This is a genomic window from Streptomyces sp. NPDC090022 (assembly GCF_044748145.1).
In the GTDB taxonomy this organism is placed as follows: Bacteria; Actinomycetota; Actinomycetes; order Streptomycetales; family Streptomycetaceae; genus Streptomyces.
Genome location: NZ_JBIVFN010000037.1, coordinates 1 through 56,568 on the forward strand (window position 1 = coordinate 1; position 56,568 = coordinate 56,568).

Sequence of the window (56,568 nt, forward strand, 5' to 3'; positions counted from 1 at the left end):
GAGCCAAGCACGCACTCCCCCTTTCCGAACGAACGTACACGTGCACCGCATGCGGAACCGTGTCCCCCCGGGACAAGAACTCCGCCCGCGTGATGCTCGTCCGGGCTGGTCTCAACCCGGCTAGTGCTGATCTTGTAAGCCCTGCCACCTGCTAGGTGTCAGGCGAAGTGAGCTAGGAATCCCCTCCCTTCAGGGAGGGGAGGAGTCAACATGCGGAATCGGCCGGTACGTAGGTGCCCCAGACCTCCCGCAGCGCGGTGCAGACCTCCCCCACGGTGGCCCGGGCCCGCAGTGCCTCCTTCATCGGGTACAGCACGTTCTGCGTCCCGGCCGCGGCCTCCCGCAGCGCCGCCAGCGCCGCGTCCACCGCCCGCCGGTCGCGCTCCGCGCGCAGCCGCGCCAGCCGCTCCCGCTGGCGGACCTCGATCTCCGGGTCGACGCGCAGCGGCTCGTAGGGCTCCTCCTCGGCCAGCGCGAACCGGTTGACCCCGACCACCACCCGCTCGCCACTGTCGGTCTCCTGCGCGATGCGGTAGGCGTTGCGCTCGATCTCGCCCTTCTGGAAGCCCGCCTCGATGGCGGCGACCGCGCCGCCGAGGTCGGCCACCCGCTCCATCAGGGCGAGGACCTCCGCCTCCAGCTCGTCGGTCATCCGCTCCACGGCGTAGGACCCGGCGAAGGGGTCGACGGTGTGGGTCACGTCCGTCTCGTACGCGAGGACCTGCTGCGTGCGCAGGGCCAGCCGGGCCGACTTGTGGGTCGGCAGGGCGATGGCCTCGTCGAAGGAGTTGGTGTGCAGCGACTGGGTGCCGCCGAGCACCGCCGCGAGCGCCTGGACCGCGACCCGCACCAGGTTGACCTCCGGCTGCTGGGCCGTCAGCTGCACCCCGGCGGTCTGGGTGTGGAAGCGCAGCATGAGCGATTTGGGGTCGCGGGCGCCGAACTCCTCGCGCATGACGCGGGCCCAGATCCGGCGCGCGGCCCGGAACTTGGCGACCTCCTCCAGCAGGGTGGTGCGGGCGACGAAGAAGAAGGAGAGCCGGGGCGCGAACGCGTCCACCTCCATGCCGGCGGCGAGCGCGGTGCGGACGTACTCGATGCCGTCGGCGAGGGTGAAGGCGACCTCCTGCGCGGGCGAGGCCCCGGCCTCGGCCATGTGGTAGCCGGAGATGGAGATGGTGTTCCAGCGGGGGATCTCGGCCCGGCAGTAGCGGAAGGTGTCGGCGACCAGCCGCAGCGAGGGCGCGGGCGGGAAGATGTACGTCCCGCGCGCGATGTACTCCTTCAGCACGTCGTTCTGCACGGTGCCCGTGAGCCGGTCCGCCGCGATGCCCTGCTCCTCGGCGACGAGCTGGTAGAGCAGGAGCAGCAGGGCGGCCGGAGCGTTGATGGTCATCGAGGTGGAGACCCGGTCGAGCGGAATGCCGTCGAAGAGCACCCGCATGTCCTCGACCGAGTCGACGGCGACCCCCACCTTGCCGACCTCGCCGTGCGCGAGCGGCGCGTCGGAGTCGTGGCCCATCTGTGTGGGCAGGTCGAAGGCGACGGACAGTCCGGTGGTGCCGGCGTCGATGAGCTGCCGGTACCGGGCGTTGGACTCGGCGGCGGTGCCGAAGCCGGCGTACTGACGCATCGTCCACGGCCGGCCCGTGTACATCGTGGGATGGATCCCCCTTGTGTACGGGTAGGTACCGGGCTGCCCCAGTTGGTCCACCGGATCCCAGCCCGTCAGAGCCTCGGGCCCGTAGACGGGTTCGATCGGCAGTCCGCTCTCGGTTCGCGCCATTGTGACCAACACCTCCATGGAGCGGGCGGGCCCGGTGCTGATACAACCGTCCCCGCACGGCGGGTCCCCGGTCACAATGGCGCAACATCCCGGGACTCCGCGCAACTGTCCACGCCTGCCAGGCATCGTTCAGACAGACGACGTAGGAATTTCGGGGGGAAAGCATGCACCGCCACACGCACCGCCAGAGAGTCATCGTCCGCGGCCTCGGGGTGGCCACCGCCGTCGCGCTCGCCGCGACCGCCTGCGGGCCGCAGAAGGCGGGACCGGCCGACGCCGCCCCGCCGGCCCCCTCCGTGTCCGCGGCGGGAAGCACCCCCGAGACCTCCGCCCCGGCGTCGCCCTCGCCCGACGCCAAGCCCGGTGACGCCTCGCCGTCGCCGTCCGCGTCGGCCTCCAAGTCCCCCTCGGCCACCCCGACCGTCAAGGCGATCATGGCCAACGGCGACGAGAACGACCAGGTCCGCGAGCTGCAGGCGCGCCTGAGGCAGCTGGGCCTGATGAACGTCGCGCCCACCGGTTTCTACGGCTCGAAGACGACCGGCGCGGTCAGGACCTTCCAGTCCAAGCACGGCCTGAGCGCCCACGGATCGGTGGACGACGCGACCTGGAAGAAGATCCAGGGCGCCAGCAAGAAGCCCTCCGAGGCCGAGCTGCGCCCGCCGACCACCATCGAGGCGGACGCCCCCGACCCGCGCTGCATGCAGGGCCGGGTGCTGTGCATCAGCAAGGAGAGCCGCACCCTCGCCTGGATGATCGACGGCAAGGTCATCTCCACCATGGACGTGCGCTTCGGCTCGGAGAACACCCCGACCCGCGAGGGCGTCTTCAAGGTGGACCGCAAGGAGAAGGAGTGGACCTCCACGCTCTACCACACGGCCATGCCGTACTCGATGTTCTTCAGCGGCGGCCAGGCGGTGCACTATTCGGCCGACTTCGCGGCGCGCGGCTACAACGGCGCCTCGCACGGCTGTGTGAACGTCCGTGACAAGGGGAAGCTCGCGGCGGTCTTCAACCAGGCGCAGGTCGGCGACAAGGTCGTCGTCTACTGGTGATCCGGGAGCGGTGGTCCGGAGCGGTGATCAAGGCCTGGTGAGTGATCCGGGCCTGGTGATCCAGGACGGTTGAGGGCGCGGGCGGGGCCGGGGGAACGTGCCCCGCCCGCGCCGGTTGCGCAGAGCCCAGGGGTACGGGGGGAACCCCGGCTCATGCGCCGCCGATGACCAGTCGGCTCGATATGTACTGCGCCGCCGGGTCGAAAAGTGTTACAGGCGGGTGAGCGCAAGGGTCAGCGGCGGTTGCGGAAGTCCAGCGAACCGCCGCCGGCCGACGCGGACGGCAGCGCGGTCGGGGCCTCGGCGACGTCGCCGCCGCCTCCGGTGCCGGAGCCACTGCCGCTGCCGCCTCCGGCGCCGCCCTTGCCGCCGTCGAGCAGGGTGTCGCAGAAACGCGCCACGCGCTGGGTGCCGCGCGCGAGCCGGGTGAGCCGCTCGCGCCGGTCGTCGCTGAGGCGGCCGGCGCGGAAGTCCTGGCACAGGTCCATCGCCCGGTGGCGGGTCTCGCGGTCCTTGGTGCCGGCGGCGGAGCCCGCGTCCATGCCGGTCTCGCCGTCGCCGTCGCCGTCACGGCTCTTGCCGCCGTCGCCGGAGCCGCCGGCGCCCGGCGTCTGCGGGTCCGTGAAGGCGCCGCGGCCGTCCGGGGCGGGGCTCTGGACGGGTCCGGAGGACGCCGTCGCCAGGTCCTCGCGCAGCGGGTCCCGCCGCGGACCGGGCGTGGGCTGGGGCGCCGCGGTCATCCCGCCGGCCGAGTCGGCGGTGACGCCGGCGCTCACCGACACGGCCGGCGCGGGCCCGGCGTTCGTGTGCTGGGCGCGGTCGAACAGGCCCGCGCCGGCGGCCGCCGCGGCGACGCCGCCGATGGCCACCGTGGCGAAGGCGGCGGCGAGTCCGAACCGTACGGTGGCACCGCGCCGGGGTGCGGCGGCGGTGCAGACGGGGCTGAGCTCGACGACGGGCTCGTCGGCGGACAGCGGGCCCGCCGCGGGGGCGCCGGCCTTGCGGGCCGGGGTGCCGTGCGCGGCGCGGAACGCGGCCACGGCGGCCGCCTCACCGGGAAGTTCGGGGCCGCCCGGGGGCGGGGTGGGCGGCGTGAGGGCATGCAGAGCACCGCGCAGCCGGGCGGCTTCCGCCCGCGCGCGGTGATCGGCTACAGGTCCGACCGGCTCGCCCCGCAGCAGCCTCTCCGCCGCGGCTCCGTCCAGCCACCTGTTGCCCTCGTCGGCCATCACATGTCCTTCTGCGTCCGCCAACGTGAATGCGTCACACCGGTTTGTTCCACGAGTCCCCCGCCCGGACCGCGCTGCGCGGGAACGGCGTCCAGATCCCGGCCGGGGTTCCCGGAATTATGTCCGACTTCGGTCCCGGGCTCGGCGTTCAGCAGTTCCGCCAGCTTTTTCAGGCCACGGTGCGCGGCGGTGCGGACCGCGCCGGGGCGCTTGCCCAGCGTCTCGGCGGCGCTCTTGGCGTCGAGGCCGACCACCACGCGCAGCACCACGGCCTCCGCCTGGTCCTGCGGAAGCCGGGCGATCAGCGCCATGGTGCGGCCGGTGGCCAGGGATTCCATCGCCTCGCCGGCGGTGTCGCAGTCGGCGGCGCGCCCGGTGAGCTCGGTCTCGTCGCCGCCGATGGCGGGGCGGCGGCCGCGCATGCGCATGTGGTCCAGGGCCCGGTTGCGGGCGATGCGCGCGGCCCAGCCGCGGAAGCGGTCGGCGTCGCCGGTGAAGGAATCGAGGTCGCGGGCGATCTGCAGCCATGCCTCGGAGGCCACGTCCTCGGCGTCCGTGTCACCGACGAGTGTCCGTATGTACCCGAGCAGGCGCGGGTGCACGGCGCGGTACACAGCACGGAACGCGTCCTCGTCGCCGTCCTGTGCCGCGAGCACCGCGGCGGTCAGCTCCGCGTCGTCCCCCAGCAAAGTCCCCAACCTGTCCTGTACGTGTGGCGCAAATCAGCACGTTACGGCTTTCAAGCACCTCTCGTCCATGAGTTGTACAACGAGCAACCAGTCCTGCGCGGAGCGGGGTGTGACACAAAACGCACCGCAGACGCTGACAGGGGTACGGGCTTGTCGCACGAGTCCGTATTCGAAGGCGACCGGGGCCTCTCCTGTGGGGGGTGGCGGCCTCGGTCGTCTTCTCCCTCGTCCCAGTGTCGCCCGGTCGCGCCCGGGCGTCTGCCTGGCCCGACGCCCCTTCAAACGCCTCATCCGGGTGAAATCCCGCGAGAGGGTACGACACGCCCGGCCCGACCTCGCTAGCGTGGTGGGGATCCCCCGCGACCGTCCCCGAGGAGCCCCCCGCTGTCCAGCCACCTTCCGGCACAGGTCCGCGGCGGCTCCACCCCCGGTCTGGTGCGGCTGAACGCCGCGACGACCGCGGCCGCCGAGGAGGCGCTGCTCCAGTGCTGCGGCAGCCTCCGCTGGGCCCAGCGGGTGGCCGCGCACCGGCCGTACCCGGACCTGGCGGCGCTGCTGGCCGCCGCCGACGAGGCGTCGTACGACCTGCGGCAGCCGGATCTGGCCGAGGCCCTGGCCGCCGAGTACTCCGCGGAGCTGGACGAACGGGCTCCGTACGCCGCCCATCTGGCGCTGCGCGCGGCCCACGCGGAGTACGAGCGGCTGTTCGGGCACGCCTTCGTGATCTGTCTGGACGGGCACCCTCCGCACGACCATCTCAACGAGGTGCTCAGCGGGATCCAGTCACGGCTGGCGAACTCGCCCGACGAGGAGCGGGCGGTGGCGGCCGACGAACTGCGCCGGCTCGCCGGGGAGCGCCTGAGGGACCTCGCGATCCTGGCGGACGCGCCCGAATTGGTCTGATTCGCCCCTGTGCGATAGTCCGTCCGTGCCTGTTTGATCACACCGATGGACCCCGCGCGAAGGAACCGACAACTCGTCGCTACGATGTCCGGGGCCGGTGGACCGTACCCGGCCGGGCCCGACCGACAACGAAGCCGGCTGGCCCCCGCCCCGCTTCCGGAGGGTTTTCCGTGCCGGCTGGAACGTTGTACCGCGGCCGGGAAGGAATGTGGTCCTGGGTGGCTCATCGAGTCACCGGCGTCCTCATCTTCTTCTTCCTGTTCGTACACGTCCTCGACACCGCTCTCGTCCGCGTCTCACCCGAGGCGTACGACGATGTCGTGGCTACCTACAAGACTCCGATCGTCGCGCTGCTGGAGTACGGCCTCGTCGCCGCCATCCTGTTCCACGCGCTCAACGGTCTCCGTGTCATCGCCGTGGACTTCTGGTCCAAGGGCCCCCGCTACCAGAAGCAGATGCTCTGGTCCGTCGTGGGCATCTGGGTCGTCCTGATGATCGGGGCCCTGTACCCCGTACTCGGCCACGCCTACCTCGAACTGTTCGGGAAGTGACACGCATGTCTTCTGACACTTCTTCCGCCTCGGCGATCGGCGACGTGGAGGGCGCAGGCCTCTACGACGCCGACAACCCGGCGCCGTACATCGAGGCCCCGCGCAAGCGGACCGGCAAGACGCCCCGCTCGACCCGCGGCAACTTCGAGATGGCCGCGTGGCTCTTCATGCGCCTCTCCGGCGTCGTCCTGGTCGTGCTGGTCATCGGCCACCTCCTCATCCAGCTGGTGCTGGACGGCGGCGTCTCCAAGATCGGCTTCGCCTTCGTGGCCGGCCGCTGGGCGTCCCCGTTCTGGCAGGCCTGGGACCTGCTGATGCTGTGGCTGGCGATGCTGCACGGCGCCAACGGTCTGCGTACCGTCATCAACGACTACGCGGAGCGCGCCAACACGCGGCTGTGGCTGAAGGGCCTGCTCTACACCGCCACGGTGTTCACCATCCTTCTGGGCACGCTGGTGATCTTCACCTTCGACCCGAACATCCGCTAGGCACGGGGCTGAGGCAGAAACGATGAAGATCCACAAGTACGACACCGTCATCGTCGGCGCCGGCGGCGCCGGCATGCGCGCCGCCATCGAGGCGACGAAGCGCAGCCGTACCGCCGTCCTGACGAAGCTGTACCCGACCCGCTCCCACACGGGCGCCGCGCAGGGCGGCATGGCCGCCGCGCTGGCGAACGTGGAGGAGGACAACTGGGAGTGGCACACCTTCGACACGGTCAAGGGCGGTGACTACCTGGTCGACCAGGACGCCGCCGAGATCCTGGCGAAGGAGGCCATCGACGCCGTCCTCGACCTGGAGAAGATGGGCCTGCCGTTCAACCGCACCCCGAACGGCACCATCGACCAGCGCCGCTTCGGCGGTCACTCCCGCAACCACGGCGAGGCCCCGGTCCGCCGGTCCTGCTACGCCGCGGACCGCACCGGCCACATGATCCTCCAGACGCTGTACCAGAACTGCGTCAAGGAGGGCGTGGAGTTCTTCAACGAGTTCTACGTCCTGGACCAGCTCATCGTCGAGGAGGACGGGGTCAAGAAGTCGGCCGGCGTCGTCGCGTACGAGCTGGCCACCGGCGAGATCCACGTCTTCCAGGCGAAGGCCGTCATCTACGCCTCCGGCGGCACCGGCAAGTTCTTCAAGGTGACCTCCAACGCGCACACCCTCACCGGTGACGGCCAGGCGGCCTGCTACCGGCGCGGCCTGCCGCTGGAGGACATGGAGTTCTTCCAGTTCCACCCGACGGGCATCTGGCGCATGGGCATCCTGCTGACGGAGGGCGCCCGCGGTGAGGGCGGCATCCTCCGCAACAAGGACGGCGAGCGCTTCATGGAGAAGTACGCGCCGGTCATGAAGGACCTCGCGTCCCGTGACGTCGTCTCGCGCTCCATCTACACCGAGATCCGTGAGGGCCGCGGCTGCGGTCCGGCCGGTGACCACGTGTACCTGGACCTGACCCACCTGCCGCCGGAGCAGCTCGACGCCAAGCTCCCGGACATCACCGAGTTCGCCCGTACGTACCTCGGCATCGAGCCGTACACGGACCCGATCCCGATCCAGCCCACCGCGCACTACGCCATGGGCGGCATCCCGACCAACGTCGAGGGTGAGGTCCTGGCCGACAACACCACCGTCGTCCCCGGCCTGTACGCGGCCGGCGAGGTCGCGTGCGTCTCGGTGCACGGCGCCAACCGCCTGGGCACCAACTCGCTGCTGGACATCAACGTCTTCGGCAAGCGCTCGGGCATCGCGGCGGCCCGGTACGCGGCCGAGAACGACTACGTCGAGCTGCCCGAGAACCCGGCGCAGCTCGTCGTCGACCAGGTCGAGCGGCTGCGCGAGTCGACGGGCAACGAGCGGGTCGCGGACCTGCGCCTGGAGCTCCAGGAGACGATGGACGCCAACGTGATGGTCTTCCGTACGGAGCAGACCATCAAGACGGCCGTCGAGAAGATCGCGGAGCTGCGCGAGCGCTACAAGAACGTGTCCGTCCAGGACAAGGGCAAGCGCTTCAACACGGACCTGCTGGAGGCCATCGAGCTGGGCAACCTGCTCGACCTGGCCGAGGTCATGGCCGTCTCGGCCCTGGCCCGCAAGGAGTCCCGCGGCGGTCACTACCGCGAGGACTACCCGAACCGCGACGACGTCAACTTCATGCGCCACACCATGGCGTACCGCGAGGTCAGCGCCGACGGCACGGACTCGGTCCGTCTCGACTACAAGCCCGTCGTCCAGACCCGCTACCAGCCGATGGAGCGTAAGTACTGATGGCCACCCCGACCCTCGACAAGGTGGAGGCGGAATCCGCCGCCTCCCCGTACATCACGGTCACCTTCCGGATCCGCCGCTTCAACCCCGAGGTCTCCGACCAGGCGGAGTGGCAGGACTTCCAGATCGAGATCGACCCGAAGGAGCGCGTGCTCGACGGTCTCCACAAGATCAAGTGGGACCTCGACGGCACGCTCACCTTCCGCCGCTCGTGCGCGCACGGCATCTGCGGCTCCGACGCGATGCGGATCAACGGCAAGAACAGGCTCGCCTGCAAGACGCTGATCAAGGACATCAACCCGGAGAAGCCGATCACGGTCGAGGCCATCAAGGGCCTGACGGTGATGAAGGACCTCGTGGTCGACATGGAGCCCTTCTTCCAGGCGTACCGCGACGTCATGCCGTTCCTGGTCACCACGGGCAACGAGCCGACGCGCGAGCGTCTGCAGTCCGCCGAGGACCGCGAGCGCTTCGACGACACCACCAAGTGCATCCTGTGCGCCGCGTGCACCTCCTCGTGCCCGGTGTTCTGGAACGACGGCCAGTACTTCGGCCCAGCGGCGATCGTCAACGCGCACCGCTTCATCTTCGACTCGCGTGACGAGGCCGGCGAGCAGCGGCTGGAGATCCTCAACGACAAGGACGGCGTGTGGCGCTGCCGCACGACGTTCAACTGCACGGACGCCTGCCCGCGCGGCATCGAGGTCACCAAGGCGATCCAGGAAGTCAAGCGCGCCCTGATCACGCGCCGCTTCTAGCCTTTCCGACGCGTCTCTCGCACGGCTCGGCCCTGGCGGGCCTCCCCGGCTTCGAGGCGCTGCGCCGGACTCCGTCCGTCGACTCCCGGCCGAGCCCTCGGCCACCGAAGGCCCCGCCCCCGGTTCCACACCGGGGGTACGGGGCCTTCGCCCGTTCGGGTGAGCACGCGCCTTCCGTCCGCGACACCCGGTTCCGCCCTACGATGATGTCCTCGACAGCAGCCCACGGGAGGCACGTGATGTCCGCAGCACCCGCTGAGCACCCCCACGGCGAGCCCCAGGTGCCGGCCGAGAAGAGCCTGCTCGAATACGCCGACGAGCTCATGGAGCACAACCCGGGCCACCGAGTCGAGATCATCGAAGGACTGGTCCTCATGACCCCTCCGGCGGACCGCCGCCATGCCCGGGCCCTGACCAAGATCATGCGGCCTTTCATCAGCGCCGGGCTGGACGACGGCGAAACCGAGGTGCTCCAGGGCGTCGGGATCTGGCTCCCGGACGGGCCCGAGGACTACGCCATTCCCGACCTCGCGATCGTCGACGTGGACGGCGAGGACCACGAGCTCGCGTTCAGGTGCCTCGACCCCGTCGTCTTCCGCCTGGTCCTGGAGGTCACCTCCAGCAACTACCAGGCCGACCTGCGCACCAAGGTCCGCGCCTACGCCAACGCCAAGGTCCCCGTCTACGTGATCATCGACCGCAGGCACAACCGCCTGCACGTCCTCACCGACCCGGCCCAGGACGACTACGCCACCCACCGCGTCCACGCCCCCGGCGAGGTCGTCACCCTCCCCGAGTCGATCGGGGCCAAGGTGACCCTGGACGTCGAGGCGGTGCTCGCGGCCGCCCGCTGAGCACCGGTCCGGCGTGCCAAGGCCCGGGCGCGGGCCCGTGACGGCCACCGATAGGCTCGGACACCGTGACTGATCAGAAAGCTCCCAAGAGCGAGCAGACCCGCACGCTCATCCTCGAAACCGCGCTCCGGCTGTTCCAGGAACGCGGTTACGACAAGACGACCATGCGGGCCATCGCCAAGGAAGCGGGGGTATCGGTCGGCAACGCCTACTACTACTTCGAGTCCAAGGAACACCTGGTCCAGGGCTTCTACGACCGGATCGGCGCCGCCCACCAGGCCGCGGTACGGCCCATCCTGGCCCGGGAGACCGACCTGCAGAAGCGGCTCGCGGGCGTGCTGACCAGCTGGCTCGACGTCGCGGCGCCGTACCACGAGTTCGCCGCCCAGTTCTTCAAGAACGCGGCGGACCCGGCCAGTCCGCTCAGCCCCTTCTCCCCCGAGTCCGAACCCGCCCGCAAGCAGGTCATCGACCTCCACCGCGAGGTGCTCGCCGGGGCGAAGACCAAGGTCCCGGACGAACTGGCCGACATCCTGCCCGAGCTGATGTGGCTCTCGCACATGGGCCTGGTCCTGTACTGGGTCTTCGACCGCTCCGAGAACAGCGAGAAGACCCGGCGGCTGGCCGAGCGCGGCGCGCAGCTCACCACGCGCGGCATCGTCCTGGCCCGCTTCCGCGTACTGCGCCCGCTCGTACGGGAGGTCCACGAGCTGTTCGCGGACTTCCTGCCCGGCATGGCGCAGGCGGCCGTCGGCCGCAAGAAGGCCTCGGACCCGCACCCCGCCGAAGCGGGGTAGCGGGTCCGGGACACGCGGCCGGCCGGTCCGGCTACAGCCAGTTCAGCTCCCACAGGCGCCACACGCCGGTGCCGTCGGAGAGGTACTGGGCGCCGGACACCGCGTCGCGCGACATCACGTAGTCCTTCTTCTGCCAGATCGGCAGCATCGGCACGTGCACGGCCGTCAGCCGCTGCACCTCGCGGAAGTCGTTGGCCGCCTCGGCGCGGTGGGAGAAGGACTGGGTACGGGTGATCAGCTCGTCGATGGCCTTGTCGCTGAACGCGTTGTTCATGCTGGAGTCGCGGCCGATGAGCGGGGCGGTGAAGTTGTCCGCGTCGGGGAAGTCGGCGATCCAGCCGATGGTGTAGGCGTCGAACTCGCCGGCCGCGTACGCCTTCTGGAAGTCGGCCCACTTCTCGACCGGCTTGAGCGTGACGCTGAACAGGCCGGTCTCGTCCAGCTGCCGCTTGAGCTCCTGCGCCTCCGCCTCGTTCGCGCCGCGCACGTTGAAGCCGAGCGTGAAGGCGACCGTGCCGCCCACCGAACCCGCCTTGAGGATGTTCTTGGCGTTGGTGCCGCTGGGCTCGGGGAACGCGTCGAAGAACGGCGTGGTGTGACCGCCGATGCCCGCCGGGACCAGCGAGTACAGCGGGGTGACCGTGCTCTTGTAGACCTGGCTGGAGACCTTGCTGCGGTCGATCGCGGCCGCCACGGCCCGCCGTACCGGCTCCTTCTCCATCGCGGAGCCGGGGCGCACGTTGAAGACCATGCTGCGGGTCTCGGTGCCGCCGCTCTGCTGGTAGCGGGTGTCCTTCAGGCCCGGGTTGAGCCCGGCCAGGACGTCCGGCGGCATGTCGCGGTGGGCGACGTCGATCTGCCGGTCCGTCCAGGCCTTGTACAGCTCGGCGGAGCCCTCGTAGTACTTCACGGTGACCGGCGCGTGCGCCGGCTTGGCCTGGCCCAGGTAGTTCTCGTTGGGCTTCAGCTCGGCGGAGGTGCCCGCCTTGAAGGCGCCCAGGACGTACGGGCCGGAGCCGTCCACCTTCTCCTCGGTGCGCAGCGCCTTCGCCGGGTACTTGTCCTTGTCGACGATCGACGCGGCACCCGTGGCGATCTTGAAGGGGAAGGTGGCGTCGCGCGCCGACAGGTTGAAGGTGACCGTCCGGCCCTCGGCCTTGACCGATTCCAGGGTGTTGAACAGCGGGGCCGGGCCCTGCTCGGAGTTGATCGCCTTGATCCGGTCGAAGGAGTGCTTGACGTCCTCCGCGGTGATGGCACGGCCGCTGGAGAACTTCACGTCCGGGCGCAGCTCGCACTGGTACGTGGTGAGCTTCTGCCCGATGAACTTGCAGGAGCTCGCCGCGTCCGGGATCGGCGTGTCCGAGCCCGTCTTCAGCGTCAGCAGCGACTGGTAGACGTTGCTGTACAGGGCCCAGGAGCCGGCGTCGTACGCGCCGGCCGGGTCCAGGGAGGAGACGACGTCGGTCGTCCCCACCTCGATCGCGCCCTTGGCGTCGCCCCCGGTGGCCGGAAGCAGCTGCCAGGCCCCCACCCCCGCGACACCGAGGACCAGTGCGGCCGCTATGGCCTTGGACCGGACAGACCGCATCCGTGACTCTCCTCTTGCCCCACCCCGCGACGGCCGTCGGGGACTGCACATGTCCGACTGCCGGCGCATACCTATCCGATTACCGGTCACCCAATCACGGAAAATCGGGAGGCGGAAGGGTGTTTCATCACGGGCTCTTCACGATCGCCTCGAACCCCTTGCGCGATCCGCGCGGCGCTCACGCCTGGTACGAGGCGAGTTCGACCACGGTGATGTCGGAGGGCGCGCCGACCCGTACGGGCGGGCCCCAGGCGCCGGCGCCGCGGGACACGTACAGCTGGGTGTCGCCGTAGCGTTCGAGTCCGGCCACGGTGGGGTTGGCGAGTTCGGCGAGGTAGTTGCCGGGCCAGAGCTGGCCGCCGTGGGTGTGCCCGGACAGCTGGAGGTCGACGCCGTGGCGGACGGCGTCGTGGATGACGACCGGCTGGTGCGCGAGCAGCACGGCGGCGCGGGAGCGGTCCCGGTCGCCGAGGGCCCTGCCGAAGTCGGGGCCCTGGCCCTCGCGCTCGCCCGCGATGTCGTTGACGCCGGCGAGGTCGAAGTACGGCATCTCGCGGCGGGCGTTCTCCAGCGGGGTCAGCCCCAGCTCGCGGACGTGGTCGATCCACTGCTGGGCACCGGAAAAGTATTCATGGTTGCCGGTGACGAAGTACGTCCCGTGCCGGGCGCGCAGCCGGGCGAGCGGCTCGGCCGCGCCGCGCAGGTCGCCGACGTCGCCGTCGACGAGGTCCCCGACGATCGCGATCAGGTCGGACTGCGTCCGGTTGACCGTCTCCACGATCCGTTCGGTGTGCGCCCGGCCGAGGACGGCGCTGAGGTGGACGTCGCTGACGACGGCGATCCGGAAGCCCTGGGCCGCGCGCGGCAGCTTGGCCAGGGGCACGGTCACCCGCTTGACCCGGGGGCCGCGCAGCACGCCGTACGTCCCGTAGCCGACCGTTCCCGCGGCCGCGGCGACCGCGGCCCCGGCGACCGCCCGCGCGACGAAGGTCCGCCGGGTGAGGTCGGCGGCCGCCGACGGGGCTCCGGGGTCGGCGGGGGCCTCGTCGGCGGAGGACGCGGCGGGCCCAGCGGACCCGGAGGACGCCGGGGCCTCGTCCGCGGAGGGCCGTGCCTCGGCCGCCGGCGGGGCGGGGGTGGCCGCGAGTTCGGCGACCGGTGCCTCGTACGCGCCCCGCCCGGCCCGGGCCGCCCGGCGCAGCCACACGGCCCGCACGGCTTCGCCGACGAGCATGGCCAGGGTCAGGTACAGCAGGACCGGCAGCCACAGGTACCCCGGCCAGGAGACGAGCTGCTGGAGCCAGAACGGCGCCCCGACGCGCTCCGCCGACAGGGCGGCGAGCGCGAGGAGGGGCAGCGCGAACGCGGTGACCGTCAGCACGCGGCGCGGCCGGGAGCCGGCCGTCGTGGTGTCCCGGACGAGCCGGATCCACAGCCAGCGGTGGACGACGTAGAGCAGGGCGAGGACCAGCAGGACGGCCCCCGTGGCGAGGACGACCGTCATGCCGCACCATCCTTGGTACCGCGCTCGGTACCGCGCTCGCGTGACGCGCGCCGCAGCGCGAGCACGCCACGCAACCCGATCACCCCGACGGCCGTCCCCAGGAGAAAGGACGTCACGGCGAGGGCCAGGTGCACCCAGAAGTACGTGGTCGGGTCGCCGGCGTCGTCGAAGGCCAGCCCGCTGCCGTCCCTCCACAGGTTCCGAACGAAGGACACCCAGATGAACCAGGTCCACGCTCCGAACGCGAGCAGGAACCAGGAGGCGGCACGGCTCAGTTTCATGCCCTCAGTATCGACAGCGTCCCCGGGACGGACCCTCCGGGGTGGGCTGTCCCGGCGGTGGTATCGGCGGGTTGGCCGAACCGTCACGATAAATATGACAAAGAGCTGTACGTTCACCTGCGTGTCTGCAAAGAAGACCGCGCTGACGGTCCTTTCCGCCGTGCTGCTGGTCCCCGCCGTGCTCGTGGGTCCCGCCCGTGCCGACGACAAGCCGGGCGCGCCCGCCAAACTCCCGGCGGAGCCGCCCTCGTCGATGTCCACGGTGGGCGGCGCCGCGCTCGGCAAGCCCGGTCCCCAGGTCCAGCTGCTGCCCGGCGCGCCCGCCCTTCCGACGGGTCTGACGGGCCGTTCCTGGATCGTGGCCGACGCTGAAACGGGTGAAGTCCTGGCCGCGCAGAACGCGCACTGGCGGCTGCCGCCGGCCTCCACGCTGAAGATGCTCTTCGCGGACACGGTCCTGCCCGGACTGCCCAAGGACCGGGTGCACAAGGTCACCGCCGAGGACCTGGAGGGCGTCGGCCCGGGCAGCAGCCTGGTCGGCGTCAAGGAGGGCATGGAGTACTCGGTGCACGACCTGTGGCTGGGGGTCTTCCTGCGGTCGGGCAACGACGCGGTGCACGTGCTGTCGGCGATGAACGGCGGCATCGAGAAGACCGTCAAGGACATGCAGGCGCACGCGGAGGAGCTCCAGGCCCTCGACACGCACGTGGTCTCCCCCGACGGGTACGACGCCCCGGAGCAGGTCTCCAGCGCCTACGACCTCACGCTCATCGCCCGCTCCGGCATGCAGAAGAAGGACTTCCGGGAGTACTGCGGCACGGCGAACGCGGACTTCCCCGGCCTCCAGGTGGCCGGCAAGGAGCGCGAGACGTTCGAGATCCAGAACACCAACCGGCTGATGACGGGCGCGGCCGGGCTGCCCGCGTACAAGGGCATCGCCGGGGTGAAGAACGGCAACACGACGATGGCCGGGTCCACCTTCACGGGCGTCGCCCAGCGCGGCGACAAGAAGCTCCTGGTCACGGTCATGAACCCGAGCGCGGGCGGTGTCAACCCGGTCTACGAGGAGACCGCGGCGCTGCTGGACTGGGGTTTCGCGGCGGCCGGGAAGGTGAAGCCGGTCGGTGAGCTGGTGCCGCCCAAGAGCGTGGACACCCGTCCGCACGGCTCCCCGGCCCAGTCCCACGAGAACCAGCCGGCCGCGGCCGGCCCGCAGGCCGCCACCGGTTCGGGCTTCGGTACGGCGCTGGGGATCGCGGGCGGCGCGCTCGCGGTGGTGGCGGGCGGCGCGTTCGTGGTCAACCGGCGCTGGCCGCGCGGTTCCCGGGGCCGTCGTCCCGAGCCTCCGGTGGAGTGACCTCGTCGGCCTCGTCGTGCTCGCGGGCGGGGGTGGCCGTCCAGGCCGCGCAGAACAGCAGCAGCTTCGCCGTGAAGTTGATCCACAGCAGCAGGGCGATGGGGACGCCGAAGGCGCCGTACATGCTCTTGGCGGCGACCTCCCGGATATAGCCGCTGAGCAGCAGTTTCAGCAGTTCGAAGCCGGCCGCGCCGATCAGTGCCGCCGTCACCAGGGTGCGGCGCGGCGGCTCCACGCCGGGCAGCAGGCTCAGGACGTACAGCAGGAGCAGGAAGGCGGCGAGCACGCCGACGCCGAAGGCCCCGGCCCGCATCAGGGCCCCGCCGGCCCCCTCCTGGGGGATGCCCAGCCAGCTGCCGAGCCGGCCGACGGCGCTGGAGCCGGTGATCGAGGCCACCGACGAGGCCAGGGCCGCGACGCCCAGGCCCAGCAGCACCAGGCCGTCCTTGCCCTTGCGGACGACGGGGTTGCCCTCGTCCTCGTCGTCCTTGTCCCACACCGCCCGCAGGCAGTCGCGCAGCGAGCCGATCCAGCTGACGCCGGTGAGGAGCAGGACGGCGCCGGCGACCAGGCCGACGGTCGCCGCGTTGGCCACCAGCGCGTTGAGGTCGAGCTGGTCGGAGATGCCCGGGACCTGCTCGGCGAGGCCCTGCTGGAGCCGGTCCAGCTGCTCCTGGCTCAGGGCCGCCGCGCCGATGGCCGCGGTGACGGTGATCAGCGGGAAGAGCGCGAGGAAGCTGATGAAGGTGATGGCGGCCGCGAGCCGGGTCCAGTGCACGCGGTCCAGCCGCTGGTACGAACGCCAGGCGTGCGTCCGCATGAGACGGGTCGCCAGCGGGCCGATCACCGGGAGTTTGGTCAGCCAGTCCATGGGGGTCACCGTAATTCAGTGTCCGGAAATAGCCAGGATTGCCCGCTTTGGGCGCTACGGTCGTCCACTGTGACTTTTCGTGACCTGGTCCTGCGCAGGCTCCGCTTCCTGGCCGTGCACGCCGTGCGCCCGCTCCGTCAGGAGCGGCGTACGGCGGTCTCGTCGACCGGGGAGCACGCCTGCGAGGGCACGGCGGCCGCGCCGCCGTGCCCGAACGGGTACTCGCGCAGCTTGCGCCAGACGCCGTCCGAGCCCTGCTCGTAGAGCGCGAAGCCGTCACAGATCCACTCGGCCCCGTAGTCGGCCAGGGAGGCGTACGCGACGTCCATCGCCTCGTCGGAGATCCCGTGGGCGACGGTGACGTGCGGGTGGTACGGGAAGGCCAGCTCGCGGCCGAGCGGCCCGGCGGGGTCGCGGACCTCGCCCTGCAGCCGGGTGCAGCCCGCGCCGCCCTCGGCGACCTTGACGAACACCACCGGCGAGACCGGGCGGAAGGTGCCGGTGCCGGCCAGCCGCATCGGGAACGACCGGAAGCCGGCCGCGACCCGGTCCAGGTGGGCCCGGATCGCCGGGAGCCGGCAGGTCTCCGCCTCGGTGGGCGGGACCAGGGTGACATGCGTGGGGATGCCGTACGCGGCGGCGTCCCCGAAGCCGGCGCGCAGCTGCTGGAGCTGGCTGCCGTACGGCTCCGGGACCGCGATCGAAACGCCGAGCGTTACGGTCCCAGTCCCCACGTATGTCTCCTCGGTCTGTGGATCGGCTGTGCGGCGGTGCCGCAGCCCCCAGTGTGGGGCCAGCACCCCCCTGTCGGCCAGTGGCGCATGTCTCGTCCGCCCCGGCCGGTGTCCGCCCGGCGCGCGCTCAGTGCTTCGCGGGCAGGAATCCGAGCCGGTCGTACGTCTGCGCGAGGGTCTCGGCGGCCACGGCACGGGCCTTCTCCGCGCCCTTGGCCAGCACCGAGTCCAGCGTCTCGGGGTCGTCGAGGTACTCCTGGGTACGGCGGCGGAAGGGTGTGACGAAGTCGACGACGACGCCGGCGAGGTCCGTCTTGAGCGCGCCGTACCCCTTGCCCTGGTACTTCTCCTCCAGCTCGGCGATCGTCTCGCCGGTCAGGGTCGAGTAGATCGTGAGGAGGTTGCTCACGCCGGGCTTCTTCTCGGCGTCGAAGCGGATCTCGGCCTCGGTGTCGGTGACCGCGCTCTTGATCTTCTTCTCGGTGACCTTGGGCTCGTCGAGCAGGTTGACCAGGCCCTTGGGACTGACGGCCGACTTCGACATCTTGGCCATCGGGTCCTGGAGGTCGTAGATCTTCGCGACCTCCTTGACGATGTGGGCGGCCGGGATGGTGAAGGTCTGCCCGAAGCGCTGGTTGAAGCGCTCGGCCAGGTCGCGGGTCAGCTCGATGTGCTGGCGCTGGTCCTCGCCGACCGGGACCGCGTTCGCCTGGTAGAGCAGGATGTCGGCGACCTGGAGGATCGGGTACGTGAAGAGGCCGACGGTGGCGTTGTTGACGCCGCCCTTGGCGGACTTGTCCTTGAACTGGGTCATCCGGCTGGCCTCACCGAAACCGGTGATGCAGTTCATGACCCAGCCGAGCTGCGCGTGCTCGGGGACGTGGCTCTGGACGAAGAGCGTGCACCGCTCCGGGTCGAGCCCGGCCGCCAGCAGCTGCGCCACGGAGTACCGGGTGTTCTCGCGGAGGGCTGCGGGGTCCTGGGGCATGGTGATCGCGTGCAGGTCGACGACCATGTAGAAGGCGTCGTGGGATTCCTGCAGGGCGACGTACTGGCGGATGGCACCGAGGTAGTTCCCGAGGTGGAACGAACCCGAGGTGGGCTGGATACCGGAGAGCGCGCGCGGACGGTCGAAGGCCATGGGCCCATTCTCGCAGGTACGCCGGGGTGAGTTCGGCATGCGCTGGCCGGAAGCGATCAGCTTGTCGCCGCCCCCGGACCCCGGACCCCGGCACCCACCGGCATACCGCCCGGTAGCCCGGCGTCCGGATCCCACCCCGGCCGAGCGACCGACCGGCGAGCGCACCCGTGCGGCCGCGCCGGGGGATGGTGTGCGGGGGTCGAGCCCCGCACGCCGTCCCCCGGCGTCCGGGCGGAGGTCAGGCCGGCAGGCCCGGGGCCGGGTGCTCGGCCATCAGGGCCGCGACCTCCTTGCGGATCCCGGCCAGCGCGTCCTCGTCACCCGTGGCCGCCACCGCCCGCGCGATCCAGTCCGCCACCACCGGCATGTCGCCGGTGCCCAGCCCCCGCGACGTCAGCGACGGCGTGCCGATCCGGATCCCCGAGGGGTCGAAGGGCTTGCGCGGGTCGAACGGCACCGTGTTGTAGTTCACCACGATGCCCGCCCGGTCCAGCGCCTTGGCCGCCACCTTCCCCGGCACGTCCTTCCCCGTCAGGTCGATCAGGATCAGGTGGTTGTCGGTGCCGCCCGACACCAGGTCGAAGCCGCGCTCCAGCAGCGCCTCGGCCAGCGCCCCGGCGTTGGCGACGACCGCGTGCGCGTACGCCGCGAACGACGGCTGCGCGGCTTCGTGCAGCGCCACCGCGATGCCGGCCGTCGTCTGGTTGTGCGGGCCGCCCTGCAGGCCCGGGAAGACCGCCTTGTCGATGGCCTTGGCGTGCTCCTCGCGGCACATCAGCATCGCGCCGCGCGGCCCCCGCAGCGTCTTGTGCGTGGTCGTGGAGACCACGTCCACGTGCGGCACCGGCGAGGGGTGCGCGCCGCCCGCGATCAGGCCCGCGATGTGCGCGACGTCCGCGACGAGGACCGATCCGGCCTCCTCGGCGATCGCGGCGAAGGCCTCGAAGTCGATCGTGCGCGGCAGCGCCGTACCGCCGCAGAAGATCAGCTTCGGCCGCTCGGCCAGCGCGAGGTCGCGCACCGCGTCGTAGTCGATCAGGCCGGTGTCGGCGCGGACGCCGTACTGCACGCCCCGGAACCACGAGCCGGTCGCCGAGACGCCCCAGCCGTGCGTGAGGTGGCCGCCCATCGGCAGGGCCATGCCCATCACCGTGTCGCCGGGCTTCGCGAAGGCCAGGTAGACGGCGAGGTTGGCCGGGGAGCCGGAGTAGGGCTGGACGTTGGCGTGGTCGACGCCGAAGACGGCCTTCGCGCGGGCGACGGCGAGGGCCTCGACCTGGTCGATGTTCTGCTGGCCCTCGTAGTAGCGGCGGCCCGGGTAGCCCTCGCTGTACTTGTTCTGCAGGACGGTGCCGGAGGCCTCCAGCACGGCCGCCGAGACGTAGTTCTCGCTGGGGATCAGCCGCAGGGTCTCCGCCTGCAGGGCCTCCTCGGCGGCGACCAGCCCGGCGAGCGCCGGGTCGGTGGCGGCGAGCGCGCGATGGCGCGCGGACGGGGACGCGGCCGTGGACGGGAAGGACGGGGACGCGCTCATGGCGGCTCCTCCGGGGTCGATGTCGTTTCGTACCCCGCGAGGCCCAGGCGAGCGGCCCTGTGTGCGGACATGCGCGCACGACTCCCCCGGAGTTGGTTCCCCGTACGCCAGTCGCCGTGCGTACCGGACACCTTAGCGGCCGCGTCACGGGGAAGGTTTCCGCGTCCGGTATCCGAGCGACGATAGAAGTGACGTCACCCTCGTCACTCACTGGCCAGGACCGACGAAACGGAGATCCCGTGTCGACCACCACGCACACCACAGCGGACGCCATGCGCGCCGCGGACGCCCACAGCGCGCACAACTACCACCCGCTGCCCGTCGTCGTCGCCACCGCCGAGGGCGCGTGGATGACGGACGTGTCGGGCAAGCGCTACCTCGACATGCTCGCCGGCTACTCGGCCCTCAACTTCGGCCACGGCAACCGCCGCCTGATCGACGCCGCCAGAGCGCAGCTGGAACGCGTCACGCTGACCTCCCGCGCCTTCCACCACGACCGCTTCGCCGCCTTCTGCGCGGAGCTGGCCGCGCTGTGCGGCAAGGAGATGGTGCTGCCGATGAACACCGGTGCGGAGGCGGTCGAGACGGCCATCAAGACCGCCCGCAAGTGGGGGTACGAGGTCAAGGGCGTCCCCGACGGACAGGCCAAGATCGTCGTGGCGGCGAACAACTTCCACGGCCGCACCACGACCATCGTCTCCTTCTCCACCGATCACGAGGCGCGCGACCACTACGGTCCCTACACCCCCGGGTTCGAGATCGTCCCGTACGGCGACCTGACGGCGCTGGAGGCCGCGGTCACCGCGAACACCGTGGCCGTGCTGCTGGAGCCGATCCAGGGCGAGGCCGGCGTCCTGGTGCCGCCCGCCGGATACCTCGGCGGCGTACGCGAGCTGACGCGCGCGCGGAACGTGCTGTTCATGGCCGACGAGATCCAGTCCGGGCTCGGCCGCACCGGCCGGACCTTCGCGTGCGACCACGAGGACGTGGTGCCCGACGTCTACATCCTCGGCAAGGCGCTGGGCGGCGGTGTGGTGCCCGTCTCCGCCGTCGTCGCCGACCGCGACGTCCTCGGTGTGTTCCGGCCCGGCGAGCACGGCTCCACCTTCGGCGGCAACCCGCTGGCCTGCGCGGTCGCCCTGGAGGTCATCGCGATGCTGCGCGGCGGCGAGTACCAGGCGCGGGCCGCCGAACTCGGCGACCACCTGCACCAGGAGCTGGGGCTGCTGGTGGGCGGGGGCGCGGTGACGGCCGTACGCGGGCGCGGGCTGTGGGCCGGCGTGGACATCGACCCGTCGCACGGCACGGGCCGGGAGATCTCCGAGAAGCTGATGGAACGCGGGGTCCTGGTGAAGGACACCCACGGCTCCACCATCCGCATCGCGCCGCCACTGGTGATCACCAAGGAGGACCTGGACTGGGGCCTGGAGCAGCTCCGGGCGGTCCTGGCGGCGGAGTAGCGGTACGCCGGGCAGCCGGGCCGGAACGCCCCGGAAGGCCCCTCTTGCAGCCGGTTACAGGATGACGTGGGGCAGGAAGCGGGCGTACTCGTCCGTGACCGGCCCCGCCGATTCGCGGATGCCGAGCCCCGCCGCCTCGTCCTCGACGACCCACGCACCGAGCACCACCCGGTTGCCGTCGAAGTCGGGCAGCGGGGCCAGGCCCTGGAAGCAGACCGGCCCGTCGCCGTCGGCGCGCACGTACGGCGCCCCGCCCGCCTCGTGCAGGGTCACCCCGGCGCCCTCGCGGCCCAGGAGGGGCTTGGCGACGTACCCGGTGGTGGTGGCGAGTTCGCGCGGCCCGTCGAGGTAGGCGGGCAGCAGGTTCGGGTGGTCCGGGAAGAGCTCCCAGAGGATCGCCAGCAGCGCCTTGTTGGACAGCAGCATCTTCCAGGCGGGCTCGATCCAGCAGGTGGTGCCGGTGCCGCCGCCCTGGTCGATGGTGTCGAGGACCTGGGGGCCGAACTCGTCCGTGGCCAGCCACTCCCACGGGTAGAGCTTGAAGCAGCTGCGGATGAACCGGAGCCGCTCGTCGACGAAGCGGCCGGACAGCCGGTCCCAGCCGATCTTCTCGACGGCCAGCGCCTCGGTCTCCAGACCGGCCTGCTCGGCGGTCTCCTGGAGGTACGCGACCGTCATCAGGTCCTCGCCGAGCTCGTCGGCCTCGGAGTGCGCGAAGTGCACCGGGCCGGGCGGCAGCAGCTCGGCCTGGCGGCGCCAGGCGTCGACGAGCCGCTCGTGGAGGGAGTTCCACTGGTCGGCGCCGGGGAAGCACTCCTCCATCCAGAACCACTGCGGGCTGGCCGCCTCCACGAGGGAGGTGGGCGTGTCGGCGTTGTACTCCAGCATCTTGGCCGGGCCGGTGCCGTCGTAGCGCAGGTCGAAGCGGGCGTAGAGGGAGGGCTGCTCGGCGCGGCGCCGCCAGGACTCGGCGACGACCTCCTTCAGACGGGGGTCGGTGATCCCGAGGTCGGCGAACCGGTCCTGAGAGACGATGTGCTCGGCCGCGGCCAGGCACATCGCGTGCAGCTCCTCCACGACCTCCTCCAGCGCCTCGACCTCGGGCAGCGTGAAGGAGTAGTACGCGCTCTCGTCCCAGTACGGGCGCAGGGAGTCGTCGGGGTAACGGGTGAGGGGGTAGATGAGCCCCTGCTCCTCGACGGTCCGCTGCCAGTCGGGGCGCGGTTCGATGGTGTGCCGCTGCATGATGCCGATGCCGATCCGTCCGTACTCGTGCCGCGGCGGATACCGCCGCCGGCGCCTGGCATGGGCCCGTGGCCCGTGGGCCCGGGCCCGTCCCGCCCCTGACCTCCCCCCAGGCCTCAGCCGCCGGAGGAGGACGAGCCGCCGCCGAGGCCGCCGCGCTTGACGGCGTCCTTGTCAAAACTGCCGCCGGTGACCTTGCCGGCGCTGACGTAGCCGCCGTAGTAGTGCGAGCCGCGGCCGCCCTTCTTGCACTCCTTCATGGAGTACTGGTCGAGCGTGACGCGGTCGGCGCAGCGCCGGTCCGGCTCGTTGCTGCTGCCGCAGGCGACGAGGCTGGCGGCGAGCAGGCCCATGCCGCCGAGGGCGACCGTGCCGGAGCGCATGCGGCGTTTGCTGGTGGTACTGCTGCTGTCCATGTCCGAGGCTCCCCCTTGTGGCGTGCTGCCGGACAGACTAGAGGCGTGGAGGGGAGGGATGGAATCCGGCCGCCCGCCCCGGCCTTCCCCTGGAGTCCTTTTGTGCTGCTTGGGATGATCTGCGCGCTCGGTGCGGCGGTCTGCTCCGGTACGGCGTCCGTACTGCAGGCGGTGGCGACACGGGCGGCGGAGCCGGGGACCGGGTCCGGGGTGGACCCCGGACTGCTGTGGCGCGCGGCACGGCAGTGGCGGTATCTGCTCGGTCTGGTGCTCGACGGGGTCGGGTTCGTGCTCCAGATCGTGGCGCTGCGGTCGATCCCGATCTACGCGGTGAGCGCGGCGCTGGCGGGCAGCCTCGCGGTGACGGCAGTGGTCGCGGCGCGGCTGCTGCGGGTACGGCTGTCGGCGGCCGAGTGGGGGGCGGTGGGCGTCCTGTGCCTGGGCCTGGCGCTGCTGGGGCTGTCCTCGGGGTTCCTGCTGCTCGACCGCGGCGCCGCGTTGACGGGGTCGAGCCGCTGCGCGGGGCTCCTCCCCCACCCCGCCCCTTCCCGAAACCGGGGCTCCGCCCCAGACCCCACCCGCGCGCTGCGCGCCCGGTGCGCTCAAAACGCCGCGCAGGCTGAATCCACCGCCGCCGGGCACCCTGGGCGTTTGAGGCGCGGGGACCGGGGCCAGGTGGCCCCGGCCTGAGTCGCCAGGCGGGCCTACGGAAGGGTGGCCGTCAGGGCGGCCAGCGTCGGGGTCCAGGCGCTGTCCGGCGGCGTCGCGTACCCCACCACCACCGCATCCCGCGCCGGCAGCTCGGCGTCCGGGTGGCGGAACAGCGACAGGCCCTCCAGCGCCAGGTCGTGCCACGCCGCCGACTGCACCACCGACCGCTCCGTACCCGGCGGCAGGTCGAGGACCGCGTGCAGCCCGGCCGCGATGCCCGACACCCGGACCCGGCCCTCCAGGGCCGCGACCAGCTGGTCGCGGCGCCGCCGGTACCGCAGCCGCATGCTCCGCACGTGCCGGTCGTACGCCCCCGACCGCAAGAACTCGGCCAGCGTCAGCTGGTCCAGGGCGCTCGACGTCCAGTCCGCCCGCCCCTTGGCCGCCATGACCGCGTCCAGCAGCCCCGGCGGCACCACCATCCACCCCATCCGCAGCCCCGGCGCCAGGGACTTGCTCGCCGTACCGAGGTACAGCACCCGGTCCGGGTCCAGACCCTGCAGCGCGCCCACCGGCTGCCGGTCGTAGCGGAACTCCCCGTCGTAGTCGTCCTCCAGGATCACGCCCCCCGACGTCCGCGCCCAGTCCACCGCCGCCGCCCGCCGCTCCGGCGTCAGCGCGACGCCCGTCGGGAACTGGTGCGCCGGCGTCAGCAGCACCGCGCCCGCCGGCATCCCCGCCAGGTCCTGCGTCCGCGCGCCCGCCGCGTCGAGTCCGACCGGCACCGTCCGCAGCCCCACCTGCGCCAGCAGCCGGCGGTGCACGTGGACCGCGTACGCCTCCACCGCCAGCTCCCGCACCCGCCGCGCCCTCAGCATCCGCCCGACCAGCATCAGCCCGTGCGCGAACCCGGACGTCAGCACGATCCGCTCCGGGTCCGCCGCCACGCCACGGGCCCGCGCCAGGTACCCGGCCAGGGCCTCCCGCAGTTCGACACGGCCCCGCGGGTCGCCGTACCCGAACGCCTCGTTCGGCGCGTCCAGCAGCGCCCGCCGGGCCGCCGACAGCCAGGCCGTCCGGGGGAAGCCGGCCAGGTCGGGCGAGCCGGGCATCAGGCTGTACGTGGGGCCCCGGCGCACGGCCGGCCGCCGTACGGCCTGCTGCCCGGCACCCACACCACCCCTGGCGCCCCCGGCACCCCCCGCGCCCCCGGCGCCCTTGCGCGGACGCGCCCGTTCCGCGACCCTCGTACCGGACCCCTGGCGGGCCGTCAGCCACCCCTCGGCGACCAGCTCGCCGTACGCCTCGGCGACCGTGTTCCGCGCGATCCCCAGGTCCGCCGCCAGCGTGCGCGAGCTCGGCAGCCGGGTCCCCGGCGCCAGCCGGCCGCTGCGCGCGGCCTCGCGCAGCGCCTCGGCGAGGCCGGCCCGCAGGCCACGCCCCGCGACCGGTTCCAGATGCAGGTCAGCCCCGAAAGTGGCCCACGATTGCGTCATGGATATGGACCATATCGTCGGGACGTTTCCTTCCTAGCCTGGGTGCATGACCACGAACCAGGAACACGCTCACGAGCACACACCCCGCATGCAGCTGGCCAAGCTCGCACCGGAGGTGTACAAGGCCGTCCTCGCCCTGGAGATCGCCTCCCGCAAGGGCCTGGACCCCACGCTCGTCGAGCTCGTCAAGATCCGCGCCTCGCAGCTCAACCACTGCGCGTTCTGTCTCGACATGCACACCAAGGACGCCCTCGCGGCGGGCGAGAGCGTCGAGCGCATCGTGCTGCTCGGCACCTGGGAGGAGTCGCGGCACTTCTACACCGAGAAGGAGCTCGCCGCGATCGAACTGACCGAGGCCGTCACCGTCCTGACCGACGGCTTCGTCCCCGACGAGGTCTACGAGAAGGCCGCGAAGCACTTCGAGGAGAAGGAGCTCGCGCAGCTCATCTCGGTGATCGCGACCATCAACGTCTGGAACCGCTTCGGCGTCACCACCCGCATGGTCCCGGGCCACTACACGCCGGGCATGTACAAGACCTCGTAGCCTCCTGGTCGGGAACACCGGAACACCCCGGCCGATGACGGCCGGGGCGTTCCGGTTGCCTTGCACGGTTACCCGCGCGGGCGGGTCAGATCAGGCCGAGCTCGCGCACCGCGTCGCGCTCCTCCGCGAGCTCCGCGACCGACGCGTCGATGCGCGCACGGGAGAACTCGTTGATGTCCAGGCCCTGGACGATCTCGTACGTGCCGTCCTTGCAGACGACCGGGAAGGACGAGATGAGGCCCTCGGGGACGCCGTAGGAGCCGTCCGACGGGATGCCCATGGAGGTCCAGTCGCCCTCGGCGGTGCCGTTGACCCAGGTGTGGACGTGGTCGATGGCGGCGTTGGCGGCGGAGGCGGCCGAGGACGCGCCACGGGCCTCGATGATCGCCGCGCCGCGCTTGGCGACGGTCGGGATGAAGTCGTCGGCGAGCCAGGCCTGGTCGTTCACGACCTCGGCGGCGTTCTTGCCGGCGATCTCCGCGTGGAAGATGTCCGGGTACTGGGTCGCCGAGTGGTTGCCCCAGATCGTCAGGCGCTTGATGTCGGAGACGGCGGCACCGGTCTTGGCGGCCAGCTGCGAGATCGCGCGGTTGTGGTCCAGGCGGGTCATCGCGGTGAAGCGCTCGGCCGGTACGTCCGGGGCGGCGGCCTGCGCGATGAGCGCGTTGGTGTTGGCCGGGTTGCCCACGACCAGGACCTTGATGTCGTCCGCGGCGTGCGCGTTGATCGCGGCGCCCTGCGGCTTGAAGATGCCGCCGTTGGCGGAGAGCAGGTCACCGCGCTCCATGCCCTTGGTGCGCGGGCGGGCGCCGACGAGCAGCGCGACGTTGGCACCCTCGAAGCCCTGGTTCGGGTCGTCGAAGATGTCGATGCCCTTGAGCAGCGGGAAGGCGCAGTCGTCGAGCTCCATGGCGGTGCCCTCGGCGGCCTTCATGCCCTGGGGGATCTCCAGGAGACGGAGCTTGACCGGCACGTCCGCGCCGAGCAGGTGGCCGGACGCGATACGGAAGAGCAGCGCGTAGCCGATCTGGCCGGCGGCGCCGGTGACGGTGACATTCACGGGAGTGCGGGTCATGGCCTTCTCCGTTAGACAGCTGGCGGTGGGGCGTCGCTGCCCCGTGTGCGCAGGCTATCCGACGGGGACCCGGCCCAATCCCCGGGTCCCTGTGGTGCGTCGCACACGGCGCCGTCCGTTCGAAGGCGAACGAGGGCCGTCACCTTGGGCCGTGGCCCCCGCGGGGGTCGCGTCGCGAGGCGACGTTCCCGGCTGGTCGGGAACCCCTCGATCGGCGTGCCGTACGGGGACGCGGGCGGCACGTGGCGGTACCGGTCCCGCCACGTGCCGCCCGCCGGCGCCCGGCGGGGTCAGCGGAAGATGAACCGCACGGTGGACTCCACGAACGGGAGCCTCAGCCACGGACCGGGCTCCGCGACCAGGGCGAGCAGGGTGATGGCGACGCCGAGCACGCCGTAGGTGAGGAGGTCGGTGAAGCGCGAACGCACCGCGAGCATCCCGACGGACGGCAGGACGCGCCGCATCACGGCGGCGGCGATCAGCGCGATCCCGATGACCAGACAGCCGGCGCGTACGAAACCCAGCGCGGTCGTGAGCAGTCCGGCGGCCGTGGCGGCCAGCACGCTGAGCATGGGCCACTGGCGCGCGGGCGCGGGCGCGTCCCCGGGCGCCGCCCGCCCTCCGCCCTCGGGCCGAGCGGTGTCCCGCGTGACGGACGGAAACCGCCGTGAGGCCCGCGTCACCGGCCGCCCGTCTGCGGCGGCACCCACGCCACCGTCCGGGGAGGACCCGGCCGCGCCACCGTCCACGGAGGACCCGGCCGCGCCACCGTCCGCGGAGGACCCGGCGGCGCCACCGATCCCGGCAGCCCCTTCGCCACCGTCCGCGGAGGACCCGGCCGCGCCACCGTCCGCGGAGGACCCGGCGGTGCCACTGTCCGCGGCCGCCTCTTCACCAGCGTCCGTGGAGGACCCGTCGCCACCGTCACCGGAGGACCCGGCCACGCCACCGTTCACGGCCGCCTCTTCACCACCGTCGGCGGAGGACCCGGTCACGCCACCGTCCGCCGCGGCGTCGCGGTCCTCCGGGCCGTCCGCGCCGCTCGCCGCGGGCCCGGCGCCCGCTGCCTCCGGGCCGCCTTCCCGGCCTCCGGCCGCACCGGCCGCAGACGCGTCCACGTCATCGCCGGCCCCGACCTCGCGGCCCTCCGGCCCGCCCGCGGTGCTCGCGGTGGGGCCGACGCCGTCCTTCTTCCGGCCGCCCCGGGCACCAGGGGCACCAGGGGCACCAGGGGCACCCTCGGACGCACCGGACCCACCCGATCCACCGGACGCAGACTCACCGGACGCACCGGACGCAGACGCACCGGACGCACCCGCGCCCGCCCCGACGGCCGCCTCGGCGTCGCCGGCAGCCCGCCCCTGGTCGCGGGCCCCGCCCGCACGGGACTCGGGCAGGCCCGCGTCGCCGTCCGCCCCGGCCCCGGCCCCGCGGGCCTCCGGGCCACCCTGAGCGGCACCGGTCAGCCGTTCGGCGGCAGCCGTCGTACCGGTCGTACCGGCGGACTCGCGGCGGTCCGCGCCGGCGGAGCCACGCGCCTCACGGTCAGTTCGCACCGGACACGGTCCGTTCCGCCGCCTCGACGACGTTCACCAGCAGCTGCGCCCGCGTCATGGGACCCACGCCGCCAGGGTTCGGCGAGATCCACCCCGCCACCTCGGCGACCCCCGGGTGCACATCGCCGACGATCTTGCCGTTCTCGTCGCGGCTCACGCCCACGTCCAGCACCGCCGCCCCCGGCTTCACGTCGTCGGCCTTGACCAGGTGCGGCACGCCCGCCGCCGCGACCACGATGTCCGCCCGCCGCAGCACCCCCGGCAGGTCACGCGTACCGGTGTGGCACAGCGTCACCGTCGCGTTCTCCGACTTACGCGTCAGCAGCAGCCCGATCGAGCGACCGACCGTGATGCCCCGGCCCAGCACCACGACGTGCGCGCCGTTGATCTCCACCCCGTGGTGGCGCAGCAGCTCGACGATGCCGTACGGCGTGCACGGCAGCGGGCCGGGCTCGTTCAGGACCAGCCGGCCGAGCGACATCGGGTGCAGCCCGTCCGCGTCCTTGGCCGGATCCATCAGCTCCAGCACCCGGTTGGTGTCGATGCCCTTGGGGAGCGGAAGTTGGACGATGTAGCCGGTGCACTCCGGGTTCTCGTTGAGTTCCCGTACGACCGCCTCGATCTCCTCCTGCGTGGCCGTCCCCGGCAGTTCGCGCTGGATCGAGGCGATGCCGACCTCGGCGCAGTCCTTGTGCTTGCCGCCCACGTACCAGCGGCTGCCCGGATCGTCCCCGACCAGCAGGGTGCCGAGGCCGGGGGTGATACCCCGCGCCTTGAGCGCCGCCACGCGGACGGTCAGATCGGACTTGATCGCGGCGGCGGTGGCCTTGCCATCGAGAATCTGGGCAGTCATGACCCCATCCTCCCGGATCGGGTGCCCCCGGTTCCAGTCAAGCCGCGCGACGACGACAGCGGTTGGTTGCACTTGCACAACAAGTGACCACCCCTCCACCCCTTGACTGGACAAGGACGGGCCAGGACGACCACGATGACCGAAAAGAGTGCCGCGGGCAGTGCCGGGGGGCGGACCGCAGATCGAGATGTTCCTCCGCGCGGGCCGCGCGTCCCCGCACGTTGACGGAGGAACACCCCACCATGAGCTTCGGCGACCCGAACAACCCGTACGGGCAGCAGCCGCAGGGCCAGCCCCAGTACGGCTACCCGCAGCAGGCCCCGCAGGGCATCCCGCCGCAGGCCGGTTACGGCTACCCCCAGCAGGGCGCGCCCGGCTACCCGGCCCCGGCCGGCTACGCCGTCGCCCCGATGGACATGCCGGGCCTGATCAAGACCGCCCGTGTGCTGCTCTTCATCGTCGCGGGTCTGCAGATCCTCTTCGGCGTCATCTTCGGCATCGTCCTGATGGCCGCCAGCGGCGCCGCCGCCGGCACCAGCGTGAGCGACGAGGCGGACCTGCTGGCCGGCCTCGGCGGCATCCTGGTGTTCATCCTGCTCGCCTTCGCGGCGTGGGCCATCACCCTGGGCGTGAAGTTCTCCAACGGCGGCAACGGCGTGCGCGTCACGACGATCGTCTACGCCGCGCTGTTCATCGCGCTGAGCCTGCTCAACTTCCTGAGCGCCGTCAACAACTCCTCGGCGGGCGGCGGTGGCGGCCCGATCGTCGGCGCCATCGTCGGCCTCGCCATCGGCGGCATCATCCTCGCCTCGATGGTCAACAGCGCCGCCACCGCCTGGTTCAAGCGCCCGCGCTACTGATCCGCACGGATCCGTACCCGTACCGTTCCGTACGGGTACGGAAACGGTACGACCCGCTCCGCGCCCCACGGACGCGACCGCTCGCACACCAGCCGGAGCAGCCGGAGCAGACCGACCGGACCGGAACCTTCCGGAGCGGACAACAGGCCGCGCCCCGCACCATCCGGTGCGGGGCGCGGCCTTCGCGTTGCGCGCGTCAGCGGAACGACGCGTCAGTGGAAGAAGTGCCGCGTCCCCGTGAAGTACATCGTCACGCCCGCCTTCTGCGCGGCCTCGACCACCTGCTCGTCGCGGACCGAACCGCCCGGCTGGACCACGGCCTTGATGCCCGCGGCCGTCAGGATCTCCAGGCCGTCCGGGAACGGGAAGAACGCGTCGGAGGCGGCGTACGCGCCCTGCGCGCGCTCCGCGCCCGCCCGCTCGACGGCGAGCTTCGCCGAGTCGACCCGGTTGACCTGGCCCATGCCGACGCCGACCGAGGCGCCGTCCTTGGCGAGCAGGATGGCGTTGGACTTGACCGCCCGGCAGGCCTTCCACGCGAAGGCGAGGTCGGCGAGCTCCGCCGCGGAGAGGGCGTCACCGGTGGCCAGAGTCCAGTGGGACGGGTCGTCGCCGTCCGCCTGGAAGACGTCGGACTCCTGGAGCAGCACCCCGCCGGAGATCGGCTTGAGGTCGCCGGGCTGGTGCGGGTCGCCGTCCACCTTCAGCACGCGGATGTTCTTCTTCTTGGCCAGGACCTCCAGCGCGCCGTCCTCGTACGCGGGGGCCGCGATGACCTCGGTGAAGATCTCGGCGACCTGCTCGGCGAGCGCGACCGTCACCGGGCGGTTGACGGCGATGACACCGCCGAACGCCGACAGCGGGTCGCAGGCGTGCGCCTTGCGGTGCGCCTCGGCGATGTCCGCGCCGACGGCGATGCCGCACGGGTTGGCGTGCTTGATGATGGCGACGCACGGTCCGTCGTGGTCGTAGGCGGCCCGGCGGGCGGCCTCGGTGTCCACATAGTTGTTGAAGGACATCTCCTTGCCGTGCAGCTGCTCGGCGTTGGCGAGTCCGCCCGGCTGCCCGTCGGTGTAGAGGGCGGCCCGCTGGTGGGGGTTCTCCCCGTAGCGCAGGGAGGCCTTGCGCTCCCAGGCCCCGGCGAGGAACTCGGGCAGGGCGGTGCCCTCCCCCTCGGCCTCGACCTCGGGGGCGTATGCGTTCGTGAACCAGGACGCGACGGCGACGTCGTACGCGGCGGTGTGCTGGAACGCCTCGGCGGCCAGGCGCTTGCGCGCCGTGAGGTCGAAACCGCCGCCCTGGGCGGCGGCGAGCACGTCGGCGTAGCGGGCGGGACTCGTCACGACCGCGACGGAGGGGTGGTTCTTGGCCGCCGCGCGGACCATGGACGGCCCGCCGATGTCGATCTGCTCGACGCACTCGTCGGGCGTCGCGCCGGAGGCGACGGTCTCGCGGAACGGGTAGAGGTTGACGACGACGAGGTCGAACGGCTCGACACCGAGCTCCGCCAGCTGCGCGCGGTGGCTCTCCAGGCGCAGGTCGGCGAGGATGCCGGCGTGCACGCGCGGGTGCAGGGTCTTGACGCGGCCGTCCAGGCACTCGGGGAAGCCGGTCAGCTCCTCGACCTTGGTGACCGGGACGCCGGCGGCGGCGATCTTCGAGGCGGTGGAGCCGGTCGAGACCAGCGTGACGCCCGCGTCGTGCAGCCCGCGCGCGAGCTCCTCGAGGCCCGTCTTGTCGTAGACGCTGATGAGCGCACGGCGGATCGGCCGCTTCGTCGTACCTTCGGCGGTCACTGGATCGTTACCTTTCGTCCCTCAATGCGGTAGCCGTGCCGGGCCAGTCGCCCCACGACATCGACGAGCAGCCTGCGCTCGACTTCCTTGATGCGCTCATGGAGAGCGGCTTCGTCGTCCTCGTCCCGGACCTCGACCACACCCTGGGCGATGATCGGTCCGGTGTCCACGCCGGCGTCCACGAAGTGGACGGTGCAGCCGGTGACCCGCGCGCCGTACGCGAGCGCGTCGCGCACGCCGTGCGCGCCGGGGAAGGCCGGCAGCAGCGCGGGGTGGGTGTTGATGAAGCGGCCCCCGAACGTGTCGATGAACCTCTTCCCCACGATCTTCATGAACCCGGCGGAGACCACCAGGTCGGGCTCGTGGGCGGCGGTGGCGGCGGTCAGGGCCTCGTCCCACTCCTCGCGACTGTCGTACGCCTTGACCGGGCAGACAAAGGTCGGGATCCCGGCCCGCTCGGCCCGCTCCAGCCCGGCGATGCCGGACCGGTCCGCCCCCACGGCCACGACGCGGGCGCCGTACCCCTCGGGATCGGCGGCGATGGCGTCGAGCAGGGCCTGGAGGTTGGTGCCGGAACCGGAAACCAGCACGACCAGGCGGGAGGCAGCCATGAAAGGCCCTTTCTGGGCGGATTCGTCTTTGCATGATCGTACGAAACTCCGGGTCCCCTATATACGGGGAACCATACGAAGCCACCGACCGCCTGCAACGATACCGGCACACCGGACGGCCCCCGAGGGACGGGGGCACGGCCGAGCTGTAGCGTCTGGACCACACGTCCCACCACACGCTTCACCACCCGCCTCACCGCACCGTCACAGCAACGACACAGGGGAAGAAACGCACCCGATGCCGGACCGCCGTCAGCCCTCCTCCACCGACGACAACCCCTACGCGGCGCCGCCCGAGGGGCGGCCCGACCAGCCGTGGCAGCCGCGCGAGGGCGCGAACGAGCACGAGCGCCGCGGCGGCGGCGGCGACCAGGGACAGGGTCCCTCCGGGGGCGGCCCGGCCCGCTGGGACCCGACGGACCCGCTCCAGCGGCGGGCCCGCTACGCGCTGCTGGCCGGTATGTGGGGCTTCTTCTTCGGGCTCTTCGGGATCCCGTCGGTGGGGCTGCTGCTGGGTGCGCTGGCCCTGTACTGGGGGATCAGCGCGCTGCGCGCGAAGCGCGACCCCTCGGAGGAGACGCCCGCGGGGACCCCGCCCCGGGCCGACGGGCTCGCGGCCCTGGGCGAGGCGGCCCGCCCGCAGCGCACGGCGGCCATCGGCGGCCTGGTCACGGCGTCCCTGGCGATCCTGCTGGCGGCGAGCTCGTACACGGTGCAGCTGGTCTACAAGGACTTCCACGTCTGCCGCGACGACGCGCTGACCCAGACGGCGGCCCTGCAGTGCAACGACCTCCTCCCGGACAACGTCCTGGGCACGTGGCTAGAGGTAAAGCGCTGACCCCGCCCACCACCTGACGCCCCCGGCCCACGCCCGACCCGGCACACGCCGGGTGTCCTGGCCCGGCCCCCTTGTCCCCTCCCGGCCTCGGACCGAGCCGGCCCGCACAAGCGGCCCTCGGCTCCGCCGCACCCAGGCCCCACAAGGCCACAGGCCCCGCGGCCCGACGCTCCTCACCGGAGGTGACGACGGTGGACCGGCGGGCCGCCGGGCCGCCGGGCCGCCGGGCGGGACGGCGGCCGTTCCGGCCGAGGCTGCCGGAGGGGCCCGGCCGGCCATGCGGCGCCCCTCGTGCCGCCCCCGCACGGACGCGCGGACGACGAGGGGCGAGTGGGCGGGGGACCAGGCCCGCGCCCGCCCACGGTCACGGCTGGCGCCGCCGACGCGGCAGCACCCGCGCCCCCGTCACCGGCGGCGACAGCTTCTTCTCCGGTCCGGCCGGGGCCGGCTCGGCCGGGGGCTTCGGCGTCCGCTGCCATGCCCTGGCGCCGTTCAGCCCCGCACCGGGCGGATCCGGCACGGGCCCGCCCGGCGCCTTCGGCGACGGGACCCCGGAGGGCTCGGGTGCCGCCGCCGGGGGCCGCGGCCCCAGCAGCCGCGCACCGCCGAGGCCGGGCCCCGGCTCGAGCGGCGCTTCCGCCGGCCCGCCGGGCCGCGACGGCCGCAGCCACGCCAGCGCCTCACCGAGCCGCGACCCATCGGCGTCGGGCGCCTGCGCCCCCGGACGCCCGTACTCGGACGAACCCGGGCACCCCGGCGACGACGCCGCCGGATCCCGCTCCGACGGCCGCCCGCCAGCCGTACCGGCCGCCACCGAATCCGCCGCCCGAGGCGGACGCGACGGCTCCACAGGGGCCGGGGGACACGACCCGGACGGGTCACCCCCCGACCCCGCGGACCGCGACGGCCGCAACCACGCCAACGCCTCACCGAGCCGCGAGAGCAGAGAGGCTGAGGTCGCATCAGTCCCGGGCCGACGCCTCCGTGCCGACGTCTGACCGGCCGGACCCGCCGGGCGCGGCCCGCCGAGGGCCCGATCGCCCGCGGAGTCCGACGGCCGCGGCCCCGGCGCCTCGCGGGCTGACGGAGCGACAGGCTCCGGGGCCCCAGGCCGCGATGCCCCTGGCCGCCGGAGGCCGGACACGCCGGGCCCGGTCAGCCCCGGCCGCATCCCCCCGCCCACTCCGGCGGAACCCGGCTCCACCACGCCCCCCGACCCCGACAGCCTGGGCCCCGGCCCGCCCGGACCTGCAAGGCCCGGGTCCACCGCAGCCTCGGACCCCGACGGCCCCGACCCCGAAACGCCCGGAGCCGGCGGAGCCGCAGGGTCCTGGCGTCGCGTGCCGGGGTCGGGTGGGGCGGCGGCCGGCGACGGTGCGGGGGGCGCTGACCGTGGCCCCGGCGGGGCCTCCGGGGCCGGCGGCCCGGTCACCCCCACCGGGGGTACGGGCTCCGCCGGCGGGGTGAGGTCCGGGATCAACGTGCCCGAGGTGCGCCGCAGGGCCGCCCAGCGGGCCTCGCGCCCGGCGTTCGTGTGCCAGTCGTCGTCCGCCGGCTCGGGCGCGAACGACGGCCGCGTCCGCCACCGGTGCACCGCCACCGCGACCGGTACGGCCAGCGCCAGCGTCCAGCCCGCCGCCGCCGCTCCCGCCTGCCACCACACCGGCCCGAACCGCGCCAGCTCCCCCGAGCCCAGCGCCCCGCCCGACGCCCCCGCCAGCCCCGCGAGCAGCAGTCCGCACACGACCGCCCCCAGCGCCGCCGTCAGCGCCGTCTCCCCCAGCGACACCTCCCGCGCCCGCCGGACCGCGAACCACCCCACCACCAGCCCGGCCACCACCGGCACCGCCAGCGCCGCCAGCGCCGCCCACGTCGGCGTCGCCCCCGCCCCCGCCGGCGGCAGCGCCGCCAGCAGCGGGAAGTGCGGCAGCGCGGGCGAACCCTCGAAGCCCAGCGGGGTCGCGACCGCACCGGTACCCAGCTCGAACCCCGGCCCGAGCCCGTACGCCGCGCCCCACACCGCCGCGTTCGGGATCAGCCCGACCGCCAGCAGCAGCACCGCGAACCGCCCCGACCACACCCCCGTCAGCTGCGTGAACGATTCCTGTGCCGCCTGCGCGTGCCAGACCAGCGACGCCCCGAGCAGCAGCGCGCCCCCGCCCACCAGGACGAGCGCCCCCGCGCCCCCGGCCCCCAGCGCCAGCGCGTACCGGGGGCGCGCGACAGCCCGCCGTACGCCCTCCGGCACCCACGCCGGCAGCGGCCCCCGCGGCCGCCCCCGTGCCGCCCACACCCCGCCACCCGCGGCCGCCGCCGTGACCAGCGGCACGTGCCAGGCCGCGCTCAGCGGATCGGCCGGCATCGGCCCTCCGGCCGCGTACACGGTGGCGGCGGCCCCCACCGCCAGGTAGCCGCACATCACCGCCGAGAACACCGCCCCGGCCGGCAGCGCGTCGTCGTCATCGGTCGCCAGCCGCGCCGCACGCCGCGTCAGCAGCACGGGCAGGGCCAGCAGGAGCAGTGGCGTCACCCCCACCGGCGCGGGTGCGCCGGACAGCGTGTCGTACCGGATCAGCTCAGTGCCGTGCGCCATCAGCCACAGCCCGGCGGCGAGGTGCAGCGCCCCGCCGGGCCCACTGTCGGGGTACGGCGAACTGATCCACAAGGTCATGACGAGTACGGCCAGGAAGCCGAGTCCCAGCCCGGCGGCGACGACGCCGCTCAGCACACACGCGGCGGCGGCCGGAGAACGGCGGCGGCCGCCGGACCGCGGGAGCGCCGGCAACGACGTCCCGCGTTCGGTCACTTGGGTCACCTCGCCATGGTCCCAACGACACGCGCTGACGCCGCGTAACAGGCGATTACCCGTGGTGTCGCCCAATATACGGTTATGTACTTTTTCGCCCAGAGCTGCCGGGTCACGGGGAGAACGGCATGACACCCAGCGCCGGCACGCCCTCCGAACTGCCCCTGCCCTCCCCCAAGGAGCGCCGCAGACTGCGCGAAGCCGTCGGTCTCAGCCTCGACGACGTCGCGGCGTCGCTCGGCGTGTCCGCGTCCACGGTCCGCTCCTGGGAGACCGGCCGCACGAGCCCGCGCGGCCACAAGCGCCAGGCCTACGCGAGGATCCTGGGCACGGATACGGACACAGGCACGCATGCGGGTACGGATAGCGGTACCGATACGGGTGTCCATACGGATGCCGGTTCGCGTTCGGGTACGGGTACGGATCCGCATACGAGTTCGGGTGGCGGCACCGGCACCGCGTGGGCCTGGCCGGGCCTGGCCCACGACACGGCCGACCTGCCCGCCGCCCTGCGCGCCGGCGGCGAGGGACTGCGGGCCGCCTTCACCGCCGGCGGGGCGGGCCGGCCCGCGGCCGGGCCCCCGGTGGACGCCGGCCCGGCCTTCTCCCCCGCCGGCCTCCCCGCCCGGCCCGGCTCCGGCGACAGGCCCCCGGCCCCGGGCCGCCACGCCTCCGAGATCGGCCCCGAATCCCTCCCGGATCCGGCTCCCGCCCAGGCTCCGGCCACGGGCACGGGCACGGGCACGAACCCCGCGCCGGATCCCCGGGCGGACGGCCATCCAGAGGCCACCACCGGCCCGCCCGACCCCGACCCCGACCCCGCGCGCCCCCGCCGGGTGGGGCGCAGCCTCAATCCCGTCCCTCCCGAGGGCGGATTCCGGGCCTCCGTCGTCCATCTCACGCCCGGTCAGGCCTTCGACGCCCTCTACGCCTACGCCGCCCCCTCCCTGGTCCGCCAGACCTACCTGCTCACCGGCCGCCGCACGCTCGCCCGGCAGTCCGTCGAGCGGGCCTTCCGGCGGGCCTGGGAGCGGTGGCCGGAGGTCGCCACCGACCCCGACCCCGTCGGATGGGTGCGCGCGGCGGCATACGAATGGGCGCTCAGCCCCTGGCACGTGTTCCGCCGCCCCCGCAAGCACCCCGACAAGACCCCGGCCGACCCCGCCGACCGGATCCTGATGGACGCCCTGCTCGCGCTGCGGCCCCGGCACCGCCGCACCGTGCTCCTCTACGACGGGGTCGGCCTCGACCTGCCCGACACGGCCGCCGAGACCGAGGCCAGCACCCCGGCCGCCGGCGCCCGGCTGCTGCGGGCGCACGCCGAACTCGCCCACCGCGTCCCCGAGCTGGTCTCCGTACCGGCCTCGGGCCGGTCGGCGGTGCTGCACGAACAGCTGTGCGCGCTGCGGCCCGCCGTACGGCTGGAGCCGTGCCGCGCGGTGGTGGTACGGATGGCCGGCGAGCGGCGCAGCCGGCTGTGGACCCGGGCCGCGCTCACCCTGACGGCGTGCATCGCGGCCGCCACCACGTACACCCTGTTCACGGCGCCCACCCGGTACGTGCCGCGCATCGCGCCCGGCGCAAGCGTGTCCGGCGTACCGCCGCACGCGGGCCCGCAGCACCTGACCGAGGAGCGCAGGCTGCTCCAGGAGAAGCTGCGTACGGAACGGGAGAGCGGGCCGGCCCGGCTGCTGCCCCGGGTCGAGTGAGCCGTCCGGTACCACGCGGAAACGGGCGTGGGCCCCCCCCCCCCCCCCGGGGGGGGGGCCCCCCCCGGCCCCCGGGGGGGGGGGCGGGGGCGGGGGGGGGGGGGGGCCCCCCCCCGGCCGGCGCCCCCGCCCCCCCCGGGGGGGCGCGGGGGGGGGGGTGGCCCGGCGGGGGGGGGGGGCGGGCCGGGGGGGGGCCCGGGGGGGGGGGCGCGGGCGGGCCCCCCGGGGACCGGGGGGGGCCCCCCCCCCCCCCCCGGGGGGGGGGCCCACGCCCGTACTCGCGGCGTCAGGCCGGGATCAGGCGGTGATCAGGCGCCCGCGCCGTTCAGGATCTCGCGCGCCAGCTTGGCGGTCTCGGTCGGCGTCTTGCCGACCTTGACGCCGGCGGCCTCGAGGGCCTCCTTCTTGGCCTGCGCGGTGCCGGAGGAGCCGGAGACGATGGCGCCGGCGTGGCCCATGGTCTTGCCCTCGGGGGCGGTGAAGCCCGCGACGTAGCCGACGACCGGCTTGGTGACGCTCGATGCGATGAAGTCCGCCGCGCGCTCCTCGGCGTCGCCGCCGATCTCGCCGATCATGACGATGAGCTCGGTCTCCGGGTCGGCCTCGAAGGCCTCCAGGGCGTCGATGTGCGTGGTGCCGATGACCGGGTCGCCACCGATGCCGACGGCGGAGGTGAAGCCGATGTCGCGCAGCTCGTACATCATCTGGTAGGTCAGCGTGCCGGACTTGGACACGAGACCGATCTTGCCGGGCTTGGTGATGTCACCCGGGATGATGCCGGCGTTGGACTGGCCGGGGGTGATCAGGCCGGGGCAGTTCGGGCCGATGATCCGGGTCTTGTTGCCCTTGGCGGTCGCGTACGCCCAGAAGGCGGCGGAGTCGTGCACCGCGATGCCCTCGGTGATGACGACGGCCAGCGGGATCTCGGCGTCGATGGCCTCGACGACGGCGGCCTTGGCGAAGGCCGGCGGGACGAAGAGGACGGAGACGTTGGCGCCCGTCTTCTCCATCGCCTCGGCGACGGTGCCGAAGACCGGGACCTCGGTGCCGTCGAAGTCGACGGACGTGCCGGCCTTGCGCGGGTTCACGCCGCCGACGATGTTCGTGCCGTCGGCGAGCATCAGCTTGGTGTGCTTCATGCCCGTGGCACCGGTCATGCCCTGGACGATGACCTTGCTGTCCTTGTTGAGGAAGATAGCCATGGTGAGTCTGTGACCTCGTCCCTTTACTTCGCAGCCGCAGCGAGCTCGGCGGCCTTGTCGGCCGCGCCGTCCATGGTGTCCACGCGCTGCACCAGCGGGTGGTTGGCGTCCGAGAGGATCTTGCGACCCAGCTCGGCGTTGTTGCCGTCGAGGCGGACGACGAGCGGCTTGGTGACCTCTTCGCCCTTGTCCTTGAGCAGCTGGAGGGCCTGGACGATGCCGTTGGCGACCTCGTCGCAGGCGGTGATGCCGCCGAAGACGTTGACGAAGACGGACTTGACGTCCGGGTCGCCGAGGATGATCTCGAGACCGTTGGCCATGACGGCGGCGGAGGCGCCACCGCCGATGTCCAGGAAGTTGGCGGGCTTGACGCCACCGTGGTTCTCACCGGCGTAGGCGACGACGTCCAGGGTGCTCATGACGAGACCCGCGCCGTTGCCGATGATGCCGACCTCGCCGTCGAGCTTGACGTAGTTGAGGTTCTTGGCCTTGGCGGCGGCCTCGAGCGGGTTCGCGGCTGCGTGGTCCACGAACTCCTCGTGGCCCGGCTGGCGGAACTCGGCGTTCTCGTCGAGCGAGACCTTGCCGTCGAGGGCGATGACGTCGCCGTTGGCGACCTTGGCGAGGGGGTTGACCTCGACGAGGAGGGCGTCCTCGGCGATGAAGGTGTCCCACAGGGTCACGAGGACCGCGGCGACCTTCTCGGCGACCTCGGCCGGGAACTGCGCGAGCTCCACGATCTCGCGGGCCTTCTCGATGGTCACGCCCTCGTTGGCGTTCACCGGGACCTTGGCGAGCTTCTCCGGGGTCTCCTCGGCGACCTGCTCGATGTCCATGCCGCCCGCGACCGAGGCCATGGCCAGGAAGGTGCGGTTGGTGCGGTCGAGGAGGTAGGAGACGTAGTACTCCTCGAGGATCTCCGGAGCGGTCTCCGCGATCATCACCTTGTGGACCGTGTGGCCCTTGATGTCCATGCCCAGGATGTCCGTCGCGCGGGCGACGGCCTCGTCCGGGGTGGCGGCCAGCTTGACGCCACCGGCCTTGCCGCGGCCGCCGACCTTCACCTGCGCCTTGACGACCGACTTGCCGCCCAGCCGCTCGGTGGCCTCGCGCGCCGCCTCAGGCGTGTCGATGACTTCACCGGCCAGCACCGGTACACCGTGCTTGGCGAAGAGGTCCCTCGCCTGGTACTCGAACAGGTCCACGCGCGTCCGTCCCTTGTCTTAAAGATTCGCAGTGTTCGCGGTTGTCTGCGTGGGCGTGCCGCGAGGGCAACGTGACGGCGCTGTCACAAGGGGAGCGCACACGGTGACCGTGGACGCGGCATGTCCGTCCGGCAGGTTATCCCCGTGGGGCTTAGGTCCCTAAATCAGGGATCACACATGAGCGGTGATACCTGTCACAGATCGCCTCACGTGTGAGCTGGATATTCGTGTGATCTCACGATTTCGCGCGGTCACGGCTCACCCCTCGGGAACCGGAAGGGGCCGCTTCTCGATCGCCGCGGCCATCACGTCGGGGAAGAGGTCGGGGGTGCAGGCGAAGGCCGGGGAGCCGAGGGCGGCCAGCGCCGCCGCGTGCTCGCGGTCGTAGGCCGGGGCGCCCTCGTCGGAGAGGGCCAGGAGCGTCACGAACCGGACCCCCGCCGCCTGCATCGCCGCGACCCGCCCCAGCATCTCGTTGCGGATCCCGCCCTCGTAGAGATCGCTGATCAGGACCACGACGGTGTCGGCGGGGCGGGTGATCTTGGACTGGCAGTAGGCGAGCGCCCGGTTGATGTCGGTACCGCCGCCGAGCTGGGTGCCGAAGAGGACGTCCACCGGGTCGTCGAGCTCCTCGGTCAGGTCCACGACGGCGGTGTCGAACACGACGAGGCGGGTCGTCAGCGAACGCATGGAGGCGAGGACGGCCCCGAAGACGGAGGCGTAGACGACGGAGGCGGCCATCGAACCGGACTGGTCGATGCAGAGGATCACCTCCTTCTTCACCGACTGGCCGGCGCGGCCGTGGCCGACGAGGCGCTCGGGCACCACGGTGCGGTACTCGGGCAGGTAGTTCTTGAGATTGGCCCGAATGGTGCGGTTCCAGTCGATCTCGTGGTGGCGGGGACGGCTGATCCGCGCGGACCGGTCGAGGGCGCCGGTGAGCGTGGCCCGTGTGCGCGTGGCGAGCTTCTTCTCCAGCTGCTCGACGACCTTGCGGACGACCGCACGGGCGGTCTCCCGGGTGGTGTCGGGCATCGCCTTGCCGAGCGAGAGCAGGGTGCCGACCAGGTGGACGTCGGGCTCGACGGCCTCCAGCATCTCCGGCTCCAGCAGCAGCGCGGACAGCCCGAGCCGCTCGATCGCGTCGCGCTGCATGACCTGGACGACGGAGCTGGGGAAGTACGTACGGATGTCGCCGAGCCAGCGCGCCACGTTCGGCGCGGACCCGCCGAGCCCGGCCGACCGCTCCCCGGCCGCCTTCCGGCTCCCGGCCCCGGTGGTGCCCCCGTACAGCGCGCCGAGTGCCGCGTCCATGCCCACGTCCCGCCCGCGGAGGGCGCAGCCGGTGCCGTCGGCCTCGCCCCCGCCGAGGACCAGCCGCCACCGCCGCAGCCGCTCCCCCGCCACGTCCGCCGTGCCCGCCAGGTCAGCCCTGCCCGTCGCGTCCGGCTGCGCGGTGTCCGTTCCGGTCATGTGTCCGTCCCCCTCCGGTCGGTTGGTCTCGGTTCGCCGAGTGATACGTCGAGTGCTGTCGTCGTGACGGCGCGGTCGTGCGGCGTCGTCGTGGGGCGTCGTCGTGCGGCGTCGTCGTGCGGCGTCGTCGTGCGGCGTCGTCGTGGGGCGCGGGTCAGCCCGCGGCGGCCAGCAGCATCCGCACCAGCGGAACCACCGCGTCCGCACGCTCCGGGTCCAGCTCGGGGGCGAAACCCGCGGGTGCCGCGCCCCGCGCCGCGGCCGGGGCACCCGGCCCGCGGCGCACCAGTTCACCCAGGGTCCGCCGGACGCCCGGTTCGTACGCGCCGAACGTACGCCGCAGCAGCGGCAGGACGTCCGTGAACGCGCCCGCCGGTATGCCGGTCAGCCAGGCGTCGATCAGCGCGAGCAGCCGGTCGTCGTGGACCAGCAGGGTGCCGCCGCCCGCCGCGCCGCCCGCGAAGCCCTCGATCCAGCCGGCCGCGTCGGCGGGCGCGGCCGCCGGGGAGAGCGCGAGACCCATCAGGCGGGCGGTGTCCGCCGCCTCCAGCCGGCCCTCGTCGAGCAGGAGCCGCACGGCCCGGCCGCGGATGACGCCCGGCACGGTGTCCCGGCCGGCCAGCGTCCGCAACACCGCCGACCAGCGCTCGCGCAGCCCCTCGTCCTCCAGCAGGCCCACCGCGCCGTGCACCGCGTCCACGTGGCCGCGCAGCTCCGCGGCGCCGTCCGCGTCCAGCCCGGCGCAGGCCGGCGGCAGCGCGACGCATATACGGTCGGCGAGCCCGGCCGCGACCGTGCCCAGCGCCGCCGTGTCGGTGCCCCGGACGTCCCCGTACCGCAGGGACCGGGCCAGGGCCGGCAACGCCTTGGCGAGCCGGGCCACGTCGGTGTCCAGGGCGGCCCGGTCGGCCAGGGCCCGCAGGACCGCCGGGAGCGCCTCGGGCAGACCGGCCAGCAGGCAGCGTTCGGCCAGCGAGGTCACCTCGCCGAGCTCGCCCGTGGCGGCCGCGTCCGCCTCGGCCCGGCCGGTGGCCGCGGCGAGGACGGTGGTGCCCCAGATGCCGGCCTCGGCGACCCGCACCGACAGCTCCGGCTCCCAGCGCAGCCGCCAGGTCTCGCGGAACGTGCCGGTGCTGCCCCGGGAGGCGGCCGGTATGCCCCAGTCGACGCCGAGCAGCCGCAGCCGGTGCAGCAGCAGGCTCTTGGCGGCGTCGGAGTCCTTGCGCAGATCGAGCTCCAGTTCGCGCTCCTGCGCCTGCGCCTTGAGCCGCAGCGAGCGCTGCTGGCGCGTCAGGTCCCGCTGGAGGGGCACGACGGGCGCGGCGTCGGGGACTTCGCCCAGCGCGTCCCCGACGACGAGCCGGTCCTCGATGAGCGCGAGCGGCACGTCGGAGCCGTCGCACATCACCGCCCGGACCGCCTCCAGGGTCTCGGTCAGGCCGGCCAGCGGGCGCCCGCGCACGGCGGCCAGGGTGTCGGCGAGCCGGACCGCCTCGATGACGTGGGCCGAGGAGACCTGGCGGTCCTCCTCCCGCAGCAGCCCGGCGACCTTGGTCAGCCAGCGCTCGACGGGCCGGTCGGGCGCGGCGAACAGGTGCCCGTACCAGCCGGGCGAGGTGATGCCCGCCCCGTAGCCTCCGGCCCGGGCCAGGCGCCGGTGGGTCCAGGGCACCCAGGTGGTCTCCACCTTGACCTTGGGCAGCCCGGCGAGCAGGGCCCGGTCCGCGGCCACCGTGGTTCTCGCGCGCAGCGCCGGCACGTGCCAGGCCCCGCACACCACCGCGTAGGCGTCCCCGAACTCGCGGCGGGCGGCCCGCATCCGCTGCCGCATGTGGGCCTCGCGGACCAGGTCGCGGGCGTGGCCGCCGTCCCCGTAGGTCTCGCGCAGGGCGGCCATGGCGTCGCCGAGGGCCTCGAAGGCGGCGACCGGGTCGGCGGAGCCCGCGCCCCGGTGCTCGACGACGTCCTCCCACCAGCGTTCCGGGTCGTCGTACCCGGCGGTCTCCGCCAGCACCGCGAGCGGGTCCAGCCGCACCGCGTCGGGTCCGCCGGCCCCCGGCTCCCGCCCTTCGTCCTCCCCCTCCCCCTCCCCCTTCCCCTTCCTCTCCTCCTTCTCCTTCTCCTCGTCCCGTTCCGCCAGCGTGTGGGCGGCCGGGAGGTCGATGAAGCGGACCGGGACCCGCTCGGCCAGGGCCCAGCGCACCGCCACCCATTCGGGCGAGAACTCGGCCAGCGGCCAGAACGCCGCCCGGCCCGGGTCGTCGGCCGCGTGCGCGAGCAGCGCGACGGGCGGCCGCATGGCGGGGTCGGCTGCCAGCGGCAGCAGCGCGTCCCCCTCCGGCGGGCCCTCGATCAGGACGGCTGCCGGCCGGGCCGCGTCCAGGGCCGCCCGCACCGCGCGCGCGGAGCCGGGGCCGTGGTGTCGTACGCCCAGCAACAGCGGCCCCGTGGTCCCGCCGCTCACGCCGTCACCTCCCGGCAGGCGCGGTAGAAGTCCTTCCAGCCGTCCCGCTCGCGCACGACGGCCTCCAGGTACTCCTGCCAGACCACCTTGTCGGCGGCCGGGTCGCGCACGACGGCGCCGAGGATCCCGGCCGCCACGTCGGAGGGGCGCAGCACGCCGTCGCCGAAGTGGGCGGCGAGCGCGAGGCCGCCGGTGACCACGGAGATGGCCTCGGCCGTGGACAGGGTGCCGCTGGGCGACTTGACCTTCGTCCGGCCGTCGCCGGTGACGCCCTCGCGCAGCTCGCGGAAGACGGTCACGACGCGGCGGATCTCGTCCATGCCCTCGGGAACGGCCGGCAGGTCCAGGGCGCGGCCCATCTGGTCGACGCGACGGGCGACGATGTCGACCTCGGCGTCGGCCGTCGCGGGCAGCGGCAGCACCACGGTGTTGAAGCGGCGGCGCAGCGCGCTGGAGAGTTCGTTGACCCCGCGGTCGCGGTCGTTGGCGGTGGCGATGAGGTTGAAGCCGCGCACGGCCTGCACCTCTTCGCCGAGTTCGGGTATGGGCAGGGTCTTCTCGGACAGCACGGTGATGAGCGTGTCCTGGACGTCGGCGGGGATACGGGTGAGTTCCTCGACGCGCGCGGTCATGCCCTCGGCCATGGCGCGCATGACGGGGCTGGGGACGAGGGCGTCGCGGCTGGGGCCGTGGGCGAGGAGGCGGGCGTAGTTCCAGCCGTACCGGATCGCCTCCTCCGGGGTGCCGGCGGTGCCCTGGACGAGCAGGGTGGAGTCGCCGCTGACGGCGGCGGCCAGGTGCTCGGAGACCCAGGTCTTGGCGGTGCCGGGGACGCCGAGCAGGAGCAGGGCGCGGTCGGTGGCGAGGGTGGTGACGGCGACCTCGACGATCCGGCGCGGGCCCACGTACTTGGGCGTGATGACCGTGCCGTCACCGAGGGTGCCGCCGAGCAGGTAGGTGGCGACGGCCCACGGCGAGAGCTTCCAGCGGGCCGGACGGGGCCGGTCGTCGGCGGCGGCGAGGGCTTTCAGTTCGTGGGCGTAGGCGTCCTCGGCGTGCGGTCGCAGCGCCTCGGCGTTCGCGGTCTTCTCGGACATGGTGATGCTCCCCCTCCAGGCTCGGCAGCCGCGCGGCGACTGCTGTACTCCACGGTGCACCACCCCACTGACAACGCCCCCTTTTCCTACCGTTGTTGCAGGTCAGACGCATTGTCAGTGGGAGTGCCTACGGTGGTTTCCATGACTGAGCAGCAGGTCCGCTGGACGGCGGAACAGGTACTGGCTCTGGCTCCTGACGAGGCGTCGCGCAAGGCGGGGGGCAAGCTCGGCTCGGCGGGTCCGTGGTCCCGGACCGGAGGTTCCGCTTCCGGTTCGGTGTGGGGGTTGTGCAAGGGCAGCGGCAGTACGCCGTACCGGACGGTGGTGGACCTGACGGGACCGGCGTACAAGTGCTCCTGCCCGAGCCGGAAGTTCCCGTGCAAGCACGCGCTGGGGCTGCTGCTGCTCTGGGCGGCCGAGGGGCTGGGGGAAGCGGCCGAGGCGCCGGACTGGGCCGGGGAATGGCTGGCCGAGCGGGCCGCGAAGGCGGCGCGTCCGGCCGCCGCTTCCGGGTCGGCCGGCGCTCCGGCCGACCCGGAAGCGGCCCGCAGACGGGCCGAGCGGCGGGCCGCGCGGATCGGGGCGGGGGTGAGCGAGCTGGAGCAGCGGCTGGCCGACCTGGTGCGCGGCGGTCTGGCCGGACAGGAGGCGGCGGGGTACGCGCAGTGGGAGGAGACGGCGGCCCGGATGGTCGACGCGCAGGCGCCGGGACTGGCCGCGCGGGTGCGGGAGCTGGGCACGATACCGAGCTCCGGCGCGGGCTGGCCCGGCCGGATGCTGGAGGAGTGCGCGCTGCTGCACCTGCTGGACCGGGCCTGGCTGGGCGTGGCCGCTCTGCCCGAGCCGCTGGCCGCGACGGTCCGGGCCCGGGTGGGCCTGCCGGGAGCGGTGGCGGGGGCGGCGGTGCGGGACCACTGGCTGGTCCTGGCGCAGCACGACTCCGTCTCGCCGGACGGGCGGCTCACCACCCGCCGGATCTGGTTGCGCGGTCTGGAGAGCGGCCGCCCGGCCCTCGTGCTGGACTTCGGGCCGCCCGGCCGGCCGCCGCAGCTCGCGCTGCCGGTGGGCCTGGTGCTCGACGCGCAGGCCCGGTTCCGGCCGGGCGGCGCGGGGCTGCGGGCGGAGCTCGGCGAGCGGTTCGCCGCGCCGGTCCCGTTCCCGCACGCACCGGCCGGCGTCTCGACGGGCGAGGCGCTGGACGCGTACGGGGCGGCGCTGCGCGAGGACCCGTGGCTGGACGCCTGGCCGGTGGTGCTGGGCCAGGTGGTGCCGATACCGGGCGAGCACGGCTGGCAACTGGCGGACGCGGAGGGGAAGTCCGCCCTGCCGGTGCCGCCGTCCGGGGCGCGCACCCGGTCCGGGCTGTGGCAGCTGGCCGCGCTGTCGGGCGGGGGCCCGGTGACGGTGTTCGGCGAATGCGGCCACCGCGGGTTCACCCCGCTGACGGCCTGGGCGCCGGACACGGCGGAGCCGGTGGCCCTGGGCTGAACCGAAGGACGACTGGGGGGCTTGTGAACGACAACCACGCGACCTGACACACACCGGCACGAGCTGCCCCGGTCCCGCGGAGGGGGCGGGACCGGGGCGCACCACAGGCGAGGGAGGGGTTTCGATGAGCGGGGTTCGGGAGCGGCGGCGGGACGGGGAGACGACCGGGCGGATGGACGGACAGCGGGGCGGGGACCGGAAGGAGCCAGCCGGGGAAAGGGAGGAGTTCAGCGGGGGCTGGGAGCCGGTCGGGCGCGGGAAGGAGCCGGTCGGGGACTGGGAGCCGACGGGGCACGGGGAGGAGGCGGCCGTGGACTGGGAGGGGCTGGTCGGGGCGGCGACGCTGGGGACCGACCGCAGACGTGGCGGGACGCCGGGGGCCCTGCTCGACGCGGCGGCGGTCCTGGCGGTGCGGCGGCGGGCGGGGCTGCGGCCGGCCGAGGCGGGGGCCCGACCCGATCCGGTGGCCGACGATCCGCGGCCGGCCCCGCCGGAGGCCGCGCGCCGCCGGCTGGCGCAGCTGCTGGCCGGCCGGGGCGGTGCGGGCGCCGGCGGGCGGCGCGGGGCGGCGCCGGATCTGACGGAGCTGCTGCCGCAGTGGCTGGCGGCCGCGTCGCGGTGGGGGTACCGGGCACCGGCCGCGCTCGTGCCGGCGCTGCTGGACGCCGCCAAGGCCCGTACGGATCTGCGCCCGCAGGCGCTGGCTCTGGCCGGGGCGCGGGGGCTGTGGCTGGCCCGGCTGAATCCGGAGTGGCGGTTCGCGCTGCGCAGCGGGGCGGGCGGCGGGGAGCTGCCGGATCCCGGGGACGGGGCGGGCGTGGAACGGCTGTGGCAGGAGGGGCTGTTCGCGGAGCGGGTGGCGCTGCTGGGGGCGGTCCGGGCGTACGATCCGGCGGCGGCGACCCAGCTGCTGTCGGGCACCTGGGCCACCGAACGGGCCGAGGACCGGCTGATGTTCCTCGATTCGCTGCGGGTGGGGCTGTCGGAGCGGGACGAGCCGTTCCTGGAAGCGGCGCTGGGCGACCGCAGCCGCAACGTACGTGCGACGGCCGCCGAGCTGCTGTCGGCGCTGCCCACCTCCGCGCTGGCGGCCCGGCAGGCGCGGCGGGCGCTGGCCTGCGTGGGCCCGAAGGGAGTGGTGCCGCCGGCGGACTGCGACGCGGGGATGCAGCGGGACGGGGTGGTCAGGCGTCCGCCCGCCGGCCGGGGGGAGCGGGCGTGGTGGCTGGGGCAACTGGTGGAGGCGGCCCCGCTGGCCTGCTGGCGGGAGCGGTTCGGGGGGCTGGACCCGGCGGCGATCCTGGCGCTGCCGATGGCCGAGGAGTGGCGGGAGGAGCTGCACGCGGCCTGGTGCCGGGCCGCGGTGCGGCAGCGGGATCCCCAGTGGTCGCGGGCCCTGCTGGGGTCGGCGGCGGCGCCGCCCGCGGCCGGGCCGGCGACGGCGTCTCTGGCGGAGCGGGCCAAGCTGCTGCAGACGCTGCCGCGGGAGGAACGGGCCGGGTGGGTCGCGGAGTTCGTGCGGGCCCACGGGTTGTCGGAGGCGTTCCAGCTGCTGGGCGTGTGCGCGGTGCCGTGGTCGGCGCCGCTGGGGCGGGCGGTCGTGGACGCGCTCGACATAGCCCGGGAGGCGGGGAGCTACCCGTGGAGCTTCAGCGGGGTCATGGGCCTGGCGGAACGCTGCCTGGACCCCACCGAGGCCGGCCACCTCGAGGCGCTGACCGCCGCGTACGACGATCCGCCGGACGCCTCGCCCGGCGCCGGGGGCTACTGGGCGGAGGCGTTCCAGCGGCTGGTGGCGACCCTGCGGCTGCGCGCGGCGATGCTGGCCGAACTGACCCCGCCACCCGCCTGACCGGCAGCCGCCCGACCTGGCGGCCGCCCGACCCGGCATCCGCCGGGTGGACGCCGGCGTCGAGCCCGCCGGCGCCGACCGGCTCGAGCGGCGGGGGCAGGACGGCGGGCTCGGACGGGCGTCAGACGGCGGGGCGGACGTGGGCGCGGACCCAGTCCACGATCGCGGTGGTGGTGGCGCCCGGGGTGAAGATCTCGGCGACGCCCTTCGCCTTCAGCGGGGCGATGTCGTCCTCCGGGATGATGCCGCCGCCGAAGACCTTGATGTCCTCCGCGTCGCGTTCCTTCAGCAGGTCCAGCACCCGCGCGAACAGCGTGTTGTGCGCGCCGGAGAGGATCGACAGCCCGATCGCGTCGGCATCCTCCTGGATCGCGGTGTCGACGATCTGCTCGGGGGTCTGGTGCAGGCCCGTGTAGATGACCTCCATGCCCGCGTCGCGCAGGGCCCGCGCGATGACCTTGGCGCCGCGGTCGTGGCCGTCGAGACCCGGCTTGGCCACCACCACACGGATCGGACCGGTCACACCCATCGCACTGCCTCCCGAGTGAACGAACGTTAAGTACAGCATCGCGCACCGCGTCGTTTCGCGGTCAAGCACGAGGGGGAAATCACACGTGGGACGCCATTGATTCACACGCACCGGTCGCAAGGAGAGCCGCAACGAGTCGCCGCGCCACCGCGCCGTCAGCCGCACGGCACGGTGGCGCGGCACATCGCCGCAGAACGGCACGGATCGGCAGCCGGAGCCACAGGGGGGCCGTCGATGGGGCTGTCGTTCACGTTCACCGTGCCGCGATCCGGTGCCGCGCTGCGCGCCGCCGCCCTGGAGGTGGCCGTGCTCGCCGGACATCTCGCCCTCTATCCGACCGGTGTGGCACAGGAGAGGATCCGGCCCCTCGCCCAGGGCCAGACCCGGCCGCCCGTCCTCCTCCTCCACGGGTTCAGCGACAACCGGTCGGTGTTCGTGCTGCTGCGCCGGGCGCTCGGCGCCGACGGCCTGCGCCGGGTCGAGGCGTACAACTACTCCCCCTTCACGCGCGACCTGCGGTCCACCGCCCGGCTGCTCGCCGCGCGCGTCGAGGAGCTGTGCGAGCGCACCGGGCAGGAGCGGGTGGACGTGGTCGGGCACAGCCTGGGCGGGCTGGTGTGCCGCTACTACGTCCAGCGGCTCGGCGGCGACGCGCGGGTGCGCACGCTGGTCACGCTCGGCACCCCGCACGGGGGCACCCGCGCCGCGCCCTTCATGGACGCGCACCCGCTGGTCCGGCAGATGCGCCCGGACTCCGAGGTGATGGCGGAACTGAACGCGCCGGCGCCCGGCTGCCGCACCCGGTGCGTGGCGTTCTGGGCCGAGTTCGACACGGTGATGAGCCCGGCCGGCACCGCCCGTCTCGAGCATCCCGACCTGATGGCGGTGAACGTGCAGGTCACCGGGATCGGGCACCTGGCGCTGCCCGCGCACCCGGCCGTCATCGCCGCCGTCCGGCGGGCCCTGGACGGGCCGGCACAGGCCGTCCCCGAGGCCCCCGGAGCCGCCTCCGTCGCGTGAACGACAACCGGCCTTTTGTCGAACGTATTTCGAACTCAAGGCCAAGGCTCCGCCTTGCGGCGACCGAAAGACAGCCGAATGCCCGGTTCCTGAGGAACCGGAACCCCCGGAAGATTGTCGTCGCCAGTGACCGCCGGGTACAGTCACGCCACTGCTCTCCTCCGGGGAACCTCCCATTCCCCGGCCACCCAGGCCCCCCACCGCCGAGGCGAAAGAGAAGTTGGTGAACGACCGCCCCACGTCGGGCCAGTACCCGGATCCCGGGTACGACGGCCTTGCCACCACCACTTTCGCTGGCGATGTGTCCTACGGTTCCTTTGAAACGCAGGGGCAGGGGTACGACTACTCCTCCTACGCCGCGTACGACGCGAACGCGACGGGCAGTTACGACGCCACCGCCTGGGCCACGCCGGCCGCGCAGGAGAGCTACCTGACCAGCATCCCCGCCCAGTCGCTCCCCGAGGACGGCACGGGCCAGTGGGACGCGAGCGCCTGGTCCGCGCACACCGATTACCAGCAGCCCGCCGCCGCCTTCGGCTACGACACCTCCGGCGAGCAGAGCGGCCACTGGGCGATGCCCGGCTTCGGCACGACCGCCGCCGAGACCGGCGCGTACGACGCGACCGCGTGGAACTCCGTGGTGCAGGAGGAGCTCCCGCAGCAGCTCCAGCCCGAGGCCTCCTACGGCTACGAGAACGAGTCCTCGTACGAGTACGGCGCGGGCGGTGAGTACACCTCCGAGTACGCAGCGCCGGCGCACGCCTACGAGTCCCCGGCCGAGTACGGGGCGATGGCCGAGACCGCCGCCTTCGAGACCGCCGCCTTCGAGGCCACGCCGACGGCCACCTTCGACGCCGTACCGGCCACCGCCTTCGACGCGGCGCCGACCGCCACCTTCGACGCCGTGCAGGTTGTCGAGGACACCGAAGCGGAATCCCCCGACGAGGCGGCCGCCGCGGTGCACGCCGCCGAGACGCAGACCATGTCCGCGGCCGATGTCGCCGCGGCCTCCGCAGCCTTCGAGGCGACCGCGGTGTCGCGCGCCGCGCGCCGCGCCGCCGCCAAGAACGCCGCCGCCAAGAACGCGGCGGCCAAGGGCGCCGCGGCCAGGAATGCGACCGCCCAGACCGGCTCCGCGACCACCGGCAGCGGCCCGGGCGGCGGCACCGGTGGCACGGGCCGTGCCGCCAGCCGCCGGCGCACCCCGGCGAAGCGTTCCGCCCTGCTGACCGTGGCCGTCCCCTCCGTCTGCGTCATGGGTGTCGCGGGCGTCGCCGCCGCCTCCGTCAGCGGCCTGACCGGTGGCGCGGAGAAGACCACCGAGGACACCACCACGCTGGCCGCGCCCGACCCGGCCTCGGTCCAGCCGGCCGCCGCCAACAGCAAGCTCGATACCCAGCTCGCCGCGCTCAGCGCCGACGCGGGCGACTTCGCGGACCGCGCCAGCCGTACGCAGGAGCGCATCGACCTGCGCGTCCGCCAGGAAGAAGAGAAGAAGAAGCGTGCGGAGGAGGCGGCCGCCAAGGAGGCCGCCCGCCCCAAGTTCGCCGTCCCGGTCGCCCAGCACGGACTCAGCGCCGGCTACGGGCAGTCCGGCGGCATGTGGATGTCGGTGCACACCGGTATCGACTTCCCCGTCGGCTACGGCACGCCGGTCATGGCCGCCACCGACGGCACCGTGCGCACCCAGTGGAACAGCGCCTACGGCAACATGGTGATCCTCACCGCCCCCGACGGCACCGAGACCTGGTACTGCCACCTGAGCAGCTCCAAGATCCGGTCCGGCAAGGTCAAGGCGGGCGAAGTGATCGCCTACTCCGGCAACTCGGGCAACTCCACCGGCCCCCACCTCCACTTCGAGGTGCGGCCCGGCGGCGGGTCCCCGATCGATCCGTCCGCGTGGCTGCGCAGCAAGGGCCTGAACCCCAACTGACCCGGCCGCAGCACAGCGGCCGCCGGCACTCCGCCGGCACGCACCACAGCGACGCCGGCACTCCAGCCGCAGCACTCCCGCCACACCACAGCGGCGCCGGCACTCCGGCCGGCGCCACCGCTCCTGCCCGTCCCTACAGCTTCTGCACCGGCGCGTAACGCAGCAGCAGCCGCTTGGGCTTGGCGTCCCCGAAGTCGATCGTGGCCTGCGCGTCCGCACCCGACCCCTTGACCTCGGTCACCGTGCCCAGCCCGAACTGGTCGTGCGTGACCCGGTCCCCGACCGCCAGCGCGACGACCGGCTTGTCGGTGGCCCGCCGCGTGGCGAACCCGGACGGCCCGGCCTTCGTACGCGACGACGACAGGAACGCCTCGGGCGACGTACCGAACGACGACTTCCCGGAACCGGAACCCGAACCGGAACCCGACCGGGAGCCCGGCCCGAAGCCGCGCCCGCCCGACACGGGACCCGCCGGCTTCTGCGCGCCCGTGCGCTTCCACCGCAGGTACTCGTCCGGGATCTCCTCCAGGAACCGCGACGGCGGGTTGTAGGAGGGCGTCCCCCACGCGCTGCGCATCGCCGAGCGCGTCAGGTACAGCCGCTCCCGGGCACGCGTGATGCCGACGTACGCCAGCCGGCGCTCCTCCTCCAGCTCCTTGGTCTGCCCCAGCGCCCGCATGTGCGGGAAGACCCCGTCCTCCATGCCGGTCAGGAAGACCACCGGGAACTCCAGGCCCTTGGCGGTGTGCAGGGTCATCAGCGTGATGACGCCCGAGCCGTCGGTGTCCTCGTCCGGGATCTGGTCGGAGTCGGCGACGAGCGCGACCTGCTCCAGGAACTCGGCCAGGGTGCCGCCCGCGGCAGCGGCCGTGGCGGCGGCCGGTGACGTCCCGGTGTCCTCACCGCGCGCCTGCTCGAACTCCAGGGCCACGGCGGCCAGTTCCTGGAGGTTCTCGATCCGCGTCTCGTCCTGCGGGTCGGTGGAGGCCTGGAGCTCGGCCAGGTAGCCCGTCCGCTCCAGTACGGCCTCCAGCACCACCGCCGGGCCCGCGCCCGAGTCGACGATCGTCCGCAGCTCCTCCATCAGCACGTTGAACCGCTTGACGGCGTTGGTGGAGCGCGCGGCCATCCCGTACGCCTCGTCGACCCGCCGCAGGGCCTGCGGGAAGGTGATCTTCTCGCGCAGCGCGAGGGCGTCGATCATCGCCTCCGCGCGCTCGCCGATGCCGCGCTTGGGCACGTTCAGGATCCGGCGCAGCGGAACGTTGTCCTCGGGGTTGGCCAGCACCCGCAGGTAGGCCAGGACGTCCCGGACCTCCTTGCGCTCGTAGAAGCGGACCCCGCCGACGACCTTGTAGGGCAGGCCGACGCGGATGAAGATCTCCTCGAAGACGCGCGACTGCGCGTTCGTCCGGTAGAAGATCGCCACGTCGCCGGCCTTCGCGTCGCCCGCGTCCGTCAGCCGGTCGATCTCGTCGGCGACGAACTGGGCCTCGTCGTGCTCGGTGTCGGCCACGTACCCGGTGATCACGGTGCCGGTGCCGGCGTCGGTCCACAGGTTCTTGGCGCGGCGGTTCTCGTTGCGCTCGATGACGGCGTTGGCGGCGGACAGGATCGTCTGGGTGGAGCGGTAGTTCTGCTCCAGCAGGATCGTCGTCGCGTCCTTGTAGTCCTCCTCGAACTGGAGGATGTTGCGGATCGTCGCGCCGCGGAAGGCGTAGATCGACTGGTCCGCGTCACCGACCACGCACAGCTCGGCGGGGGGCAGGTCGTCGTACCCGGGCCCGACCAGTTCGCGTACGAGCGTGTACTGCGCGTGGTTGGTGTCCTGGTACTCGTCGACCAGGACGTGCCGGAAGCGGCGCCGGTAGTGCTCGGCGACGTCCGGGAAGGCCTGGAGCAGGTGCACCGTGGTCATGATGATGTCGTCGAAGTCGAGCGCGTTGGCCTCGCGCAGCCGCGCCTGGTACATCGCGTACGCCTGGGCGAGCGTCTTCTCGAACCCTCCCCCGGACTCCGTCTGGGAGGTGCCCCCAGCGGCCTGGGCGGCGAAGGCGTCCTCGTCGATCAGCTCGTTCTTGAGGTTGGAGATCTTGGCGTTGAAGGACTTCGGCGGGAACTTCTTGGGGTCGAGGTCCAGGTCGCGGCAGACCAGCGCCATGAGCCGCTTGGAGTCGGCAGCGTCGTAGATCGAGAAGGACGAGGTGAAGCCGAGCCGCTTGGACTCGCGGCGCAGGATGCGTACGCACGCGCTGTGGAAGGTGGACACCCACATGGCGCCCGCGCGCGGGCCGACCAGGCCCTCGACGCGCTCCTTCATCTCGCCGGCGGCCTTGTTGGTGAAGGTGATCGCGAGGATCTGGCCGGGGTGGACGCCCCGGGCGGCCAGCAGGTGGCCGATCCGGTGGGTGAGCACGCGGGTCTTGCCCGAGCCGGCGCCGGCCACGATGAGCAGCGGCGAGCCGGCGTGCACGACCGCGGCGCGCTGCTGCTCGTTCAGCCCGTCGAGCAGGGCCGCCGGGTCGATGACGGGCCGGGCGGAGCCGTCGCGGTAGTACGCGTCGCCGCTCATGGGCGCGTCGAAGTGCCCCTCGAAGAGGTCGTCCGCGCCGGCTTCCGGGGCGTACTCCTCGGGCGGCGGCGGGGGCTCCTCGTCGGAGGGAGTGAGGTCCGCCAGGAAACTGTCGTCAAAGAGGCTGCTCATCGCCTTCCGAGTCTAGGGGGCCGGACCGACAGGCAGCCCCGCCCCGGGAAAACTGGCGGCCCCGCCCCCGGAAACGAGCGGCCCCGCCGCGGAGGACAGGCGGCCCCACCCCCGGAAAATCGGGGTCCGGAGCCACCCCGTACGCTCGCTCGCATGAGCGTTCTCATCCATCTCTTCGTCGGTCTGCACATCATCGGCATCGCCGCCCTGCTCGGGGGGTTCCTCGGCCAGATGAAGGCGATGGGCGCAGGTCAAGCCCGCTTCACCCCCGGCATGCTGCACGGCGCCCTGACCATGCTGGTGACGGGCGTGGTCCTGGTGGGCCTGCGCGAGATGGACGGCGGCACCCTCAACCACGTCAAGATCGGCGTGAAGCTGGCGGTGCTCTTCGTGATCCTGGCGCTCGTCTACGTCAAGCGCGACGACGAGCGGGTCGACAAGGCCCTGTTCGGCGCGGTCGGCGGACTGACCATCGCCAACATCTTCATCGCCGTTCTCTGGCGCTGACCGGTCAGATCCGGTCACTTCGGATCATCCCGGCCGGAACCCGTTACCTTCGGGTTTAGCGTCCTCCCCCAGGACCCGGCGACCACCGAGTCGGCCGGCGAGTCGACCGGCGAGTCGATCAGCGACCAGGGGAAGGACGTGAGGCCCGCGTGGCCAGTCATCGAAAGCCCAGGCAGCGCCCGCTCTCCGGCGGCACGGTCCGTACCGCCGCCACCCTCGCCCTCGCGGGCGCTGCATCCGCCACCGCGTTCGAAGGCGCCTCCCAGGCCGACCCCCGCCCGACGCCGTCGCAGGTCAAGGCGGAGGTGGACCGGCTGTACGGGGAGGCCGAGGAGGCCACCGAGCGCTACAACGGGGCGAAGGAGAAGGCCGACGAGGCCCAGCGCGCGCTGACCGACCTCCAGGACCAGGCGGCCCGCAAGACCGACCGCCTCAACACCGCCCGCGCCGCACTCGGTTCGCTCGCCGCCTCGCAGTACCGCTCCGGGGGCCTGGGCCCCGCGGTCCGGCTCGCGCTCGCCGACGACCCGCAGGAGTACCTGGCCGGCGCGGCCCTGATGTCCCGGGCCGGCGACCGCAGCACCGCCGGGCTGGCCTCCGTACGCCGGGGCCTGGAGGAGGTCAGGGGGCTGCGCGACCAGGCGTCCGGCCGGCTCGCCGAGCTGCGCGCCCGGCAGGACGAGCTCGCCCGCCACAAGTCGGTGATCGAGAACAAGCTGGAGGCCGCCCGGCGGGTGCTGGCCCGGCTCACCGCCGAGGAGCGGGCACGGTACGAGGCCGAGGACCCCGACGCGGGCCCCGCCGTTGCGGCCGCTGCCCCCGGCGCCCCCGCCTCCGGCGCCGCCGGCGCCCGTCCGAGCCAGGCCCCGCCGCCCGCCGACGGCTCGCGCGCGGCCCGCGCGGTGGCGTTCGCGTACGGGGCGATCGGCAAGCCGTACGTGTGGGGCGCGACGGGGCCGGGCTCGTTCGACTGCTCGGGGCTGACCCAGGCGGCCTGGCGCTCGGCCGGGGTGTCCCTGCCGCGCACCACCTACACCCAGATCAACGCCGGCCGCCGGGTCGCCAAGAGCCAGCTGGCCCCCGGTGACCTGGTCTTCTTCTACTCCGGCGTGACCCACGTCGGCCTCTACATCGGCAACGGGCAGATGATCCACGCCCCGCGCCCCGGCTCGACGGTCCGCATCGCCCCGATCGACTCCATGCCCTGGGCGGGCGCCACCCGCCCCGCCTAGGTCCGGCCCCTGGCCCCCTTGGCTCCCCGGCCCGGCTAGCCCGTCC

At 73.2% G+C, this 56,568-nt stretch carries 47 protein-coding genes, 2 pseudogenes and 1 riboswitch (1 of these 50 only partly in view); of the genes and pseudogenes, 22 read left to right on the plus strand and 27 right to left on the minus strand.

From position 1 onward, the window contains the following. Positions 1–155 (plus strand): annotated as a pseudogene (locus tag ACIPXB_RS35185) (RNA-guided endonuclease TnpB family protein); the annotation flags it as partial. A gap of 50 nt (positions 156–205) precedes the next feature. On the opposite strand, the gene ACIPXB_RS35190 reads toward ACIPXB_RS35185, so the two are convergent. Beyond that, positions 206–1,786, minus strand: coding sequence for a methylmalonyl-CoA mutase (locus ACIPXB_RS35190; RefSeq protein ID WP_401456733.1), 1,581 nt, complete (start codon positions 1,784–1,786; stop codon positions 206–208). Between the two features lie 164 nt (positions 1,787–1,950). On the opposite strand from ACIPXB_RS35190, the gene ACIPXB_RS35195 reads away from it, so the two are divergent. Next, the gene (locus tag ACIPXB_RS35195) at positions 1,951–2,841 is read left to right on the plus strand and encodes a L,D-transpeptidase family protein (RefSeq protein ID WP_401456734.1); all 891 of its coding nucleotides are present in this window, start codon (positions 1,951–1,953) and stop codon (positions 2,839–2,841) included. Positions 2,842–3,074: 233 nt separating this feature from the next. On the opposite strand, the gene ACIPXB_RS35200 is transcribed toward ACIPXB_RS35195, so the two are convergent. Together ACIPXB_RS35200 and ACIPXB_RS35205 are read right to left on the minus strand one after the other, a co-directional pair. Beyond that, on the minus strand, positions 3,075–4,070 hold the full coding sequence (locus ACIPXB_RS35200) for a hypothetical protein (RefSeq protein ID WP_401456736.1): 996 nt from the start codon (positions 4,068–4,070) through the stop codon (positions 3,075–3,077). Continuing rightward, positions 4,070–4,759, minus strand: coding sequence for an RNA polymerase sigma factor (locus ACIPXB_RS35205; protein ID WP_401456737.1), 690 nt, complete (start codon positions 4,757–4,759; stop codon positions 4,070–4,072). Before ACIPXB_RS35205 ends, ACIPXB_RS35200 begins: the two co-directional genes overlap by 1 nt. A 435-nt stretch (positions 4,760–5,194) precedes the next feature. Between ACIPXB_RS35205 and ACIPXB_RS35210 the strand changes: the two genes are divergently transcribed. The 7 genes from ACIPXB_RS35210 to ACIPXB_RS35240 all read left to right on the plus strand — a co-directional run bounded on the left by ACIPXB_RS35210 (position 5,195) and on the right by ACIPXB_RS35240 (position 10,887). After that, positions 5,195–5,662, plus strand: a complete 468-nt coding sequence (locus ACIPXB_RS35210) for a 2-oxo-4-hydroxy-4-carboxy-5-ureidoimidazoline decarboxylase (RefSeq protein ID WP_401456738.1) — start codon at positions 5,195–5,197, stop codon at positions 5,660–5,662. Positions 5,663–5,832: 170 nt separating this feature from the next. Beyond that, entirely contained in the window at positions 5,833–6,213 is a 381-nt protein-coding gene (sdhC, locus tag ACIPXB_RS35215) for a succinate dehydrogenase, cytochrome b556 subunit (RefSeq protein ID WP_401456741.1), read from the plus strand. Positions 6,214–6,218: 5 nt separating this feature from the next. Further along, on the plus strand, positions 6,219–6,701 hold the full coding sequence (locus ACIPXB_RS35220; RefSeq protein ID WP_401456743.1) for a succinate dehydrogenase hydrophobic membrane anchor subunit: 483 nt from the start codon (positions 6,219–6,221) through the stop codon (positions 6,699–6,701). Positions 6,702–6,723: 22 nt separating this feature from the next. Beyond that, positions 6,724–8,478 carry a succinate dehydrogenase flavoprotein subunit gene (gene sdhA / locus ACIPXB_RS35225; protein ID WP_401456744.1) on the plus strand — a complete coding sequence of 585 codons (1,755 nt, stop codon included), beginning with the start codon at positions 6,724–6,726 and terminating at the stop codon, positions 8,476–8,478. Further along, a complete protein-coding gene (locus tag ACIPXB_RS35230) occupies positions 8,478–9,236 on the plus strand; it encodes a succinate dehydrogenase iron-sulfur subunit (RefSeq protein WP_401456746.1) in 759 nt (252 codons plus the stop codon). Before sdhA ends, ACIPXB_RS35230 begins: the two co-directional genes overlap by 1 nt. A 239-nt stretch (positions 9,237–9,475) precedes the next feature. Then, a complete protein-coding gene (locus tag ACIPXB_RS35235) occupies positions 9,476–10,090 on the plus strand; it encodes a Uma2 family endonuclease (protein ID WP_401456748.1) in 615 nt (204 codons plus the stop codon). 65 nt (positions 10,091–10,155) lie between these two features. After that, the gene (locus ACIPXB_RS35240) at positions 10,156–10,887 is read left to right on the plus strand and encodes a TetR family transcriptional regulator (RefSeq protein ID WP_401456749.1); all 732 of its coding nucleotides are present in this window, start codon (positions 10,156–10,158) and stop codon (positions 10,885–10,887) included. A gap of 31 nt (positions 10,888–10,918) precedes the next feature. Here the strand turns inward: ACIPXB_RS35240 and ACIPXB_RS35245 are convergent, their stop codons facing one another. From ACIPXB_RS35245 to ACIPXB_RS35255, 3 genes are all read right to left on the minus strand, one after another. Next, positions 10,919–12,478, minus strand: a complete 1,560-nt coding sequence (locus ACIPXB_RS35245; RefSeq protein WP_401456751.1) for an ABC transporter substrate-binding protein — start codon at positions 12,476–12,478, stop codon at positions 10,919–10,921. 178 nt (positions 12,479–12,656) lie between these two features. Beyond that, positions 12,657–13,982, minus strand: coding sequence for a metallophosphoesterase (locus ACIPXB_RS35250; protein WP_401456753.1), 1,326 nt, complete (start codon positions 13,980–13,982; stop codon positions 12,657–12,659). Then, positions 13,979–14,263 carry an SCO4848 family membrane protein gene (locus tag ACIPXB_RS35255; protein ID WP_401456755.1) on the minus strand — a complete coding sequence of 95 codons (285 nt, stop codon included), beginning with the start codon at positions 14,261–14,263 and terminating at the stop codon, positions 13,979–13,981. The genes ACIPXB_RS35250 and ACIPXB_RS35255 overlap by 4 nt, the downstream gene beginning before the upstream one ends. Positions 14,264–14,384: 121 nt before the next feature. On the opposite strand from ACIPXB_RS35255, the gene ACIPXB_RS35260 reads away from it, so the two are divergent. After that, positions 14,385–15,620 carry a D-alanyl-D-alanine carboxypeptidase family protein gene (locus tag ACIPXB_RS35260; protein WP_401456757.1) on the plus strand — a complete coding sequence of 412 codons (1,236 nt, stop codon included), beginning with the start codon at positions 14,385–14,387 and terminating at the stop codon, positions 15,618–15,620. Here the strand turns inward: ACIPXB_RS35260 and ACIPXB_RS35265 are convergent. The 4 genes from ACIPXB_RS35265 to glyA all read right to left on the minus strand — a co-directional run bounded on the left by ACIPXB_RS35265 (position 15,562) and on the right by glyA (position 19,900). Then, positions 15,562–16,491: a YihY/virulence factor BrkB family protein gene (locus ACIPXB_RS35265; RefSeq protein ID WP_401456759.1), complete on the minus strand. Its 930-nt coding sequence runs from the start codon at positions 16,489–16,491 to the stop codon at positions 15,562–15,564. The two genes, ACIPXB_RS35260 and ACIPXB_RS35265, sit on opposite strands and share 59 nt — an antisense overlap. Positions 16,492–16,628: 137 nt before the next feature. Beyond that, complete coding sequence (locus tag ACIPXB_RS35270) at positions 16,629–17,225, minus strand: 2'-5' RNA ligase family protein (RefSeq protein ID WP_401456761.1); 597 nt, start codon at positions 17,223–17,225, stop codon at positions 16,629–16,631. Between the two features lie 127 nt (positions 17,226–17,352). Further along, entirely contained in the window at positions 17,353–18,366 is a 1,014-nt protein-coding gene (gene trpS / locus ACIPXB_RS35275) for a tryptophan--tRNA ligase (protein ID WP_401456763.1), read from the minus strand. Between the two features lie 238 nt (positions 18,367–18,604). Continuing rightward, on the minus strand, positions 18,605–19,900 hold the full coding sequence (gene glyA, locus ACIPXB_RS35280; protein ID WP_401456764.1) for a serine hydroxymethyltransferase: 1,296 nt from the start codon (positions 19,898–19,900) through the stop codon (positions 18,605–18,607). Positions 19,901–19,934: 34 nt separating this feature from the next. Next, a riboswitch (ZMP/ZTP riboswitch) is annotated at positions 19,935–20,025 on the minus strand. Between the two features lie 147 nt (positions 20,026–20,172). On the opposite strand from glyA, the gene rocD reads away from it, so the two are divergent. Then, positions 20,173–21,360 (plus strand): ornithine--oxo-acid transaminase, encoded by a 1,188-nt coding sequence (gene rocD, locus ACIPXB_RS35285; RefSeq protein ID WP_401456830.1) that lies wholly within the window; start codon positions 20,173–20,175, stop codon positions 21,358–21,360. 54 nt (positions 21,361–21,414) lie between these two features. Here the strand turns inward: rocD and ACIPXB_RS35290 are convergent, their stop codons facing one another. Together ACIPXB_RS35290 and ACIPXB_RS35295 are read right to left on the minus strand one after the other, a co-directional pair. After that, positions 21,415–22,605 (minus strand): glutathionylspermidine synthase family protein, encoded by a 1,191-nt coding sequence (locus ACIPXB_RS35290; protein ID WP_401456766.1) that lies wholly within the window; start codon positions 22,603–22,605, stop codon positions 21,415–21,417. 116 nt (positions 22,606–22,721) lie between these two features. Further along, positions 22,722–23,021, minus strand: coding sequence for a hypothetical protein (locus ACIPXB_RS35295; RefSeq protein ID WP_401456767.1), 300 nt, complete (start codon positions 23,019–23,021; stop codon positions 22,722–22,724). Positions 23,022–23,135: 114 nt separating this feature from the next. Between ACIPXB_RS35295 and ACIPXB_RS35300 the strand changes: the two are divergent. Beyond that, positions 23,136–23,492: pseudogene (locus ACIPXB_RS35300) on the plus strand (hypothetical protein); the annotation flags it as partial. Positions 23,493–23,725: 233 nt separating this feature from the next. Here ACIPXB_RS35300 and ACIPXB_RS35305 read toward each other — a convergent pair. Continuing rightward, entirely contained in the window at positions 23,726–25,168 is a 1,443-nt protein-coding gene (locus ACIPXB_RS35305) for a PLP-dependent aminotransferase family protein (protein WP_401456769.1), read from the minus strand. Positions 25,169–25,214: 46 nt separating this feature from the next. Here ACIPXB_RS35305 and ACIPXB_RS35310 point away from each other — a divergent pair, with 46 nt between their 5' ends. Continuing rightward, positions 25,215–25,712, plus strand: coding sequence for a carboxymuconolactone decarboxylase family protein (locus ACIPXB_RS35310; protein ID WP_401456772.1), 498 nt, complete (start codon positions 25,215–25,217; stop codon positions 25,710–25,712). An 85-nt stretch (positions 25,713–25,797) separates the two neighbouring features. On the opposite strand, the gene ACIPXB_RS35315 is transcribed toward ACIPXB_RS35310, so the two are convergent. The 3 genes from ACIPXB_RS35315 to ACIPXB_RS35325 all read right to left on the minus strand — a co-directional run bounded on the left by ACIPXB_RS35315 (position 25,798) and on the right by ACIPXB_RS35325 (position 29,196). Then, positions 25,798–26,787: a malate dehydrogenase gene (locus ACIPXB_RS35315; protein WP_401456774.1), complete on the minus strand. Its 990-nt coding sequence runs from the start codon at positions 26,785–26,787 to the stop codon at positions 25,798–25,800. A gap of 290 nt (positions 26,788–27,077) precedes the next feature. After that, on the minus strand, positions 27,078–28,343 hold the full coding sequence (locus tag ACIPXB_RS35320; protein ID WP_401456776.1) for a DUF3017 domain-containing protein: 1,266 nt from the start codon (positions 28,341–28,343) through the stop codon (positions 27,078–27,080). Beyond that, on the minus strand, positions 28,333–29,196 hold the full coding sequence (locus ACIPXB_RS35325; RefSeq protein WP_401456779.1) for a bifunctional methylenetetrahydrofolate dehydrogenase/methenyltetrahydrofolate cyclohydrolase: 864 nt from the start codon (positions 29,194–29,196) through the stop codon (positions 28,333–28,335). Before ACIPXB_RS35325 ends, ACIPXB_RS35320 begins: the two co-directional genes overlap by 11 nt. 242 nt (positions 29,197–29,438) lie before the next feature. On the opposite strand from ACIPXB_RS35325, the gene ACIPXB_RS35330 reads away from it, so the two are divergent. Further along, positions 29,439–30,056, plus strand: coding sequence for a hypothetical protein (locus ACIPXB_RS35330; protein ID WP_401456781.1), 618 nt, complete (start codon positions 29,439–29,441; stop codon positions 30,054–30,056). Positions 30,057–30,268: 212 nt separating this feature from the next. Here the strand turns inward: ACIPXB_RS35330 and purH are convergent, their stop codons facing one another. Together purH and purN are read right to left on the minus strand one after the other, a co-directional pair. Then, positions 30,269–31,852: a bifunctional phosphoribosylaminoimidazolecarboxamide formyltransferase/IMP cyclohydrolase gene (gene purH / locus ACIPXB_RS35335; RefSeq protein ID WP_401456782.1), complete on the minus strand. Its 1,584-nt coding sequence runs from the start codon at positions 31,850–31,852 to the stop codon at positions 30,269–30,271. Continuing rightward, a complete protein-coding gene (gene purN / locus ACIPXB_RS35340; protein WP_401456784.1) occupies positions 31,849–32,463 on the minus strand; it encodes a phosphoribosylglycinamide formyltransferase in 615 nt (204 codons plus the stop codon). The genes purH and purN overlap by 4 nt, the downstream gene beginning before the upstream one ends. Before the next feature lie 238 nt (positions 32,464–32,701). Between purN and ACIPXB_RS35345 the strand changes: the two genes are divergently transcribed. Continuing rightward, on the plus strand, positions 32,702–33,301 hold the full coding sequence (locus ACIPXB_RS35345) for a hypothetical protein (protein ID WP_401456787.1): 600 nt from the start codon (positions 32,702–32,704) through the stop codon (positions 33,299–33,301). Positions 33,302–33,665: 364 nt separating this feature from the next. Here ACIPXB_RS35345 and ACIPXB_RS35350 read toward each other — a convergent pair whose 3' ends face one another. Next, positions 33,666–36,116 (minus strand): DUF6350 family protein, encoded by a 2,451-nt coding sequence (locus ACIPXB_RS35350; protein ID WP_401456789.1) that lies wholly within the window; start codon positions 36,114–36,116, stop codon positions 33,666–33,668. A 119-nt stretch (positions 36,117–36,235) separates the two neighbouring features. On the opposite strand from ACIPXB_RS35350, the gene ACIPXB_RS35355 reads away from it, so the two are divergent. Beyond that, the gene (locus ACIPXB_RS35355; protein ID WP_401456790.1) at positions 36,236–37,816 is read left to right on the plus strand and encodes a helix-turn-helix domain-containing protein; all 1,581 of its coding nucleotides are present in this window, start codon (positions 36,236–36,238) and stop codon (positions 37,814–37,816) included. Between the two features lie 308 nt (positions 37,817–38,124). On the opposite strand, the gene sucD is transcribed toward ACIPXB_RS35355, so the two are convergent. The 5 genes from sucD to ACIPXB_RS35380 form a co-directional block, all read right to left on the minus strand. Next, on the minus strand, positions 38,125–39,018 hold the full coding sequence (gene sucD / locus ACIPXB_RS35360; RefSeq protein ID WP_401456792.1) for a succinate--CoA ligase subunit alpha: 894 nt from the start codon (positions 39,016–39,018) through the stop codon (positions 38,125–38,127). Positions 39,019–39,041: 23 nt separating this feature from the next. Next, positions 39,042–40,223 carry an ADP-forming succinate--CoA ligase subunit beta gene (sucC, locus tag ACIPXB_RS35365; RefSeq protein WP_401456794.1) on the minus strand — a complete coding sequence of 394 codons (1,182 nt, stop codon included), beginning with the start codon at positions 40,221–40,223 and terminating at the stop codon, positions 39,042–39,044. 258 nt (positions 40,224–40,481) lie between these two features. Then, positions 40,482–41,696: a vWA domain-containing protein gene (locus tag ACIPXB_RS35370; protein WP_401456796.1), complete on the minus strand. Its 1,215-nt coding sequence runs from the start codon at positions 41,694–41,696 to the stop codon at positions 40,482–40,484. A 154-nt stretch (positions 41,697–41,850) separates the two neighbouring features. Then, positions 41,851–44,160: a DUF5682 family protein gene (locus ACIPXB_RS35375; RefSeq protein WP_401456798.1), complete on the minus strand. Its 2,310-nt coding sequence runs from the start codon at positions 44,158–44,160 to the stop codon at positions 41,851–41,853. Then, a complete protein-coding gene (locus ACIPXB_RS35380; protein WP_401456799.1) occupies positions 44,157–45,257 on the minus strand; it encodes an AAA family ATPase in 1,101 nt (366 codons plus the stop codon). The genes ACIPXB_RS35375 and ACIPXB_RS35380 overlap by 4 nt, the downstream gene beginning before the upstream one ends. Before the next feature lie 141 nt (positions 45,258–45,398). Between ACIPXB_RS35380 and ACIPXB_RS35385 the strand changes: the two genes are divergently transcribed. Both ACIPXB_RS35385 and ACIPXB_RS35390 read left to right on the plus strand, forming a co-directional pair. Continuing rightward, positions 45,399–46,745 carry an SWIM zinc finger family protein gene (locus ACIPXB_RS35385; protein WP_401456800.1) on the plus strand — a complete coding sequence of 449 codons (1,347 nt, stop codon included), beginning with the start codon at positions 45,399–45,401 and terminating at the stop codon, positions 46,743–46,745. 124 nt (positions 46,746–46,869) lie between these two features. Then, a complete protein-coding gene (locus tag ACIPXB_RS35390) occupies positions 46,870–48,597 on the plus strand; it encodes a DUF5691 domain-containing protein (protein WP_401456802.1) in 1,728 nt (575 codons plus the stop codon). A gap of 121 nt (positions 48,598–48,718) precedes the next feature. Here ACIPXB_RS35390 and ACIPXB_RS35395 read toward each other — a convergent pair whose 3' ends face one another. Beyond that, positions 48,719–49,126 (minus strand): cobalamin B12-binding domain-containing protein, encoded by a 408-nt coding sequence (locus ACIPXB_RS35395; protein ID WP_401456803.1) that lies wholly within the window; start codon positions 49,124–49,126, stop codon positions 48,719–48,721. 234 nt (positions 49,127–49,360) lie between these two features. Here ACIPXB_RS35395 and ACIPXB_RS35400 point away from each other — a divergent pair, with 234 nt between their 5' ends. Beyond that, positions 49,361–50,146 carry an esterase/lipase family protein gene (locus ACIPXB_RS35400; protein WP_401456806.1) on the plus strand — a complete coding sequence of 262 codons (786 nt, stop codon included), beginning with the start codon at positions 49,361–49,363 and terminating at the stop codon, positions 50,144–50,146. Between the two features lie 223 nt (positions 50,147–50,369). Next, positions 50,370–52,079 carry a M23 family metallopeptidase gene (locus tag ACIPXB_RS35405; protein WP_401456807.1) on the plus strand — a complete coding sequence of 570 codons (1,710 nt, stop codon included), beginning with the start codon at positions 50,370–50,372 and terminating at the stop codon, positions 52,077–52,079. A gap of 133 nt (positions 52,080–52,212) precedes the next feature. On the opposite strand, the gene pcrA is transcribed toward ACIPXB_RS35405, so the two are convergent. Continuing rightward, a complete protein-coding gene (gene pcrA, locus ACIPXB_RS35410; RefSeq protein WP_401456809.1) occupies positions 52,213–54,783 on the minus strand; it encodes a DNA helicase PcrA in 2,571 nt (856 codons plus the stop codon). Between the two features lie 153 nt (positions 54,784–54,936). Here pcrA and ACIPXB_RS35415 point away from each other — a divergent pair, with 153 nt between their 5' ends. Together ACIPXB_RS35415 and ACIPXB_RS35420 are read left to right on the plus strand one after the other, a co-directional pair. Further along, a complete protein-coding gene (locus ACIPXB_RS35415) occupies positions 54,937–55,290 on the plus strand; it encodes a hypothetical protein (RefSeq protein ID WP_401456811.1) in 354 nt (117 codons plus the stop codon). Between the two features lie 149 nt (positions 55,291–55,439). After that, positions 55,440–56,522, plus strand: a complete 1,083-nt coding sequence (locus tag ACIPXB_RS35420) for an NlpC/P60 family protein (RefSeq protein ID WP_401456813.1) — start codon at positions 55,440–55,442, stop codon at positions 56,520–56,522. A 35-nt stretch (positions 56,523–56,557) separates the two neighbouring features. Here ACIPXB_RS35420 and ACIPXB_RS35425 read toward each other — a convergent pair whose 3' ends face one another. Further along, positions 56,558–56,568, minus strand: the 3' end of a protein-coding gene (locus tag ACIPXB_RS35425; RefSeq protein WP_401456815.1) for an alpha/beta hydrolase. Its footprint extends 1,093 nt past the window's final position; the window shows 11 of its 1,104 coding nt (coding positions 1,094–1,104); its start codon lies beyond the right edge, outside the window — the gene reads right to left on this strand; the stop codon is at positions 56,558–56,560.

Excerpts from the sequence above, each read along its gene's own strand:
- ACIPXB_RS35190 (WP_401456733.1), bottom strand. The coding sequence starts at position 1,786 with ATGGCGCGAACCGAGAGCGGACTGCCGATCGAACCCGTCTACGGGCCC.
- ACIPXB_RS35195 (WP_401456734.1), top strand. The coding sequence starts at position 1,951 with ATGCACCGCCACACGCACCGCCAGAGAGTCATCGTCCGCGGCCTCGGG.
- ACIPXB_RS35200 (WP_401456736.1), bottom strand. The coding sequence starts at position 4,070 with ATGGCCGACGAGGGCAACAGGTGGCTGGACGGAGCCGCGGCGGAGAGG.
- ACIPXB_RS35220 (WP_401456743.1), top strand. The coding sequence starts at position 6,219 with ATGTCTTCTGACACTTCTTCCGCCTCGGCGATCGGCGACGTGGAGGGC.
- sdhA (WP_401456744.1), top strand. The coding sequence starts at position 6,724 with ATGAAGATCCACAAGTACGACACCGTCATCGTCGGCGCCGGCGGCGCC.
- ACIPXB_RS35230 (WP_401456746.1), top strand. The coding sequence starts at position 8,478 with ATGGCCACCCCGACCCTCGACAAGGTGGAGGCGGAATCCGCCGCCTCC.
- ACIPXB_RS35235 (WP_401456748.1), top strand. The coding sequence starts at position 9,476 with ATGTCCGCAGCACCCGCTGAGCACCCCCACGGCGAGCCCCAGGTGCCG.
- ACIPXB_RS35245 (WP_401456751.1), bottom strand. The coding sequence starts at position 12,478 with ATGCGGTCTGTCCGGTCCAAGGCCATAGCGGCCGCACTGGTCCTCGGT.
- ACIPXB_RS35250 (WP_401456753.1), bottom strand. The coding sequence starts at position 13,982 with ATGACGGTCGTCCTCGCCACGGGGGCCGTCCTGCTGGTCCTCGCCCTG.
- ACIPXB_RS35255 (WP_401456755.1), bottom strand. The coding sequence starts at position 14,263 with ATGAAACTGAGCCGTGCCGCCTCCTGGTTCCTGCTCGCGTTCGGAGCG.
- ACIPXB_RS35265 (WP_401456759.1), bottom strand. The coding sequence starts at position 16,491 with ATGGACTGGCTGACCAAACTCCCGGTGATCGGCCCGCTGGCGACCCGT.
- trpS (WP_401456763.1), bottom strand. The coding sequence starts at position 18,366 with ATGGCCTTCGACCGTCCGCGCGCGCTCTCCGGTATCCAGCCCACCTCG.
- glyA (WP_401456764.1), bottom strand. The coding sequence starts at position 19,900 with ATGAGCGCGTCCCCGTCCTTCCCGTCCACGGCCGCGTCCCCGTCCGCG.
- rocD (WP_401456830.1), top strand. The coding sequence starts at position 20,173 with ATGCGCGCCGCGGACGCCCACAGCGCGCACAACTACCACCCGCTGCCC.
- ACIPXB_RS35290 (WP_401456766.1), bottom strand. The coding sequence starts at position 22,605 with ATGCAGCGGCACACCATCGAACCGCGCCCCGACTGGCAGCGGACCGTC.
- ACIPXB_RS35295 (WP_401456767.1), bottom strand. The coding sequence starts at position 23,021 with ATGGACAGCAGCAGTACCACCAGCAAACGCCGCATGCGCTCCGGCACG.
- ACIPXB_RS35305 (WP_401456769.1), bottom strand. The coding sequence starts at position 25,168 with ATGACGCAATCGTGGGCCACTTTCGGGGCTGACCTGCATCTGGAACCG.
- ACIPXB_RS35310 (WP_401456772.1), top strand. The coding sequence starts at position 25,215 with ATGACCACGAACCAGGAACACGCTCACGAGCACACACCCCGCATGCAG.
- ACIPXB_RS35315 (WP_401456774.1), bottom strand. The coding sequence starts at position 26,787 with ATGACCCGCACTCCCGTGAATGTCACCGTCACCGGCGCCGCCGGCCAG.
- ACIPXB_RS35325 (WP_401456779.1), bottom strand. The coding sequence starts at position 29,196 with ATGACTGCCCAGATTCTCGATGGCAAGGCCACCGCCGCCGCGATCAAG.
- ACIPXB_RS35330 (WP_401456781.1), top strand. The coding sequence starts at position 29,439 with ATGAGCTTCGGCGACCCGAACAACCCGTACGGGCAGCAGCCGCAGGGC.
- purN (WP_401456784.1), bottom strand. The coding sequence starts at position 32,463 with ATGGCTGCCTCCCGCCTGGTCGTGCTGGTTTCCGGTTCCGGCACCAAC.
- ACIPXB_RS35345 (WP_401456787.1), top strand. The coding sequence starts at position 32,702 with ATGCCGGACCGCCGTCAGCCCTCCTCCACCGACGACAACCCCTACGCG.
- ACIPXB_RS35355 (WP_401456790.1), top strand. The coding sequence starts at position 36,236 with ATGACACCCAGCGCCGGCACGCCCTCCGAACTGCCCCTGCCCTCCCCC.
- sucD (WP_401456792.1), bottom strand. The coding sequence starts at position 39,018 with ATGGCTATCTTCCTCAACAAGGACAGCAAGGTCATCGTCCAGGGCATG.
- ACIPXB_RS35370 (WP_401456796.1), bottom strand. The coding sequence starts at position 41,696 with ATGACCGGAACGGACACCGCGCAGCCGGACGCGACGGGCAGGGCTGAC.
- ACIPXB_RS35380 (WP_401456799.1), bottom strand. The coding sequence starts at position 45,257 with ATGTCCGAGAAGACCGCGAACGCCGAGGCGCTGCGACCGCACGCCGAG.
- ACIPXB_RS35385 (WP_401456800.1), top strand. The coding sequence starts at position 45,399 with ATGACTGAGCAGCAGGTCCGCTGGACGGCGGAACAGGTACTGGCTCTG.
- ACIPXB_RS35390 (WP_401456802.1), top strand. The coding sequence starts at position 46,870 with ATGAGCGGGGTTCGGGAGCGGCGGCGGGACGGGGAGACGACCGGGCGG.
- ACIPXB_RS35395 (WP_401456803.1), bottom strand. The coding sequence starts at position 49,126 with ATGGGTGTGACCGGTCCGATCCGTGTGGTGGTGGCCAAGCCGGGTCTC.
- ACIPXB_RS35400 (WP_401456806.1), top strand. The coding sequence starts at position 49,361 with ATGGGGCTGTCGTTCACGTTCACCGTGCCGCGATCCGGTGCCGCGCTG.
- pcrA (WP_401456809.1), bottom strand. The coding sequence starts at position 54,783 with ATGAGCAGCCTCTTTGACGACAGTTTCCTGGCGGACCTCACTCCCTCC.
- ACIPXB_RS35415 (WP_401456811.1), top strand. The coding sequence starts at position 54,937 with ATGAGCGTTCTCATCCATCTCTTCGTCGGTCTGCACATCATCGGCATC.